Raw genomic sequence first — 57,671 nt, 5'->3', positions numbered from 1 at the left:
TTTCTTTATTATTTTCAACAAATTTAACTAATTTTTCTTTATATGCTGGCATACATTGACTATCGCCTAGTGAGTTGATTTTTAGTGTGGTTTTAATTTTAAGCCTATTGAAAATCTCATTTAACATTAAAATTACAGATGCATCCTCATATACACTTGATTCCCCAAAACACTCTACGCCAAATTGATGAAATTCTCTTAGACGTCCACGCTGAGGACGCTCATATCTAAACATACTACCGTGATAAAAATATCTTTTAACTCCACCAGCTCTATCAAATTTATTCTCTATAAATGCTCTTACAACTCCAGCAGTTCCTTCAGGGCGAAGACAGACATCATTGCCACTTTTATCTGTGAATTGATACATCTCTTTACCGACTATATCGCTACTTTGGCCAACACTTCGCTTAAATAGTGCGGTCTCTTCTAGTTTTGGTGTTTCGCAAAACTCATAGCCATAGTTTTTAACCACAGCTTCACAGGTATCAATTATAAATTTATATAGTTTTCCATCGTTTTCAAGTAGGTCTTTCATACCACGAAGAGCATTAATCATATAAATTTCCTTATTTTATTATGTATAATTTCTGGGCTTAGTGAGGCATCGATCTCTAAGACTTCAAATTTTAAATCGGTGAGTATTATACTCATAAATTCTTGAACTCTCATTAAATACTCAATTCCACGACTTTCAATATCATCATTTTGACCTCTACTAAAAAGCCTTTGACGGATTAAATTCTCATTTGCTTTTAAAAATACAAATTTATCTCCAAAATCCGAACAAAGCGCAAATTTATTTAGTTCAATTAAGGTTTTTATATCTAGATTATCATCATTTGCCATAGCATATGCAAGACCAGATACAAAGCTTCTATCGCTTAAAATCAAATTTCCATAATTGGGTTTTAAAACTTTTTCATAATGCTCGGCACGATCTGCTAAAAATAGAAAAATTTCTGCTTTTTGTGATATTTTACTCGCACTACTCATTAAATAATTTCTAATCATCAATCCAAGCTCTGTGCCACCTGGCTCTTTAGTTATTATAGCATCTTTGTAAATCTCTTTTAGCAGATTTATTTGAGTAGATTTACCAGCTCCATCGACACCTTCAAAATTAATTAGCATATTCTTCCTTTATTTTTTTATATACTTTAGATGGGACAAGTGAACTAATATCACCATCGTGGCGTAAAACTGAGCGGACAATAGAACTAGAAATAAAGGCATTTTTAAGACTTGGCATAAAATAAATCGTCTCAAATTCGCTCCACAACGAAGCATTTGCATAACCAATTTGTAATTCATATTCAAAATCACTCACAGCTCTTAGACCTCGCACAACAGTATTAATATTTTGTGATTTAGCAAAATCGATTAAGAGATTATTAAATCCTGTAACCTCAACACTAGATAGTTCCTTAGTCGCTAAGCGGGCAAGTTCGATTCGTTGATCGTAGTTAAAATACGGCTTTTTAGACTCATTTAGTGCTACTGCTACAATAACTCTATCAAAGACATTACAAGCTCGTCTAATAACATCTAGATGACCATTAGTGATAGGATCAAAGGTTCCTGGATATATGCATGATTTCATTTTTACCTCTATTTTATGATGACTTGGTTTTTGCCTACTACTTGGGCTTTTAGGGTTTGATTATTTTGGTTTTTAACACTGATTATTTGTCCGATATTGCCGTCATTGAGTGCGGTTACTAATATTTCTACTTTTAAAGATCCATCTTCTATAATAGCAGTAATCTTATCACCTTTTTTGACATCGCTTAGGGTTTTAAATTGGCGATTAGTTAGAATTTTGCCACGCTTGATTTTGCTTTTAGTTATAAGTTGGTGATTGGATGGATTTATGATAGCTTGCTTATCATAATCCTTGAGACTTACAAATTTTTGTTTATAATCACTTAAATTTAGTATATGATCTCGCCCAATGTCTTTAGTAGCAACTAATACTGGGAGCTTAAAATCGATTTTGAATTTATAAAATATACTTTTACTGGTAGAATTTGGTGTAGTATAGACTGCTCTAAATGTTCCACTATCATCACGTAAGCCAAGCAAGATAATATTTTTTAATTTTAACTCATTAAAATTTACTGGTAGTTCATTGTGATTATCTATATTAATAGAATTTATCTTAGCTGATGGAAATTTATCATAAATAGCCTTATGAAGTTCATCAATTAAAGAGCTACTAAAAAGAGGAATAGAAAAAATAAGAAGTAAAAAAATGGAGCGGGAAACGAGATTCGAACTCGCGACCCCAACCTTGGCAAGGTTGTGCTCTACCCCTGAGCTATTCCCGCATTTTGTAAAATTGAGACGGAATATTATCATATTTTTACCTATTTGTCAAGAGATTTTATAAATTTTTATCTCTTGATTATCGAAAATTTCACTTTGACCGATATCAGAGATATATATAAAATTTGATAAAGATATTGGTTTTATCATGGAAGGGCTATAAATATTATTATTTGTAGCCCTAAATTCGCCATTATTTGCTTGGCCTATTACTATATTTGCTCTACTAGCTTTGAGTTTTAAGTTGCCTTTGAATTTGGCAATTTGCGACTCTAGCATATAGTTACTCCATCCAGCTACTCTCTTGATATATGGTATAACGGCGATATATGTTGCTAATAAACACGACATTGGATTGCCAGGTAATACAAAGATAAGTTTATTATCTTTTTTATAGCATTTTGTTGGTTTAGCTGGGCGTGCATCAATTGAGCTAAATAGTGGATTGAAATCGAGCGAATTTAATACTTCACTCATATAGTCAGCCTCTCCTTTGCTAGCGCCACCGCTTGTGATGATGATATCATAATCTAAAGAGTTATTAATAGCTTCTTTTATAGATGAAAATTCATCTTTTAAAATCCCTTTATATTCACTTTTAAATCCATTTTGACTTAATGCTGATATAATCCCAAAGGCATTTGCATTATATATGGATAATTCATCGCACTCTCCCCACGGTTCATTTATCTCATCTCCACTGCTAAAAATAGCGATTCTAGGCTCTCTAAGCACCTTAATATAGCTAACTCCTTGAGCGGCTAATAGCATTATATTAGCCGGCGTTAGCATAGCACCCTTGGCTAATAAAAGCTCGCCAGATTTTATCTCTTCGCCTTTTATTTTTCTAGCGTTATTTTTAGGGGTATCTTGTGGGACTATTAAATTTCCATTTTCATCAAAAGACTCATTTTCTATCATTACGACACTATCAGAGCCTTTAGGGAATGCTGCTCCGGTCATAATCTTATAACACTCATTTTTGTTAATTTCATAGCTATTTTTATCTCCAGCTAAGATAATACCTTTTATCTTAAGTGGATTTGCGATATCAGCATAAGCAAAGGCATATCCATCTAGAGCAGAGTTATCAAAAGCCGGTAAGGACTTAGTAGCGATAATATCCTCAAAGAGCACTCGCCCAACGGCTAAATTAAGCGGTAAAATTTCGCTACTATTTAGTGACTTTAAATTTCTAGCAAATTCAAATATCTCATCAACTCTCATATCTTACTCTCTTAATCTTTTTATATCAGCTCCGATTGCTGTGAGTTTGGATTCTAAATTCTCATAACCTCTATCTAGGTGGTAAATTCGGTGAATTCTTGTAGTTCCTTTTGCTCTTAAGGCTGCTATGATGAGTGCTGAGCTAGCTCTTAAATCAGTCGCCATCACATCAGCGCCATTTAAACTGCCTCCGGTTATGGTGGCTATATGGCCATTTAGTTTTATATCAGCGCCCATGCGAGATAACTCACTAGCATGCATAAAACGATTTTCAAAAAGTCTCTCATCAATGCTAGATACACCATCAGCGATAGATGCTAGAGCCATAAACTGCGCTTGCATATCGGTAGGGAAGCCGGGGAATTCGGTTGTGATGATATTACATGGTTTTAAATTGCCATCGCTAATTACTCTTATTGAATTTTGGCTAAGCTTACACTCAACTCCCATATCACAAAGTTTTGAAGTGATCGCCACTAGGTGATCGGGATTTATATTTTCTATTGTAACATCCCCACCAGCAATCGCCACAGCGCACATGTAAGTTCCAGCTTCTATTCTATCAGGTATTACTATGATTTCATCTAAATTTATAAGATCTCTATTTGTTCCGTGTATCGTTAGCTCACTTGTTGCAATGCCTTCGATTTTTACGCCATTTTGGTTTAAAATTTCACATAGTTGGACGACTTCGGGCTCTTTGGCTGCGTTAAATATCTTAGTAACTCCATTTGCTAAGGCCGCAGCCATTATGATGTTTTCAGTGCCTGTAACTGTGATCTTATCAAAAACGATATTAGCTCCATTTAATCCATCTTTGGCATCGGCTATCACATAGCCATCTTTTATCTCAATTTTAGCACCCATTTTCTCTAAAGCACTTAGATGAAGATCAATTGGCCTAGCCCCAATAGCACATCCGCCAGGAAGCGAGACTTCGCAATGACCAAATCTAGCAAGTAGCGGCCCTAGGACTAAAATTGAAGCACGCATAGTGCGGACAATATCGTATGTCGCTTTTGTGGAGTTTATATCTGTAGTATCTATTTGTAGGGTTGAGTTTTTAAATTCAGCCTTAGCGCCTAAATTTTGTAGTAGTTTTATCAATGTTTTTATATCAGCAACTTGAGGTGTATTTTGGATTGTTACTCTATTTTTGGCTAAAATTGTCATAGCGATTATCGGCAAAGCGGCATTTTTGGCGCCACTAATTGCGATTTTGCCTTTTAAATTTGTTGATCTTTTGATTTGTAGATAATCCATATATATCACCTTGTGTAAAAAATAGTGATGGATTATACCAAAAATATGCTTATATAGTTATTTGGAATTTAAATTATATCAATAAAAGCTATGGCAAAGGCCATAGCTTATGAGCGAGATTTTTTGACTTCATCTGCGATTAAGAAGGCAAGCTCTAAGGCTTGATCGGCATTTAGTCTTGGATCGCATTGAGTCTCATAACGACTAGCAAGAGCCTCTTGAGTTACCTTAAATGCACCACCAGTGCACTCTGTAACATCTTGGCCTGTCATCTCTAAATGGACGCCCCCAGGTATGGTGCCACAAGCGTGATGGATATCAAAGAAGCTCTTAACCTCTCTTAAAACATTATCAAATTCACGAGTCTTATATCCATTTGACGCTTTTACCGTGTTGCCATGCATAGGATCAATACTCCATAAGATATTTAGGCCTTCAGATTTAATATCTTTTAAGATATTTGGCAAGCGACTCTCTATCTTATCAGCTCCCATTCTGATGATGATATTTAGGCGGCCATTTTCGTTATTTGGGTTTAGTTTGTTGGCTAATTTTATCACATCATCAGCTGTGGCATTTGGACCGATTTTGCATCCGATTGGATTTTTAACTCCGCTTAAGAAATGGACATGAGCATCATCAACTCCTCTAGTTCTCTCACCTATCCAAAGCATGTGAGCAGAGCAGTCATACCAATCTCCGCTTAAACTATCAACCCTTGTAAGAGCCTCTTCATATGGGAGTAAAAGTGCTTCGTGGGAAGTGTATAATTTGGTTTCGCTTAGTGTTGGGGTATTAGAGGTTGTAACCCCACAAGCCTCCATAAATTTAAGAGCATTTGTAAGCTCGGAAGCTAGTTTTTCGAATTTTTCATCTAATTCACTTCGCTTTACAAACCCTAAATTCCATCTATGAACTTCATTTAAATTAGCCAATCCGCCTCGTGAAAATGCCCTTAGAAGATTTAGTGTAGATGCGCTTTGATAGTAGGCATCTATCATTCTTTTGGGATCTGGGACTCTAGCTGATTCATTAAATTCAAATCCATTTATGATATCGCCTCTATAGCTAGGGAGCTTAACCCCATTTATCTCTTCATAATCACTACTTCTAGGTTTGGCAAATTGACCCGCTACACGACCGACCTTGACTACAGGACAGCCACCAGCGAAGGTAAGGACAATCGCCATTTGTAATATAATCTTAAACATATCACGGATATTTACTGCATTAAAGTTAGCAAAGCTCTCAGCGCAATCTCCACCTTGAAGTAAAAAGCCATGGCCTTGAGTGACCTTAGCTAGCTCATCTTTGAGATTTCTAACCTCACCTGCAAATACAAGTGGTGGGAGTTTGCTAAGCTTATCTTCGCACTCTCTAAGCTTGGTAATATCGGGATACACCGGTTGTTGTAAAATATTATAATCTCTCCAACTATCTTTATTCCATTTACTCATTTTTAACCTTTTGAATTTCTATAAAATGCGTGATTATAGCCAAATAAATCTTAAATTCTAGCAAATTTAGGATTTTACTAGATAAATTTGGGTAGAATTACTAACATAAATTTTAAGGAAAAATATGAAAAAAATTATATTGATATTTGCTCTTATATTTTTTGTTGGTTGTATGCAAAATACCACAAATGTAGGCCACTCAGAAGTTGATAGAACGCAGCTAATGCTGATATCTAGCGATGAGATAAATGAAGCATCTGCTAAAGCTTATGGCGAGGTGATACAAAAAGCAAAAGCGTCAAATACTCTAAATAAAGACCCAAAACTTACAAATAGAGTTAAAAATATCTCAAATAGATTAATTGCTAAAACTTCATATTTTAGGCAAGATAGCACAAAGTGGAATTGGGAGATAAATGTAATTACGAGTGATACTATCAATGCGTGGTGTATGGCTGGTGGCAAGATAGCTGTATATACAGGGATTATAGAGAAGTTGAATTTAAATGATGATGAGATAGCATTTATCCTAGCTCACGAGATTGCTCATGCCTTAAGAGAGCATGTAAGAGAGCAACAAAGCCAAGAGATGATAAAGAGTGGATTAATCAGTGTAGCTTCGGTTTTTGGGGTGGATAATACTATTTTAGGAGTTGCGAATTTGGCTGCTAATGTGGGGATATCTCTGCCTTTTAGTCGTTCGCATGAAAATGAGAGCGATGAAATAGGGCTAGAGCTTGCGTATATGGCGGGATTTAACCCAGATGGTGCAGCGTCATTATGGACGAAGATGCAAGAGCATTCAGGTGATGGTGGATTGGAGTTTTTAAGCACTCACCCAAGTCATGAAAATAGGATAAAAAATTTACAAACCCTAGCAGCCAAGCTAAAAGCTAGCAGTTGATTTAGCCAAAAATTTAGCCTATTATTTGGGCTATGCTTTGGGCTTGTTTTAGAGTCATATCTCTTTTTATTTGGTAGTTTATAGCACCATTTTGACTGATTATAACAATGGTTGAGCCTAGCTCAAAATTGCCTATATGTTCGCCTTTTTTTAAGCTTAAATTATTGTAATTATAAAAAGCGGGAGATAAATTTGAATTGGTGCTAACTCTTGGTTCAAAATCAAATTTCATCTTTCCTACATTTAAAGCGCCTACAAATACCATCCAGATTAATTTATCATTAGCTAATCTTGCTTTTAATACAACTCTTTCATTTCTAGCGTATAGATTATCATGTTTTAAAAGGGCGCTTCTAGCTACGCTAAAAAGCGTTCCAGGGGTGTAGTTTAGACTTATAATTTCCATATCGCAAGGTGCGTGATAGTGATGGTAATCTCGTGGTGATAGATAGATATTTAGATAGTCAAACTCACCATCTAACTCGCCTTTTTCAAGAGATTTACCTAGTAACTCATCTACGCTATAGCTTTTGGATTTGATGCTATAAGCTTTTAGATTATCACCTTTTTGACACTCAAAGCACAATCCATCGCTTGGTGAAACAAATCCATCGCCAAGTGCTCTTGGAGAGTTTAACTCTCTTGTAAATAGGGCGTTTAAGCTATCATAGCTACTAATGGGATTAAACTCACTCATATCTATTTGAAATTTTTTAACATACCAGTTATTTATAGCATTTTGAAGTAATTTTGGAAATTTATAGTGTGCTATCAGGCCAAAGTAGTTTGAAAATTTATTATAATCCATATTAATCTCCCAAAAGCTTTAAATATACTATTTCACTATTTGATCCAACTCTAAAAGGTGGCCCCCAAAGCCCAGCGCCACTGCTAACATATAATTGCATATTATTATTGATATTATATAATCCATAGACATATTTTTGATTTAGCCATACTAGGAGCGAAAATGGAAAAATCTGCCCACCATGCGTATGTCCACAAATAACCAGATCTACATCGCGTTTTAAATATTTGAGTGAACGAGGCTGATGAGTAAGCAAAATTGTAGGTAAATTTGGATTAATGCCATTAAATACATTGACAAAATCAGGAATAAACTCACCCATTTTAAAGCCTGTAATATCATAAACACCAGCTAAATTTACTCCACCAATATTAAGATTTTCATTTTCTAAAACCTTAATTCCAAGCTCTTTAAATTTATCCAATAACCCACTAAGGCCATGATAATATTCGTGATTTCCAACAACCATAAAAGTACCAAATTTGCTCTGAACACCTTTGAGTGGTTCAAGAAAGTCTTTTAACTCATCGCTTTTTAAATCAACCAAATCGCCTACGATTAGCAAAGCATCTGGACGGAGTAAATTTATCCTATCAACAAGGCTGGCCATAAAATCTTTTTGATAAAATTGTCCGATATGCACATCAGTAATTATGGCTAAATTGAGCGGAGTTTTAAGATTTTTAATCTTTATTTCTTTGGTAGTAATAATAGTGTTAAAATTAGCATTATAAGCACCTACTATAATATACATAAAAAAGCCAAAAATTACACAGATATCTATTATAAATTTGGCAATTTTTTGAGAATTTTTACTAAGTTTACTAATAAAAAGTAGTGCAATATGAAATGGTAAAATGGTACAAAAAAGCATAAAGCTCACGCCAATACAGATGATAGAAATCTGATAGATTAGCGATGGTAGTGGAGAGCTTTTAATAGATATAAAATAGGCTACTTCAAATAAAAATATTAACCCAAAAACTACTCGTAAACTCCATTTAAATTTGACCAATATCAAGTTTTGTTTAAGACGTTTATAAGTATATAAATTTATTCCCAAAAAAATCAGCGTAGATAGTGGAATAAAAATATATGGACTCATATTTTGCCTTAAATTTAGTTTTGGATTATACTATTTATCTGATGATAAAGTGATAAAATTTCATCACGTTTAGTTATAAAACTATTTTTATTAGCAATCAAATGAGCGCTACTAGTCATTATTTCTTCGGCTACTTTTAGGCCATTTTGTCTCATTGTAGTGCCAGTTTCAACAATATCCACAATAGCATCGCTAAGTCCAACAAGTGGAGCTAGCTCAATAGAACCATAAAGTTTAATAATCTTAACTGCAATCGCTTTTTGGTCAAAATAATTTTTGGTAATATTTGGCATTTTTGTAGCAATTTTTAGCTCTGGTTTGCTATAGTCTAGTCTTTGGTTTTCTTTAATACCAATGCAAACCTTGCATCGCCCAAGTCCAAGATCAAGCAATCTAAGCACATCGCATCTATGCTCTTCTAATACATCAAGTCCGACTACACCGATATCTGCAGCACCTTCGGTGATATAAGTTGGGATATCTTGATTTCGCACCATTAGAAATTTAAATTCGCCCTTTGTCATAATGAGTTTTCTATCTTCAAATTTAAACTCACTTCCAAAAATTTTGCTAAAAATTTCTAAAGTCTGCTCAGCAATTCTACCCTTTGGTAATGCTACACTTAGCATAAAATCTCCTTATTTTCATTTATCGCTCTTTGCATACCACGAAATATTAGCATTCTATCATAGATAGCTTGAGAGAAAAACTTAGACAAAAACTCCCCATCTCCGCCAGTAAAATATATCGTTTTTTGGCTTGAAAAATCGCTAATTAAACTTACAATTGGTTTGATTATTCCATAGCTGATAGCATCTTGTGTGCGTTGTGGTAGGCAATCTAGATCTATATTTGTATTTAGTGGCAAATTTAGTCGTGGTGAGATATTTTGCAAACTTTTAAGTGTTGTAGATATCCCAGGAATTATAAAACCACCAATATGACAACCATTTGCCATTAAATCAAGAGTTATAGCACTTCCAGCATCTACAATTAGGCCATTATTTATAGCATAGCATACAGCAGCCCTATCAATGCCTAAACCAATATATGTGCTATTTAACTTAATATATGATGAAATATCGATAAATAAATGGTTTAAAAGTTTTTGTTCAGCTTTATCATTTACATTAATGTAGTAAATTTTTTCTGTTGGCTCATAAGCCATAAATTCATCAATGGTTAAATTCCAAACTCTTCTACCATCAAAAAATGAGGCATTTGTATTTCCAATATCACATAAAATCATAAAATTTCCAATCTGAATTTGATTTTAGAACCTTTGAACAGATCGGCGAGCTGTAAAAAAGTCCAAATTTAACTATGTTTGTATCAAATTTCCTCTTAACAAGTTCGCTAATTTCTCTTAGCTCCTCAAGTTCTTTACTCACAAATCTACTTTTTGAATCCCTAAAAAAGATAAGATTATAAAATCCGCTTTTATCTATTCCTAAAAATAGCTGATAATTACGCTTTTTACTAAATTCTTTAATATCAAGAGTGCGTAAATTTTTAAGTAAAATTTTACGCTGGTTAAAAATATTACAAATTCTATTATCCATTATTTTAATTTTAGTATCTCATTATCATAGTAGAAAGCGTCCGCACCTGTGAAGCTTTTTTTGCTAATTTCTGAGTCTAGCTCAATTACTTGAGTATTTTGTAAATTTAGATCTGTTATAAACATATATCCGGTTTTTTCAAAGATATATAGCTTATCATCTTGTGGAATTGCACCTGCAAATATGGCAAATTTAAAGTTTTGACTGCCAATTTTATTTAGCTCCAAATCTAAAATCTCTACCACTCCATCTTTTAAGAAAATATAAATTTTACCAGAGTAAATTAAAACATCTTTTATTTGGCCATCATAATATTTAACACCATTAGGGTCAATTGCCATAAATTTTGTAGCGCTCGCTGCAAACATTTTATCGCCTAGCAAATCAAGAAATATAATATTATTAAAAAACGGCTCACTACTAACAACTGCATCACGTAAAATTCTTCCATTAGCTCTATCAACAATCATAATTTTACCATCAAGTGTTGGATATACTATAATTGAGTTTAGAAATATTGGATTTGCCATCTTTGCATCGATTGCATAGGTTATACCGATATTATACTCCAAAAGAATTGTATCACTAATCATATCAATAAGGTATATAGTATTATCAGCACTTAGAGCAGCTAGATGATTATCATTTATAGAGGCTGAGACTATGCGAGTGTTAAATTTATTTGTGTAATACTCATCTTTATCAACTAATACTTTAAATGAGCCATCAATATTAGCAACTAAAAGCTTATCTTGATACTCTCCTAAAAAGTTATCATCTTTAAGCAAATTTAGCTCTATAATCTTTCCACTTTTTAGCAGCACACTACCATTTTTTAATACAGCACCATATTTGCTAGTTTGTTGAATGGCTGAGCTTAATGAGCCAGTAAATTCTATATTTCTAGATACACTCTCAGGTTTATAATACTCTCTTTTAGTATAACAACCAACAAGTATAAAAAGTATTAAAGATGATAGAATATAAGCTTTGTAATTCATACTATTTTCCTTGATAATGCTCTAAATTTTTAGCAATTTGTTGAAGTGGTGAATTAAGAGGAATTTTTGCAAATTCAGCCTTTGCAGCATCGGTTTTACCATCTTTTAATAGTTCATAACCATCGATTAAAGCATTATAATTTGATAAAATTTTAGCCGATTCTTGGCCTTTTAAATTTACTAAAATTTCTTTTAAAAGCGGATCGATCTCTAAATTGATCGCCTCATCTATAATTGTAGTTGAGTTTAAATCAGCTGTTTTAATTACAAAAAGAGCATATAAAGATGGGTTTTTAGATATTAAAATTTGTTTTGCATTACTATCATCTGGGTGATTTATTAAGGTATTATAGGCTTTATTAACTTCTGCTTTACTAGCTTCTTGTAAAGCATTTGATATGCTATAACCAACAAGCGCAATAACTATAACAATTCCTGCAGCGATAAAGCTCTTTTTATTGCGTTTAAAAAATCTCTCACTTTTTATAGCGCTTTCTAATAGTTGTTCTTGAGAGCTAATCTCATTTTTAATATAGTCAATATTCTCTTTAACTGCCAAAGTAATATCCTTTAAAAATAAAAAATTTGCTAATTTTATCATAAATTATCTTAAATCTAACAAATAAAAAGGTAATTATTAAAAAGTTCCTAATATTGATAATTTCTATCTAAGAAAACTTATGATATAATCGCTCAAAAATTTTAAATTTGGGGTGAAACTGTGCAAATTGACGATAAAATGCTTGAAAAATTAGAGAAATTAAGCGCACTAAAGATTCCGGATGATAAGCGTGAAGAGTTTAAGGGTCAACTTAGCAAGATTGTCGATTTTGTTGATGTTTTAAATGAGTTAAATTTAGATGGCATAGAAGCTGCAGTAAGTACTGTAAGCGGTGGAACTCCACTTAGAGATGATGAACCACGCAAGAGTGATGTAATAGATATAATTTTACAAAATGCTCCACAAAAACAGGGCAAAAGTTTTGAAGTTCCAAAAATTATCGAGTAGAATATGGCTATAAGATCTTTGCTTGATTTGGTAATAGATAAGAAAGCTAGTGATTTACACCTAGTAGCTAGAAGTATGCCAAAGATTAGAATTGATGGAGAGCTAGTTTCTACAGGAAATGTAGTTCTAACACCAAATGATATAGAAGAAATTTGCCTACCACTTATAGATGAAGAGCAAAAAGCTGAATTAAAAAAATTTAAAGAGCTTGATTTTTCTATTGATCTTGGCAATAGTAGATTTAGAGTAAATTATTATTATACTATGAATGGTGAGCTTTCGGCTGCATTTCGTACTATACCGCTAGAGATACCAACACTCGATGATATTTGCGCACCCGATATATTATTTGATTTAGCTAAGAAACAAAAGGGGCTAATTCTAATAACTGGAGCTACAGGAAGTGGCAAAAGTACTACGCTAGCAGCAATTTTAAATGAGATAAATCAGAGTCAAAATAAACACATCATTACTATTGAAGATCCAGTAGAATTTATTCATACTAGCAAAAACTCACTATTTTCGCATAGAAATGTTGGAAGCGATACAAGCTCATTTTCACGAGCGTTAAAATATGCTCTTAGAGAGGATCCAGATGTGATTTTAGTTGGAGAGATGCGTGATAAAGAGACTATGGAAATGACTATTGAAGCGGCTCAAACAGGGCATTTGGTCTTTGCAACACTACATACAAACTCAGCTGTAAGCTCTATAAATAGAATAATAGATAGTTTTGCTACAAGTGATCAAGCATATATCAAAAGCTCTTTAGCCTCATCATTAATAGCTGTAATTTCTCAAAATTTACTTCCAAAAATTGGTGGAGGTAGGGTTGCGCTTTTTGAGATTATGCTAAACAATATCGCAATTTCAAATTTAATAAGAGAGGGGAAAATTCATCAAATCCTCTCTCAAATGCAACTTGGTAGCTCGCAAAGTGGTATGAGAATTATGGCAAATGAGATACAAAAAGCACTAGATGAAAATATAATAACAAAAGATATTGCGATGCAATTTAATGCGACAAATTTAAATTAATGGAGAAAAATTGATGGATTTTATTACTTGGTTTGATATTATTATTATCGCTGTAGTGATTATTTTAGGAATTAAGGGTATTATAAATGGCCTTATTAAGGAAGTTTTTGGCCTTATAGGTATTATTGGTGGTGTGATTATCGCTAGTAGAAATGCAAATTTAGTTGGAGATTTAATAAGTCTTTATATATATCAACTCAGTGATTCGGCAGAATTTTTCTTTGGATTTTTGTTTGCTTTATTAGTATTTTGGTTTGTATGTTTGATGCTTGGTAATCTACTATCAAAGATGTTAAAAATGAGCGGATTGGGATTTGTGGATAGATTATTGGGATTTTTTGTTGGAGCAGCAAAGATATTTTTAGTTCTTGCTATTTTAGTTGCGATTGTATCAAAAATTTCAGTATTAAATCAAAAAATATCTCCATTTTTTGAAGGTAGTAAGGTTTATCCAATATTATTAAGTGCTGGTCAATTTATTATGGCAATGGATGTTAGTAAAGTTAAAGAGAGTGTAGAGAGTGGTCAGATTGTCGTTCCTGAGCTTTTAGATAGCGCTGAGGGGGTAGAAGAAAATTTAACTAAGGTGGAGCAATGATAGAAAATATTGAATATGATGCGTTGCTAGAGAGATTTAAGAGAGTATTACGAGATAATGGTTTAAAATATACCAAACAGCGTGAAGTACTTTTACAAACATTATATAATAATAGTGAGCATTTTACCCCAGAGCAGTTATATTTGTATATCAAAGAACGTCATCCAGGGCTAAATGTCGGTATTGCTACAGTTTATAGAAGTCTAAATTTACTTGAAGAATCAGGTATGGTAACATCAATTAGTTTTGGTGTGCAGGGTAAGAAATTTGAACTAGCCAATAAGCCTCATCACGACCATATGATCTGTAGGCAGTGTGGTGTGATAGTTGAGTTTGAAGACCAGATTATAGAAAAGCGCCAGCTAGCAATTGCTAAAGAGCATGGCTTTAAGCTTACTGGCCATATTATGCAACTATATGGTGTTTGTAGTGAATGTAATAAACAAAAGATAAAAGGAATTTAATTGATTTTTGATACTGAATTAGAATTAACTCGTCTAGCTAAGGCTGATGAGTTACGACAAATGGGAGTTAGCCCTTATCCGCATTTCTTAAAAAGAGAGATGAATATTTCTGAGTTTAAGAGCAAATTTGGATATATAAAAGAACTTCCTGAAGGTGAGAGAAAAGCCCAAGAAGAGGTAGTTATATCTGGTAGAATAAAACTAAAAAGAGTAGCTGGGAAATCAACATTTGCCAATATAGAAGATGAGAGCGATAATATCCAAATTTATTACTCATTAGCTAGTATAGGCGAGGAGGATTATACTAAATTCAAAAAAAATCTTGAAGTTGGTGATATAATCCTTATTAAAGGCTATGCTTTTATCACCCAAACAGGCGAATTTAGCCTACATGCAAGCCATATCACTCTTGCTACTAAGGCTATATCTCCATTACCTGAGAAATTTCATGGATTAACTGATATAGAGACAAGATATCGCCAAAGATACCTAGATATGATTATGGATAGGGATGTAAGGAGTGATTTTCTTAAGCGTTCAATTATTATTAGCACTATTAGAAGGTTTTTTGAAGAGCGTGGATTTTTAGAAGTTGAGACGCCTATGATGCATCCGATAGCAGGCGGGGCTAATGCCAAACCATTTATCACCCATCATAACGCATTAGGCGTAGATAGATATCTTAAAATCGCCCCAGAGCTTTATCTCAAAAGGCTTATCGTAGGTGGTATGGAAGCGGTATTTGAGATGAATCGTTGCTTTAGAAATGAAGGAATGGATTTAACTCACAATCCTGAATTTACTAGTATTGAGTTTTATTGGGCTTGGCATGATTATTTTGAGGTTATGGATCTGACTGAAGAGTTATTTGCGACACTACTTGATAAATTAAATTTGGATAAAATAATCGAATTTGATGGTCAAAATATCGATTTTTCTAAGCCATTTAAAAGGATTAAATATCTTGATGCACTTGTAGAAATTGGTGGATTAGATAGAGAAATTATAAGCGATAAAGAGAAGATATTGGCTAAATTAAAAGAGGATAAATTTGAAGCAAATAATAAGTTAGATCTTGGTCATTTACAAGCTGAACTTTTTGATAATTATGTTGAAAGTAAACTAATTAATCCTACATTTATAACAGATTTTCCTATTTCAATTTCACCACTTTCAAGAAGAAGTGATGAAAATCCTGAAATCGCAGAGAGATTTGAGCTATTTATCGCTGGTCGAGAATTAGCAAATGCATTTAATGAGCTTAATGATCCAGTTGATCAATATGAGAGATTTAAGGCTCAAATACAGAGCAAAGATGCTGGCAATGATGAAGCTCATGAGATGGATGAGGATTATTGTAGGGCTCTTGGATATGGTATGGCACCAACTGTTGGTTGGGGTCTTGGTGTTGATAGGTTGGTAATGCTACTATTAAATAAAAAATCAATTCGCGATGTTATATTATTTCCAGCGATGAAACCAAAAAATTAAGGAGTAAATATGAATTTAGAAAGTTATGATAAAGAGATTTACGCTCTTTTAAATAAAGAGCTTGAGCGTCAGTGCGATCATTTGGAGATGATTGCTAGTGAGAATTTTACATATCCTGAAGTTATGGAAGTTATGGGTTCTATTTTGACTAATAAATATGCCGAAGGGTATCCTGGTAAGAGATATTATGGTGGTTGTGAATTTGTAGATGAAATTGAGCAGATTGCAATTGATAGATGTAAAAAACTCTTTGGTTGTGAATTTGCTAATGTTCAGCCAAATAGCGGTAGCCAAGCAAATCAAGGTGTTTATGGAGCATTTTTAAAGCCAGGTGATAAGATTTTAGGTATGGATTTAAGCCATGGTGGTCACTTAACTCACGGTGCTAAGGTTTCAAGCTCTGGTAAGTATTATGAGAGTTTTTTTTATGGTGTTGAGCTAGATGGTAGAATCAACTATGATAAGGTAGCTGATATTGCAAATATTGTTAAACCAAAGATGATAGTTTGCGGTGCGAGTGCCTATACTAGAGAGATAGATTTTAAGCGATTTAGAGAGATTGCTGATAGCGTAGGTGCGTATTTATTTGCTGATGTGGCGCACATAGCGGGGTTAGTTGTAGCTGGCGAGCATGCTCATCCATTTCCGCATTGCCATGTAGTAAGCTCCACAACACATAAAACTCTAAGAGGCCCAAGAGGCGGTATCATCATGACAAACGATGAGGAATTTGCTAAAAAGATCAATAGCTCTATATTCCCAGGAATTCAAGGTGGGCCATTAATGCATGTTATAGCTGGTAAGGCTGTAGGCTTTAAGCATAATTTAAGTGATGAGTGGAAAGTATATGCCAAACAAGTCAAAGCAAATGCTAAAAAACTTGGTGAAGTTTTAATTAGCCGTGGATATGATCTAGTAAGTGGCGGTACTGATAATCACCTTGTACTTGTTAGTTTCTTAAATAAAGATTTTAGCGGTAAAGATGCAGATATAGCTTTAGGTAATGCAGGAATTACGGTAAATAAAAATACAGTCCCAGGCGAAATTAGAAGTCCATTTATAACAAGCGGTATTAGAGTGGGTAGCCCAGCGCTTACTGCTAGAGGTATGAAAGAGACTGAATTTGAGTTAATTGCAAATCGCATTGCTGATGTATTAGATGATATAAATAATCTTGATAAACAACGCAAAATCGCAGCCGAATTAAAAGATTTAGCTCATCAATTTATCATCTATAATAAAGCGACATTCTAATGCAGCGTATGGATTTATCGCTTATTAAGATGATTACAGATCACTACTATATCAAGCGTGATCTAACTGTAAAAAAGATTGAGCATAAGGGTAGGTATTTTTTTGATAAATTTGAAAGAGTAGATGAACCGCTTAGCCTAGCAATACAAAGAGAACATGCTGAGCGTAAAATAATTGTAGCACACTCTTTGATCAATAGGTTAAATAAGGTTGAAAATATTGTTTTTGACTATAATGGCAGAATGCCTGAACGCTTTTGGCATAGGGCTCAGCTACTACTAAGAGAAGAAGGGTTTATAAATTTCACAGCTTATGAGACCAAAACCCCTGGTCATTTACATCTATACGTCCATAAAGGTCATACAACCTTTATGGAAGGGTGTCAAATAGCTAATAAACTATCAGTGATGCTATCACAAAAGTTACCTCAAGAGTGGAGAATGTTTCCTACTATGGATATGCCATTAGAGTATAATATTCTAGCCTTGCCATATGAGCTCTATCAAAAAGAACGTGGTGCTAGCTGGTCAAAACATATGTAAAGGATAAATTATGGAAGAAAATAATAATTTACAAGATATCTTGCTAGATAAAAACGAAGAGGAAAAGTCTGGTGGTATACGCAAAATTTTAATTGGTGTGGCGTTGCTAGTTATTATTTTTGTTGTAGTATTGATTGTTGTGAAGTTTTTAAATTCAAATGAGACTAAAAAGGGTAACGATATATCTGATAGTCTGTTACTACCTGCTGAGTTGCCTGCTAATACATCAGATAATAGTGGCTCAAATGACCTTTTTGAACAAGTGCCAATTGTTAGTGATAATTCAAATTCTAAAGAGAGTTTTGAAAATATAGTAAATGAGTATAAAAATGCTCAAGCTGCTATGGATACTACACCTAGTATGATTGTGCCAGTGCTACCTCCAAAAGTTGAAGAGCCATTTGGTGCAACTGCTCCAGCTGTTAAAGATAACAAAAAAGAACCAGTTAAAAATGTAGAACCTAAAAAAGAGCCAGCTAAAAATGTAGAACCAGTTAAAAAGGTAGAACCTAAAAAAGAGCCAGCTACTACAAACGGCCTAGCTAAGGGAACATATATTCAAGTTGCATCTGTATCTAAACTCGATAGAAATAGTGCTTTGATTAAAAGAATTACAGCTAATGGCTATAAATACACAACTCATGAAGTTGTTGTAAATGGTAACAAAGTAGTAAAAATTCTAATTGGTCCATTTGGTTCTAACATTGAATCAAATATTCAAAAAATACGCCAAGATGTCTCAAGTGGCGCCTTTGTTTATAGGGTTAAATAATAATGAAATATTTTGCTCTTTTTGGTAATCCTGTATCGCATTCTATCTCGCCAAGGCTTCATAATAGTGCGCTTTGCGGATTAGGTATAAATGGAATATATGGTAGGATTTTACTAGAGCAAGGTGGTGATATAATTGATAAATTTAAAAAATATAACCTTCAAGGGGCAAATATCACCGTTCCATTTAAAGAGTCAGTAATCAACCTTTGCGATGAGCTTGATAGTATCGCAAAGGAGATTGGCTCGATTAATACATTAGTTCGCATAGGTGATAAGATTAAAGGTTATAATACCGATGCACCTGGATTTATGATGGCAATTGCTGAATTTGGCAAAATTAATAAGGCGCTAATATTAGGTGCTGGTGGAACTGCTAAAGCACTTGCATATATTTTAGATCTTAGCGGAGTGGACGTTGAGATTTTAAACCGAAGCGATAAAAGCGAACAGTTTAATAACTATAAATTCCATACTCATACAAATTTTACTCCAAGTAGTTACGATTTGGTAGTAAATACCACTTCAGCAGGGCTTTGTGGTGATGAATTGCCATGTGATAAACATTTGCTAAGTGATATTTTTTCTAATTCAAAATTTGCCTTTGATGTTATTTATAATAAAAATACTCAATTTTTACGCCTTGCTAATGAGTTGAATGTACAAAACAAAGATGGTAGGGATATGTTGCTTTATCAAGCGGTTTTGGCATTTAATATATTTTTTGATAATAAATTTAATCAAGATAAGATTACACAGTTAATGCGTGGAGTGTTTGAGCTTTAAAGTTCTTTTCTATCTTTTATTGCTTTAGTTAATGAGAGCATATCGACATTTTCTAGACTTACTCCAGTTGGGATACCTTGAGCGATTTTTGTAAAGCTAATTCCTAATTCCTTTAATTGATCTTCGATATAAAGCATAATACCATCACTATTTATACTTGGGCTAAAAGCAAAAATTAACTCTTTTGAGTTAAATTTACTAATCATATCTTTTAAATTTTCTACACTATTTATATCATTAAAGACAAAATATAATCCGTCAAATGAATTTGAATCTTCTATAGTTAGAATATCTTTAGGACTCTCAACTACGCATATTATGGAACTATTTCGATTGATATCGCTGCAGATATCACAAATTTCATTTTGGCTAATACCGCTACAGATTATACAATGTTTTAGATTCTGAATGGAATTTTCTATTGTATGGGCTAAATTTAGCCCAAAAAATGGATCTTGTAATGCTACATAATAAGCGTATTTTATCGCTGATTTTTTACCTACACCAGGAATTTTACCAAAGGCTTCTACAAGTCTATCAAACTGCTCAAGCTTTTTCATTATCTAATTTTCCAAATTTAATCAAAAATTCATGATATCCATCAGCATAATTATAATCTAAGCTAAATTTATGCATAGAGCATATGTGTTCTATGATATATAGTCCAAGCCCCATTCCACTAGCTTTTGAGCTATTATCTCTTATAAAGGCTTGTTTATAATGTTCAATAGAGCGATCTAATGGCTTACCATGATTTTTTATAGAAATAGTCTTATTGTCGCATGTTATAAGCACTTTTTTATCATCAGAATATTTTAATGCATTGTCTATTAAGTTTTTAATAGCAAGAGAGAATAGTTGAAAATCTACTTTTAAAAGCGGATCGGAATTTAAATTAACTTTAACATTACTATTAAAATCATCTAAGAGCATCATATCTTTAGCTTGATCTAATATGAGGCTAAAACGATATTTAGCATAATCTAAGCTATAGCTTTTACTTAAAAGTTGTTCTATTTTAGCAAATTCATTTATTAGGATATTGAGTCGCTCAAAAATTGCTATTAAGCGCTCTTTTTGAGTGTCGTCTTCGATCATTTCACTAACGATTCTACCTTTGCCAATTGGTGTTTTTAACTCATGCATAATGGTGCGTAAAAATAATTGTCTAGACATAATGAGATCTTTAATTTTGCATGCTGCGTTATTAAATTCATATGCAACCTCGCTTATCTCATCGTTACCTTTAGAAAAATTGACTACGCAAACTCCATCCATATTACCAGCTGCAAATTTACGTATATCACTACGTAGTTTTTTTAATGGTACAAGACTTCTAAAAATCGATACATAAAGCGAGATAAATAGCGCCATAACAATTATGAAACTTGCTAATATGCTATCATTTCCACTATGTAAAGTAGATTCTAAAATTATAGTTACGCTTTGATTTTTAATGCGTAGATAAAGATTATTTTTGTAGCTAATGGTATCAACTATGCCAATTAATGTATCGCTTCTACTAACTAGTGTGCCGTGGTCAAAAATTGCCTTTTGCAAATTTGCATTTTTAACATAAGCTAGATCAAAATTTTTAAAATATCTCTCCCAGTCTTCTGGCATGTTAGATTTTTGATATAGTGAGAGCAACCAGCTAATTGAATTGTAATGATTTTCGCTGATTTTTTCTAGAATTCGTTCATGCTGGAGTTTAAAAAACATAAAAAATAGAGTACAAATCACGATAAATCCAATAGCGAAAATTATCGTGATTTTGGTAGTTAGAGAGTATCTCATCCGACTAATTTATACCCTATGCCACGTACTGAAAAGATATGCTTAGGAGATTTAGAGTTATCACCGATTTTGGTTCTTAAGCGACCGATTATAACATCTAAGCTTTTAGAATCTTTATCTTTTAGGCTTTTGCAATGATATACTAACTGCTCTCTTGATACTGAAAAGCTATGTTGTTTGATTAGGTATTCTAAAATTTCATATTCGGCTGGTGTTAGCGTAAGTGGCGCTCCATTATATGATATCTCATGCCTTTTATCATCTACTTTAAATAGCGTATCTGTGACCTCTTCTTGGGTTTCATTGCTCTTTTTATAACGGCGGATTAAGCTTGTAATTCTAGCGTGCATCTCTTTTGGGTCATATGGCTTTGGCAAGTAGTCATCAGCGCCAATTTGAAGGCCAACAACTCTATCATTTACATCGCTTCTAGCTGAACTAATGATGATAGGGATATCATATTTTTCTCTAATCTCTTTACAAACCTCTAACCCATCCATACCTGGCAGCGTCAAATCCAATATCAAAAGATCATAATTTTTGATACCGGCACTAAGGCCTAAATATGGATCTTCGTAATTTGTAACTTTGATATTAAATTTTATTAAATATTCAGATAAAATTTGAGCAAATTCCGGATCATCTTCTATCATTAATACATTTATCATATTTGGCTCCTAGTATAAAATTTGGCACTATTATACCAAAAATTAATAATAAATTTGCTTTTTATGTATAAATTTAGTAACTTTTGGATAAAATCGCCAGTTAAAATTATAAACAAGGAAGATATTTTGGAATTTGATTATTATGAGATATTAGAGATTTCAAGGGATGCTGATAGCGATACGATTAAAAAAGCCTATAGAAAACAAGCGCTAAGATACCATCCAGATAGAAATCAAGGCGATAAAGAGACTGAGGAGAAATTCAAACAGATTAATGAAGCTTATGAGGTTTTAAGCAACGCTGAAAAAAGAGAAATATATGATAGATATGGCAAAGATGGGCTAAAAGGCATGGCCGGTGGTGGCTTTGGCGGTGGATTTGATTTTGATGATTTGGGTGATATATTTAGCTCATTTTTTGGCGGCGGATTTGGTACTAAAAGTAGATCTAAAAATCAGTATAAATATGCTTTAGATATAGAAGTTGGTATTGGGTTAGAGTTTAATGAAGCGGTTTTTGGTTGTGAAAAAGAGATAAAATATAAGTATAAAATTCCATGTAAAAGCTGTAACGCAACAGGCTCAAAAGATGGCAAAAAGCAGACTTGTAGCAAATGCGGCGGAAATGGTAAGATAGGAATTCAACAAGGCTTTATGCAATTTGTCCAAACTTGCCCAGAATGCTCAGGCACAGGCCAAACTATCAAAGACAGATGCCCTGAGTGTAATGCTAGTGGCTATAATGAAATAAGCGATAGCGTTAAAATCAATATCCCTGAAGGGGTGGATAATGGTACTAGAATTAGGGTTAGCCAAAAGGGAAATAGATATGAAAATTTAACCGGAGATTTATATGTCCGTATAGCTGTTAAAGATGATGAGCATTTCCATAGAAATGGAGATGATGTATATGTGGAGATTCCAGTATTTTTCACTCAAGCTATTTTAGGTGATAGTATCAAAATACCGACGCTTAGAGGAGAGGCGACTTTGGATTTACCAGTAGGAGCTAAGGATAAACAGCAATTTATTATCGCTAAAGAAGGAGTTAGAAACGCTAGAACCAAGCAATTAGGCGATTTAATCGTTCAAATTTCAATTCAGGCGCCTAAAAAGCTAAACGATGAGCAAATAGAGCTTTTGAAAAAACTTCAAAATAGTTTTAGTATCAAAAGTGGCGAAATGGCTACTGATAAGGGAATTTGGGATAAGATTAAAAGCTGGTTTTCATAAAATTTTATGGCTAAATTTATAACTATAAAATCGCTTATTTGAATTTGCGATTTTATAGTTATTTAATATATTGTCAATTTTTATATTGATATAAAATTTGAAGAAATTATGCTAGAAAATATTGGTGAAAATGGCAATATTATATATGGCGATCTATCAAAACAGTTAAATTTCAAATGTGATTTTAAAGGTAAAAATAATATTGTATTTTTTGCTGGAAGAAGCAAAAAATATTAATATAACTTTTCACTCAGATAATAATTTGGTTTTTATTGGCAATTGTGTTAGGGTAAATGGCTCAATCTCTCTTACAAAGGATTGCTGTTGTTATATAGACGATGATAGTAGTTTTGGCGGAGTTAGTCTGCGTATTTATGAAGCTACAAATATTATTATCGGTAGGGATTGTATGTTTTCATGGAGTATATGGGCTGGTACTTGTGATTATCATCCTATAATGGATATTAATAGCAATAATAGATTAAATTTTTCAAAAAGTATTTATATTGGCGATCATGTTTGGTGCGGACAAGAAGCTGGTATTTCAAAAGGCGTATTTATAGCATCTGGATCAGTAATTGGTGCTAAAAGTATGGTTGTTAAGCAGTGCTATTCAAATACTATAAATGCAGGAAATCCAGCAAAACAGATAAAAATGATATATTTTGGCTAAGAGATGATATATTTGAACAAAAATGGAGTAAAAAAGAGACACTAAAAAATTTAAATATATCAAATTAAAATTTTAAATATATTTATGATAAAGATAAGTTTATCTCACCAAAAGCTATTGAAAATATGCTAAATAGCCTAATTAATGCAAAAGATAAATTGGAATTTTTATATGATGTAATCTATAATAATAAGAGTAAAAATAGATTTGCTTATTTTGAAAATTATCCTTATGATATCTCTTTAACACAGTATAAAAAAAGATTTAATAATATTAAATTTAAAGAGCAATTTTTAAATTGCAATATATCTGAGCCATCTAATATAGTAAAAAAGCCAAGCTCGAAGCTTACCTATGGTAGTGCAAAATTACAAATATTAAATGGACTTGAATATAGACTAGGCTATACTATGGTAGAGAGTTTTAAAAGTACAATAGGTATTTTTAAATTACCATTTAGATTGATAGATGTATTATTAAAATATAAAAAGGAACAAAAAAAATATAAAGAAAATATAAAACATAATCCAAATTTAAAAGTGTCAGAGCTTAAATCATATAGTGATTATGAAGATGCCTTAAGATTAAAAAATCATTTAAGCTATAATTTAGGTAAAGCTTTAATAGGAGCTAATAAAAATTGGTATAAAGGTGGATATGTTAAATTTATATTTGAAGTTATTAAGATAAAAAAAGATTATAGTAAAAGAGTGTGAGTAAATTTAATACCCCATAACGGGGCATTAAATTATAGACCTTCAAATGGGTTTGTAACTACATTTTTTCTATCTACAATGTATGGTATAAGAGCAACATGTCTAGCTCTTTTTATCGCTTTTTCTACCATTTCTTGATGTTTTTTGCTTGTACCTGTTAGGCGTCTTGGCATAATTTTGAATCTTTCAGATAGGCATTGTTTTAAAAGTGCCGTATCTTTATAATCTATAAAATCAATTTTTGCCTCTGTGAATTTGCAATATTTTTTACTATATTTTCTTTTTTCTGCCATTGTTTATCCTTTAAAATGGAATTTCATCTTCGCTGCTATCATTAAAATTTGATTTGCTTGGTTTGCTATCATATTTTATATCAGCATCGAGATCTATCTCTGGGACTTTTTCTTGATAAGGCTCTTCTACTTGCTGTTTTTGGTTGTAATTGCTATTTTGTTGATATCTGTTATTTTGGTTAAATTCTCTCCCATATCCACTATTATCTTCTCTTTGGTATGAGTTTGATCTGTTATTAGGATATCCACTATTGTAGTTTGGCTCACTATCTTTGTTAAATCCACCTTGATTTTGTTGTCCGCCTAGCATCTCCATATTTTCTACTACTACTGAGTGTTTAGAGCGATTTTGTCCATTTTGGTCTTGCCAAGTATCAAATTTTAGCCTTCCTTCTATTAAGACTTTGCTACCTTTATTTAGATATTGATTTGCTATTTCGGCTTGGCGACCAAAAAAAGTTATGTCAATAAAGCAAGTTTCATCTCTCTTTTCACCATTAACGCTAAATTTGCGATTAACAGCTATACCAGCGCTACCTACGGCGGTGCCACTTTGGATATATCTAAGCTCTATATCTCTAGTTAAATTTCCTACCAAAACTACTTTATTAAACATAATCTAGCCTTTATAAATTACTCTTGAGGAGCTACTTTTTCTTCTATTTTTGACTCTTTTTTAGGTTGGGTTAATTTTTGACCTTTGCTTAGTTTGTCCCAAGCTGCGATCTCTTTTTTGTTTTCATATTTTACAGGTAAGAATCTAATAACTTCTTCGGTTATTCTTAAATTTCTTACTAATTCAGCGATTAGTTGAGTTGGTGCTTTGAAGTAGATTACAAAGTATGTTCCACGCTCATATTTGTCAATTTTATAAGCTAATTTGCGTGTCCCCATTTCAACTACACTAGCAATTTCGCCACCATTTTTTGTAATGATCTCTTTAATGAAATCAGCCTTAACTTTAACTTCATCTTCTGTAAGTGTTGGTTTTAAGATGAATAAAAGCTCATAATGTCTCATATATTCTCCTTATGGATTTCGCTCTTTTTCTACAAAAGAGCAAGGAAATTCGCACAAAATGCGGTTGGCATTCTACTAAAAATATGCTTAAAATTTGCTGTTTTGACTTAAAATTTCTTGTAAATTTAAAAGGGCTGAGAGTAGGTAGCACTCTTTGTCTATGTTGTTTTTGCACTTTAGATCAAATTCAATCTCATTTAAAAATTTAAATATTTTAGTGTATTGATCAATTTTTATAGATATTGCTTGGGATTCGAGTTTATTTAAAATTTGTGGTGGAGGCGTGTATCCTAAGACAATTTTTGGATCAAATTTGCCATTAGTTTTTATATAACTATGTATCAGATAAAGTCTATAAAATGCCCTAAATAGCATATTTAAAAGCGAAATTTCATTAAATGAGCTATCATTTATAAACTCAAAATAATCGCTATTAATACTCTTTTTGCTAATGATTTTATCAAAAAGCGCATCAAATCCAATACCGTTTAAGGCATAAACTCGCTCTTTTATCTCTTCAAGATTAAATTTATTTGCGATATTAGCCAGTTTATTTAGCTCACTAGCACTAAGATATAGATTCTCATTTTGTAAGTTATAAATGTATAAAAGAGATTGACTATCTATATTTAGGCCTAAGATTTTGGCGTGATTAGATAGGATTTGATTGACTTCTGAAGCAGTGCTAGGCGGGAAGAATCTAACAAAATTTGATCCAAAATGCTTTTTTAAATCGCTTATGGATTTTTCATCGCCTTCGTGTAGTTCAAAGATAAATATGTTATTTGGATTATTTTGGCATTGGGTTATTAGCTCTTTTGTATCTTTGGCGGGGATTTTTTTGTCATTTTTGATATGTAATAAATTTGAATTTGCAAATAGCGAAGGCTCGCTAAGATGCGAAATAGCAAGATTAAAATCATAATCATCATAGTATAAGCTAAGCATATTATCTTTATTAAATTTATTTAAAATTTCTTTAGCGTAAAACTCAACTTGATAACTCTCAGCCCCATAAAGCAAGAAAAAATTTGGGATATTAGCAGAATTTAAAAGCGTTATAAAATCTCTTTTATACATCTAAAATCTCTACTATTTTGCCGATTATTTTGGCTGTTGGGATATCGACATCTGTGATTTGAACCATAACTGGGGTTAGAATTTCACAAAAATCACTTAAAAATATTCTAGCGCCTTTTAACTCATCATCTAATCTAGCTATTGATTGATTGGCGCTCTCTTCTATAAAGCATTTAAATGTTTGGCCTATATTTTTAGCTGCCCAGCGAGCAAATTTGCGATCCATAAAATCCCAAGCGACCTTATCGGCTTCTCTTTCTAAGATATTTAAATTAGCGCAAAGCTCATCTATGCCTAGCATCAGGTAGTTGCTGATTTTAGGGTCATTTTGAGCTTTTAAAATTCTATGAAGCAAGAGATCTGAGTATCTGCGAATAGGGCTAGTAAAATGCGTATAAAACTCAAATCCAAGCCCAAAATGCCCCCTTGAGCTACTAGAATACTCGGCTCTTTTTTGTGCTTTTATGATGAGTTTATCGACATCTTCTCTGATATTTAGCTCACTTGCTTTGGCTTGAATTTGCGCTATCATAAAGACCAAATCGCCGTGATTTTCGGCTTCTATGCCAAGGGCGGCAAGATCATCTAAGAGTGCGTTGATTTTTTTTATATCTGCTGGTTCGTGATTGCGAAATATCCCTTTGCTTAATCTTTTTGCTGCGGCTTTGTTGGCTAGGAGCATACACTCTTCTATCAAAGAGTGTGATGGAGTTGAGCCTTCAAATTTAGTTGATTTAATCTCATTATTTTCATCAAGGCTCATTCTAAGCTCTAATGTATGAAAATCAAAGCCATTTTTAAGCCGTTTTTCTTTTAATCTTTGTGTGAGATCAAAAAGTGGTATTAGCCACTCTTTTATTTCGTCTTGACAATCAAACTCGCCTCTAAGCAAGCTATCAACTTCATCATAATTAAATCTTCTTTTAGAGTGGATCACACAGCTTATTAAATCCTCTTTAATGGCTTCTAAATTTGAATTTAAAGTAATTTTAAAAAGATAAGCGAGTCTATCGCAATTTGGCTTTAAAGAGCAGATATTTTCGCTAAGCTCACGAGGTAGCATCGGCACAGCAATGTGTGGAAAATATATAGAAAAGCCTCTAAGTCTAGCCTCTTTATCAATACCGCTATATGGGCTTACATATTCGCTGACATCGGCGATAGCTATGTAAATTTCATTTTTATGCTTATCAAAATATATCGCATCATCAAAATCCTTAGCATCAACAGGATCAATGGTACAAAATGGCAAATGAGTTAGATCAACTCTATTAGGATACATACTTTTATCTACCTCATTGCCAAAGCTAATGGCTTCATTTATGGCTATTTTTGGGAAAATTTCACGCTTATTATATAGTGCCATTGAGATTTTTTGATCTACATTAGCATCGCTTAATACGCCTAAGACTTCTACAATATCATTATCTAAATTATTGATCTTTAAAACAGTGCCTAATGGAAGCTCTTTTAGGGATTTTTGACTAGCTTTTAGGGCTATTGTGATGGAGTTTGGGATAGTTACGCCCATTATAACGGAGCCAATTTTTTTGGTATATACTACACTTGTTTCATTCGCCATAAGCAATACGGCCACCACGGCTGCTTTTTGGCGTGGTTTTTTAAATTTAGTTAGTTTAGCAAGAACGATATCGCCAAAGTGAGCCCCACCTAAATCACGATTTTCTATCATTAAATCTTGCTTAAATTTGCTATCGTATGGATATAAAAATCCAGTCCCATTACTAGATATATCTAGTTTTCCACAGACAAAGCCGTCATTGAGATAATATCGATTTTTATATTTTGTAACGGCTTTTATCTGTTCTAATACTCTTAAAATTTCAAGTTCGCTTGACTTGATATATTTACTCTCTAATCCAGTAGTTAAAGAGTTTAAAAATGCTTTCAATGTTGTACTTTTTCAATGGCACTGAAAAATAGTTGAGCATCTAAATTATAGAGTTTTAAAAGCTCAATAGTACTATTTATCTGGTCTGGTAAGAGTGTGCCAAATACATTTATGCTATTACTTATCACGCTTAAGATATAGCAGTGCTTTTTAAGATTTTCTGGGGCATCAATTGGGTTTAAAGAGTATTTTATAACTTCTGCAATCTCAGGTTCTAGATTCCAGTTTTTAAAGATTTGAGCTGTAACCATCTGACTTGAGATACCTACCATATCTATCTCAAGTTTAGATAGTTCGTTTGTTGTAGAGATGTTTTGTAATTTATCTTTAAATTTGGTAGATTTTTTAGAATCAATTAACTCTTTAGCAATTATAATCTTGCCTATATCCATCATAAAACTAGCTGGTGAAATAATGTTTAAAAGTTCACGATTTATCTTGCTACACCAGTGAAATGCTAAAGCGTTTTGCAATATTGCCAAATCCATAAATTTAGCACTAGATATTCCATATGGTTCTAGATTTATCTTAAAGCTTTTACTAATTGTGCCAGCTAGAGCAAAACCTCTAATAGTTGCCATTCCAAATAGTGCTACAGCTCTATTTATATCAGCAATTTCCCTGCTAAACCCATATAATGGACTATTTGCTGAGCGTAAAATATTTGCTGTTAACATTGGATCTTGGTGGATTACGCTAATTAACTCAGCAATATCACTATCTTCGCTGCTGCAAATTTGCTGAATTTTCATAATTGTCTCATCAAGTGGTGGTAGAGATTTTATACTCTTATAGATTGCATCGTTCATTATATTTCTCGTGTTTTTGATTGATTTGAGTAATTTTACTACATTGAAGTTAAATTTTTGATAATTTTTTGAAAATTTTATCAAATTTAAATTTTAATAATGTATAATTGCCCTTTATTTTTTACTAAAAGGAAGAAGATTATGGCAATAACAGTTTATTACGATAAAGATTGTGATTTAAGCCTAATTAGATCTAAAAAAGTCGCAATGATAGGCTTTGGTTCTCAAGGTCACGCCCATGCTGAAAATTTAAGAGATAGTGGCGTAGAGGTTATCATAGGATTAAATCCAAATGGCAAAAGTTGGGCAAAGGCCGAGGCTAAGGGCTTTAAAGTTATGAGCGTAAGTGAAGCGACAAAAGCAGCTGATGTTGTGATGATACTGACTCCTGATGAATTACAAGCTGATATATTTAAAGCTGAGATTGAGCCAAATTTAAAAAGCGGTAGCGCAATCGCTTTTGGCCATGGATTTAATATCCATTATGGTCAAATCGTCCCACCAAAGGGAATTGATTGTATCATGATAGCACCAAAAGCCCCAGGCCACACTGTGAGAAATGAATTTGTAAATGGCGGCGGTATCCCAGATCTAATAGCAGTAGCGCAAGACGCATCAGGCAAGGCTAAGGATATAGCATTAAGCTATGCTAGCGCTATTGGTGGTGGTAGAACTGGTATTATAGAAACTACTTTTAAAGCCGAGACTGAAACCGATCTATTTGGAGAGCAAGCTGTATTGTGTGGCGGACTTTGTGCGCTTATAAATGCTGGATTTGAGACCTTAGTAGAGGCTGGATATGAGCCTGAAATGGCATATTTTGAGTGCTTACATGAGATGAAATTAATCGTAGATCTAATCTACCAAGGTGGTATGGCTGATATGAGATATTCTATCTCTAATACTGCTGAATTTGGGGATTATGTAAGCGGCAGACGAGTAGTAGATGAGAGATCAAAAGCAGCTATGAAAGAGATCTTAAAAGAGATCCAAGATGGTACATTCGCTAAAAACTTTATCTTAGAAAGAAAAGCTGGTTATACTAAGATGAATGCTGAACGCAAATTAAGCGATGAAAGCTTACTAAATAAAACCGGCGAAAAATTAAGAGCTATGATGCCTTGGATCAATAAAGGTAGACTAGTAAATAAAGATAAAAATTAATTGGAACAAGATAAAAAAAATAGCGCCCAAAGAAGTAGGGCGCTTTTATATGTTGGTATTTTGCTCTGTATTTTAGTAGTTGCTATGGCTATTTATACAATTGCTAGTAACTATAAAAATCCTTCTAAAGCTCATAATCAAACACGTATAATAGAGAATATAGATAGATATTTTGAGAGTAGAAGACAGGATTTTACCATATTTGATGTACCTAGAAATTTAGAGCTAAATATCACTGATGAAGTTAAAATACAAATGTTGCCAACTCCAAATTTTACTAAGTTAGATGGCGATGAATTTGATGGTGAGTTTGTTGAGATTAAAAGAGTTGATGAAGTAATTAACAATGATACTAATTCAACAATAAATAATAGTAAAGATCTAAATTCTACTCTAAATTTAAAAGCAAATCCAAGTCAAAAATTAGCCATAAATTCTAGTGAAAATACGAACATAAAACCAAAGCTAACTAATAAACCAAAATTGGCAATAATTATAGATGATATATCTACTTTTCATCAAACTAAAAAGATTAAATCACTAAATTTAAATATCACGCCATCAATTTTTCCACCGAATGACAACTATCCAAATAGCGCAAGAGTAGCTAATGAATTTGAGTTTTATATGATTCATTTACCACTTGAAGCTATGAATTATCAAGCGCAAGAGAAAAATACTCTAAAAGTAGGCGATAGCAGCGATAAAATAGAGTCTGAAATTAGCAAAATTAGATCAAATTTTCCAAAGGTAATATATATAAATAACCACACAGGAAGCAAATTTACAAGCGATTATGACTCTTTAAAAAAGCTCTTCATAGCGTTTAAAAAACACAATATGATATTTATAGATAGCTACACGACTAAAGATTCTAAGGCTAAGATTTTAAGCAGTGAGTTTGGGAATAAATATTTAAGAAGAGATGTTTTTATAGATAATACCAAAGATGAAAAAGCTATAATAAATAAGCTAAAAGAGGCTATAAAAATAGCTCAAAAAAGTGGCTTTGCTATAGCGATTGGGCATCCATATGAGCAGACTTTTAATGCTTTAAAAGGCTTTAAAAGTGAGTTAGAGAGCCAAGTTGATATAATATTTTTAAGAGATTTGTATGAAATTTATAACTGACTTTAATCTAAACTCAAATTTCAAAAACCCACCACAAAAGCTATATTATAAAGGAAATTTAGAGTTATTAAATTCGCCAAAAGTAGCAATTGTCGGATCACGAAAATGCTCATCTTATACCAAAAATATGACCCTAAATCTCGCTTCAACGCTCAAAAAATATGGAGTTTGCGTAGTTAGCGGTGCGGCAATTGGCGTAGATATCCATGCTCACACTGGTGCGTATCCGCATACAATTGCGGTTTTTGGCAATGGACTAGATCAAATTTATCCATTACAAAATGCCAAAATGATAAAAGATATCTATCAAAACTCATTAGCATTAAGCTCATATGAACCAGGCATCGTAGCAAAGGGGTGGCAATTTTTGGAGCGAAATTTAATCACAGTAGCCCTAAGCGACGCAGTTGTAGTAGCTCAAGCTGATATTAAAAGTGGCTCTATGAGTAGTGCTAGGGCGGCTATTAAATTTGGAATTCCGCTCTATGTATTGCCTCAAAGACTTGGTGAGAGTAGTGGGACTAATGAGTTATTAGCAAGTGGCAAAGCGCAGATTATTACTGATTTTGATAAATTTGCTATGAAATTTGGGCTGAAAAATTATGATCAAAATAGCGATGAGATCATTGAATTTATCAAACAAAATTCAAATTTTGATGAGTGTTATTCTAAATTTGGAGATATTATCTATGATTATGAGCTAGATGGCAAAATCGCTATTGATGGAATTTATGTGAGAATTTTATGATAGTTGGGGTTGATATAGGACTTAAAAGAATTGGCGTAGCTATAAGCCCAGATGGCAAAATTGCTATCCCAACCATACCAATCTTGCGTAAAAATCGCAATCAAGCCGCAAGAGATCTTGATAATATGCTAAGAGATAATGGAGCCAAAATCTTAGTTGTAGGCTTGCCAAAGGGTGGTAGCTGCCAAGATGAGATGGAGCGTAGGATTACTCACTTTATCTCTCTTTTAAATTTCGATGGAGAAGTGCATTATCAAGATGAATCTTATAGTAGCGTTGAAGCTAGCGAGCTAGTAAGAGATAGGCGAGATGGCAAATTCGATAGCGTAGCGGCGATGATAATTTTGGAGAGATTTTTAAAAAGATGAATTTTAAAGATTATCTAAAATCTAGTTTAAATAAGGCTGATTTTCAAAGGGTTTGGGATAGCTTTTTTGAGCCTAAAAGTGTTGGGTTTTATCTAAATTTATTGAAATTTGATAAGGATTATATTATCTCAAATTTAGATGATTTGGGGGTTGAATTTAGGGAGATTTTGCCAAATTTTTATCTATGTAAGGCTGAATTTAAAGAGATTTTGACTCACTCTGAGTTATTTAACAAAGGAGCGATATATATCCAAAATCCAAGTAGCTATCTAGCAGTTTTAGCTCTAAATCCAGCTAAAAATGATATCGTTTTAGATATGTGTGCTAGTCCAGGTGGAAAGAGCATTGCGCTAGCAAATATGATGGGATATGGGGCAGATTTGGCGGTGATGGAGAGCGATAGCAAGAGATTTTATACCTTAAAAGCAAATTTAAATAAATATGGTTGTGAGTGGGTGAGAACCTACAATAAAGACGCAAGGAGCATTTCAAGGAGCTGTGTGGGCAGATTTGATAAGATTTTGCTTGATGCGCCATGCTCTAGCTACTCTTATTTTGGTGATGGATTTGTAGAAAAATCAGCCAAAGAGATAAAATCTCTCTCAAAGCTGCAAAAACAGCTTTTAAACTCAGCATTAAGTGCTTTAAAGCCGGGTGGGTGCGTGGTTTATAGCACTTGTACATTCTTTGAGTGTGAGAATGAAGAGGTGATTAAAAATGCCTTGGGATCTAAATTTGATATTAGTATCCAGCCTATTAGCTTTGGTTTAAAAAGCGAGATTGTGAGTGAATTTGGGCTTAGGATTTTGCCAGATTGCGATATGGACGCATTTTTCTTAGCTAAAATTGTGAAAAATAATTAAATTTTTTAATATAACCAAAGTAGCGATTTTGGCTAATTTTTAGCAACAAAATTGTATAATTGGCAGAATTTTTATAAAATTTTTGGAGATAGAGTGGATTATATTTTAAAGATTGATTGTAATGATGAAAAAGGGCTTATATTAAGAGTTAGCGAGATTGTATTTAAGCATGGATTAAACTATGTTAGCACTAGTGAGTTTGTAGATCATGAAAATAGTAGATTCTATATGCGTGCGGTGGTTGTAGGACAGGTAAATACAATTGAGTTTCAAAACACTCTAAGTGCCTATTTGCCAAGTGATAGTGTAATATTTTTTGAATCCATAAAGAAAAAAGATATAGTAATCCTAGCAACAAAAGAGAATCACTGCTTAGGTGATCTGCTTATTAAACATAGTAGCAAGGATCTAAACGCAAATATCTTAGCTATCATAGCCAATCACGATACCTTGCGTCCATTGAGTGATAAATTTGATATCCCATTTACCTGTATTAGTGCTGATGGACTAGATAGGGTTGAGCATGAAAAATTGGTCTTAAAAGAGTTAGAAAAATATAAATTTGATTATATGGTTTTGGCAAAATATATGAGAATTTTAAGCCCTGATTTTGTCAAGCGATATCCAAAAAAGATTATCAATATTCATCACTCATTTTTACCAGCTTTTATAGGGGCAAATCCGTATAAACAAGCTTATGAGCGTGGTGTGAAGATTATCGGAGCTACGGCGCATTTTGTTACTGATGATTTAGATGAAGGGCCAATCATCACGCAAGATGTAATAAGAGTAAATCATGAGATGAATTGGAAAGATATGCAAAAAGCTGGTAGAGATGTCGAAAAAGTGGTGCTTAGCAATGCTTTGGAGTTAGTTTTTGATGAGAGAGTTTTTGTTTATGATAATAAAACGGTGATATTTTAATGTTTAATATCGTACTTGTAAATCCTAAAATTCACACAAATACCGGAAGTATCGGTAGAATGTGTGTTAATTGTGGAGCTAAATTACACTTAGTTAAGCCTTTGGGATTTGAGATTGATGATAAGCATTTAAGGCGTGCGGGGCTAGATTATTGGGCGAGCTTAAATCCCGTGATTTGGGAGAGTTTGGATAGTTTTTTAGAAGCAAATTTGGAATTTAAAGATAGATTTTTCTTTGCGACTACTAAGTGTAATAAGCTATATTTTGAAGCTGAGTTTAAGCCGGGGGATTATCTATTTTTTGGTGGTGAGAATTGTGGATTGCCACTTGATTTAATGCGATTAAATAGGGATAATTGTATCACTATACCTATGACTAGTCAAGGTAGGAGCTTGAATTTAGCCACTAGCGTTGGGATTATCACCTATGAGGCTATCCGCCAAAATATAGATAAATTCGATTTTAGGGATATGGTATGCGAATTTTAATCTCTATTATTCTGTTTTTTGGGTTGCTTTTTTCATCAGAATTAAAGATCGCTACATATAATGTCGAAAATCTCTTTGATGATAGGATTAGTGGTAGTGAATATAGCGATTTTAAATCTAATAGATGGAACGAGGCAAAATATCAGCAAAAACTACAAAAAATCGCTAGAGTTTTAAAACATTTAGATGCCGATGTGGTGGCATTAAATGAGATTGAAAATCAAAATGTAATGAAGGCGCTAGCTGATTTGAGCGGATATAGATATTATAAATTTGCTACTACAAAGGGTGCGCCAGTTGGGCTTGGGCTGCTTAGTAGATATAAGATTAGTGATAGTAGAGTCTATCTTGTGCCAAATGTCAAAACTAGGCCGATTTTGATGAGTAGGGTGGAGTTTGATGGTTATGATATTGAGTTTTTTGTAGCTCACTTTCCAGCGGCTAAAAATCCACTTAAAAGCAGAATTGCTGCCGCTGATACAATGAAAAGAGCTATTAAAAATAGCCAAAATGGGGTGATTTTAGGCGATTTAAATAGCAATTATGGATATAAATTTTTGCTTAATGATCTTGATGGATGGACGAATTTATGGGAGTTTATCCCTACTAGTCAAAGAAGTAGCTATAAAAATGGTAAAAGTGCAATTGATCATATAATATTAAGTAGGGATTTGATGAGTGGGAATTTGGGTTATAAAGATGGGAGTTTTGGTATTTTCAAAGCAAATTTTATAGATGATAGTTATTCTGATCACTACCCTATATATGCTACGATAACTACGCAAAATAACTCTAAAGAGTTGCCAACTCTATCGATTAATGAGCTTAAATCATCTAATCAAAGAGCCAAGATATCAGGCGTGGTGATATATAAGGATAAAAATGGATATATATTAGCTGATGAGAGTCGGCGTGGAATTTATATCTATGAGAAAAATCCATCTCTTGGTATTGGTATGAGAGTTGATGCGGTGGCAAATAAGATTGAAGATTATAAGGGCAATATGCAAATTAGTAGTATCTCTTATGTAAGCTTAGATAGTGATTTTAATGGCGATGAGAGTAGCTATATGATGGATATAAATGATATAGATATAGCTACAAGTGGCGATGTGATTGGGGATATTGTCTTAGATATTAAGGGTGGATTTGCTAATATTTCTAATACTAAATTTAAAATTTACTCACCAAATAGGGCGATAAAAGATGGTAAAATCTCTATTAAAAAGGCTATTGTGTGGAGTTATAAGGGACAAAAGGAGTTGATAATTGAGTGAATTTTTGACTTTTATGGGTTGGGTTGTTGTTGTGTTTATTATTTTTGTCCTTGTTGTTGGGTTTAATCGTCAAATGATGGAGAAAAATAGAATTAGAGATGAGATAACAGCTGCTAGAAAAGCCGCTAAGGATAAAAAGCAAAAAATAGATATAGATGGAGATAGCAATGAAAATGTTAATTGAGATTGGAGTAGAAGAGCTTCCTGCGATACCTTTTTTAAAAGAGCTTAATAATATTGAGCCAAAATTTAAATCTGCGTTAGATGAGTATAATATTAAGTGTGATTTTAAGTTTGATTATACCCCTAGAAGAGTTGTATTGCATGGTGATATGGATGAATTCGCTGGTGACAAGGTGGTTGAGAGTATCGGCGCACCAAAGCATGTGGCATTAAGTAGTGATCACAATTGGTCTGCAGCGGCGATAGGATTTGCCAAAAAGTGTGGCATAAGCTTAGATGAGCTGAAATTTGAAAATATCAACGGAAAAGAGGTTTTGTATCATAAGAGCGTGATTAAGGGAGATTTGAGTAAAAATCTGCTTGCTAAGGTTATAAATAAGTTTATATCATCTTTAAATTTCGGTAAATCTATGAGATGGGGAGATGGTAAGTATGAGTTTATCCGTCCGATTAGGTCTATTGTAGCGGTTTTGGATGATGAATTAGTGGATATGGAGATTTATGGTGTGAAGTCGCAAATGGCCTTTTATCCGCATAGAAATTACGGCTATGAGATGGTAAAATTCGCTACTATAGATGAGTATTATAGTGCTTTAGAGCGTAATGGGATTATCCTTAGTGCTGATAAAAGGCGAGAAAAAATTCTAAATGAATTTAAGCAAATTGAGCAAAATAGCGGTTTGAAAATCGAGCTAGATGAGGATTTATTAGATGAAGTTGTGGCTATTACCGAGATGCCTACTGCGCTTATGGGTGGCTTTGAAAAAGAGTTTTTAGAAGTGCCTAGTGAGGTTATAGTAACTTCAATGAAAGAGAATCAACGATACTTCCCATTAAGAGATCAAAATGGCAAATTAAGCAATCATTTTGTGGTAGTTAGCAATGCTATTAGTAGTGATTCGAATTTGATAATCAAAGGTAATGAAAAGGTGCTAAGAGCTAGGCTAAGTGATGCGAAGTTCTTTTGGGAGAGCGATCTAGCTAGTGAGTTTAGCTCAGCGAAATTAAAAAATATCACCTATTTAGCCGCTCTTGGCTCAATGTATGATAAAGAGATTAGAGAGCGCCAGATCGCTAGGGAGTTAGCTAAAATCTATGAAAAAGAGCTAAAAGATGAATTTGGTGGTGAGTTTATAGATGAGCTTGATAGAGCTGTTATGCTTAGCAAGGCTGATCTTGCTACCTCAATGGTATATGAATTTACAGATTTACAAGGGATTATGGGGAGTTATTACGCTAAGCATAGAAAAGAAAATCACTTTGTAGTAGAAGCGATCAAAGAGCAATACCTGCCTAATAAAGAGGGTAGCGAGTGTCCGAAAAGCTACTTTTCTAGCGTGGTGGCACTATCATCTAAGCTTGATACGCTAATGGGGTTATTTAGTATAAATAAAATCCCAACAGGCAATAAAGACCCATACGCTCTAAGGCGAGCTGCAGCTGGGGTTATACGGATTGTTTTGAATTTAAATATAGAGTTTGATATCAAAAAAATTCTATCTCTAATAGCTCAAAATTATGCTAAATTCGATTTGGGTAGTTTAGAGCTATTTATAACTGATAGATTATACACTATGTATAATGCCAATCCATCTGTGATAAAAGCGTGTCTAGATAGTGGTGTAAGGGATATCAAAAGGCTAAATCTAGCTATAATTGCCTTAGATGAGATAAGCAAAGATAGCGAATTTAAAGAGAATTTCTCCACATTTAAGCGCCTAGCAAATATAATCAAAGATAGCAAGATTGATAGTGTAGATGAGAGCTTAATGGAGCATGAGAGCGAAAGAGCATTGTATAATAAATTTAACTCATTAAAATTAGATATCAATGATACAAAGGGATATTTGCTATCGTTATTTGATCTAAAACCTTATATTGATAGCTATTTTGATAATGTAATGATAAATAGCGATGATCCAAAGATCAAATCTAATCGCATATCCATAATCGGGCAAATTTATCAAGCATTTTTAAAAGTCGCTGATATAAAAGAGATAACTATATAATCATTAGAGTGCTTTAAAGGCACTCTTGGATTGGAAAATTGGATTAAGAAGGGTTAAAAGATACCAGCGAAGAGCAGTTTGGAGTCTAGGTGATACTCGATTGCTATCTTATTTCCGCCTCTATAATTTTTCAAATAACTGGCTATTTTGTTTGAAATTTCATCAAATTTAACTCTATTTATAGACTCTTTACCGCTTATTATAAGCTTTAAATTATCGCTATTTGAGTCTATTTTGACATCGTGTAAGATATCATTATATCCAAGCATAATATCTCTTTTATTATGCTCATCAGCTCCCATAAAATCAACATCTATACTATATGTAGATAGAGGTATATTTAGTCCAGTAGGCTCACTATTTTTTTGTGCATAACTACCAAGCGATAATAAGCATGGCAAAAGTAGATGTAAAATTCTCATACAAACTCCAAAAATTTATCCTAGATTTTATCATAAAATGCATTATTTAAATATAAATTTCAAAGTTAAATTAAGGAATTTTAGGTATCATTGCGAAAATTTTTTAAGGAGATATAGTGAGTTTTGATGAATTAGAGTTAGAAGCTATTATACAAGAGGTTTTAGAAGAGTGTGGAGAGTTTGAGAATTTAGATGATGAGGAGCTTTATGAGCTTATTGAAAAGATCAAAGAATTAACAGATGGCGATACAGAAGAGGCTTATGAACAGCTAAATGGATATTCGCCAATTAGTAGAAAAAGATTCTTATCTCTATACTCTGTTTGATTATGCGAGTAGTTTTAGCTCTTTTAATATTTGCTGTTTTTAGCTGGGCTGAGGATGCCTTTAATGGTAGTGTGGAGATTTTTAGCATTGATTCTAATTACGCTGGTGAGCTAAAAATCAATGATAAAACCACAGCTTGGCTAGATCATCCTACGCAAGATGGAGTAAAGATAGCTATTATCCCTATTGGATACTATGCTAAAAATGATATCAATATCACAAATAGTCTAAATAACCAAAGCAATTTAACAATATTAAAAGTTAAGCAAAAAAACTATAAAAAAGAGAGTATCACAGTAGCCCCCGCAAAGGCTAATCCACCAAAAAGTGTGATGAATCGCATAGAAAAAGAGAGAAAAGAGGCAATTGAGATATATAAGACTTTTAGCCCAAATTTGCTAGTTAATAGCGAATTTATATCGCCTATGGGTAGCTTTATCACTAGTGAATATGGAAATGCTAGGGTATTTAATGGTAGTATTAAAAGCTATCATGGTGGCGTTGATTATAGGGCGGCGATAGGGCAAAAGGTGGTAAGTGCTAATGATGGGATAGTAAGAATCGCTAAAGATAGATACTATGCTGGAAATAGTGTTGTAATTGATCATGGTGGTGGTATTTATACACAATATTATCACTTAGATAGGATAGATGTCAAAGTTGGCCAAAAGGTTATTAAAGGTGAGAAAATCGGCTTAAGCGGTGCGAGCGGTAGGGTGAGTGGGCCACATTTGCACTTTGGGATTATAGTGCGAAATACTCAAGTTGATCCATTGATTTTTATAGAAAAATTCAACTCAATTTTTTAAATTCACATTTTTTAAACAAAAGCTATATATAATTTCACTATATTTTATATAGAAAGGATTTAAAATGAAAAAGATTTTAAGTATAGCTTTAGCAGCTATGGTAAGTAGTAGTGTGGCATTTGGTGCTGATAGTGCGACTAGTTTAAGCAAAGAGATGTTTGAGTTTAAAAAGCAAGCTAGTAAGGAGTACTATAAAATTCAAAAAGGTTGCGAGCAAATTCATGATAAGATAGCTAAAGCAACTCAAAATATGGATTCTAAACAAAAAGAGGAATTCTATAAAGAATTTAGATATCAAATGCGTCAAAATATGGCCAAACTAGGCAAAGATGAGCAGTTTTATAATGGAATTTGTGGTCCGCATATAAGAGGTTCAAAAGCAAATAATCGCTCTGATCGCCCAGGTAAATTTGCGCCTAATTGTCCAAATGGCATAAATCCAGATTGTCCAATGAGATGAGTAGCAAAATACTTCTAATAGAAGATGAGCCTATGCTTTGTGAGATGGTTAGTGATTATCTTATGGAGCAGGGCTTTGAAGTTGTAAGTAGTGATAGCTATGAAGATGGCTTGAGTTTAGCATATGAGGGTAAATTTGATATTTTTATCTTTGATGTTAAGATTATAGGCGGTAATGGCTTTGATCTACTTAATGAGCTTAGAGGCTCTGGGATTAATACTCCTTGTATCTATATTACCTCATTAAATGATATAAATGATCTAGTTAAGGGCTTTAAGAGTGGTTGTGATGATTATATCAAAAAACCTTTTGAGTTAGCTGAATTACATCTAAGAGTAGATAATATCCTAAAACGCAAATTTAGCCACTCAAGTAGTGATAACTATGTAGAAATCTCTCCAAATATAAAGTTTGATATAATACAAAAGAGATTAATCAAAGATAATGCTATAGTCCAAATAGCCAAAAAAGAGGCTGATTTGTTGGTTTTATTTTTAAAAAATCGTGGCAAAATTTTAAGCAGAGATGAGATATATATGAATTTATGGGATTATGGCCAGGTACCAAGTGAGCTAAGTCTAAGAGTATATATCAGAAATTTGCGTAAAATAATTGGCGAAGAAAAGATAATCTCACATCCAAAAATAGGCTATGAATATGTATAGCAAAAAGTATATTTTGCCAATATTTTTGCTATATACTCTTTCTAGTATGATATTTTTAATCGGATTTGCCACTATGTATTATAAAGAGGCGAAATTTGATATAATCAAACGAGATATGATCCGCTTAGAGGCCTTTGCTAAAGAGCTTGAGTATATACTTCGCTTAAATAATAATATAGATAATATAATGAAATTAAAATCCTTTTATCCAATTAATTTTTACAATATCAAAACAGGTAAATATATCTATAAAAGCTTTGATACACCGAAATTTAAAGGCAAATTTTATGAAGGTTTAGACGCTTTGTATATGAGAGAGAATATCCACGCTAAAAGGCGAACAATAGAGCTGTTTGTAGAGCTAAAAAGCGAAGATACTATTAAGGATATAAATCAGCTTTTTTGGCGTGTGTGGCTTATAGCTGGGGCGGTTTTTGTTTTGGTTGGGCTTATTGCTTTTGTTTTGGTTAAGCTTGCGTATTTACCACTTTTGGCGCAGATAAAAGCGCTTAATAACTTTATCACAGATACTACGCATGAGATTAATACCCCTTTGAGCGTGATACTTATGAGTAGTGAGATGTTTGATAAAAATCCGCCAAAATATTTAGAAAATATCAAAATAGCAGCCAAAACTCTAAGTGGAATTTATAATGATTTGGCCTTGAATTTAAAGAATAATCCAAATGTTATTAGTAAATTTAATATCCAAACTCTGCTTGAGAGTCGCATTAAGCTATTTGAGCTTTCAGCTAATTCAAAGGGGCTTAAATTTGAGATTAATTCTAACTCTTTTGAGCTATATAGCGATATACAAAAAGTTGGTAAAATATTAGATAATCTCATATCAAATGCGATAAAATATAGTAACAAAAATTCCAAAATTATTATCAATTTAGACCAAAATAGCTTTGAGATAATCAATTTTGGAGCTACTATCTCTAAAGAGAATATAGACAAAATCTATGATAAATTCAGCCGTTTTGATACGCAAAATGGCGGCTTTGGGATTGGGCTTAGCTTGGTTAAGCGATATTGTGATGAGCTTGGTCTTAGTATCGAGTGTGAAAGTGGCGATAATCAAACTAAATTTAGAGTAATTTTAAGAGATTTTAAAGATAGATAATTGGCATGGAGAGTCTCTCCATGCGATTTTAATATAAAATTAAATGTGCTTTTTGTGAGCCATGAACGCCAAAAACGGTTATAAGCTCTATATCAGCTGTCCTAGATGGCCCAGCGATAAATAAAATATTGCTTGGTAATTTACCGTTTTGATCGACTTTTAGGGCGTTTAGAGCGCTTACTAGTGAGTTTTTGATTCTATCTTTTTTAAGTAAAACTATACAAAGATTTGGAGCTAGACTTAGCATTCTAGGTTGAGCTTGGCTAGATTTTAGCAATGCGACGCCATGAGAGCTGACGCCGTATTCGGCATGAACTATAGAGAACTCACTATGAAATACATCGCTTCTTAGCTCTTCTATAGGCTTATCGAAGCAGATTTTTTGATCAGCTTTAATCTTATCTAAATTTAAATTCAACCCACTTCCATAGATCATTTTTTTGTATCCATAGCTAGCTACAATCTCATTTATCGTATCTTCTAGAGCTGATGGCTCGCATTCATGGACGATATATTTGTTATCGCTCATTTTTTGCTTCATTTCAGCAAGAGCATTATCAGTAGTTTGGATATGCTCTACTGGATCTATGCTAGGAGTGGATTCATGGCTTGTTATTTTGTAGCTATCTTTTAAGCGAGAAAGGATCATCTCTTTGGATTTAGCTGAAATTTCATCTATTCTATTCATAGCGAACTCCTTCCATATTTTCAAGCTCTTTATATAGATCTTTTTTAATCTGTGGTAGCTCTTTATATTGGCTCCAGCTTTTTATAACCGGGATTGAGTTTTGGAACTTATGTAAAACTGAGTTAAATAGATGAGTTTTACTAAGGCTAAATCTCCATAAAGCGCCATTTGTAGCGATCTTAGCAAACTGCTTCATCGCAAATGCTTCGGCTCTATTTTTATGGCTATTTTGCGTGCTAAGTGGTGGATTTTTGCCTTGGCCAACTTTATTTGCTCTTAGCTTTCTAATTAGATCAGCTAGTGGGATTCTAACAGGGCAAACCTCACTACATCTACCGCAAAGCGAACAAAATGTAAGTATATCACCGGTTGCTTCCATACCAAAGATATTTGGACTAATAACCTCGCCAATAGGCCCAGGATAGACAGTTTGGTAGCTATGGCCGCCGATTTTGTCATATACAGGGCAGAAATTCATACACGCCCCACATCTAATACATCTAAGAGCCTCATAGTAGTCATGATGAGCTAGCATATCACTTCTGTGATGATCAAATAGTATCAAATAAACCTCTTTTGGCCCATCAAATTCATCATTTCTTGGGGCTGTGATTATGTTGTTATATGTAGGGATGAATTGTCCCGTGGCTGATGGTGTGAGTAGATGAACCATAGTAGCAGCATCTTCAAAGCTCTCCATAACCTTCTCAATTCCACAAAGCGCAACATGAATTTTAGGTGCGGTAGTACACATTCTACCATTGCCTTCATTCTCAATTAGCCAAAATGCCCCCTCTTTAGACATAGCAAAATTCACTCCACTAAGCCCCATCTCCAAGCCTTCAAACTGATCTCTTAAATGTTTTCTAGCTATTTGATTTAGCTTTTCTGGTTCGCTTTCTAAATTTGAGCCTAATTTTTCTTGAAAAATTTTGCCTATTTCATTGCGATTTTTATGGATTGCTGGGACGACTATATGGACTGGTGCTTCATCATTTAATTGTATTATTAGCTCACCAAGGTCAGTCTCAATAGCATTTAATCCCTTATTAGCTAGATAGTGATTTAATCCTATCTCTTCACTAGCCATGGATTTGCCTTTTAATATCTTTTTGATATTGTTTTGGCGCATTAACTCATATATTATCTCACAAGCATCAGTAGCTGAGCTAGCCCAATGGACTTTAATGCCGTTTTTTGTGGCGTTTTTTTCGAATTCAATTAATCTATCGCTAAGAGACATTAGGGCGTTATTTTTAGCTTTTTTAGCCTTATCTCTTAATCCTTGCCAATTATTAAATTTCGCATTTATCACATTTAGGCGGTTTTTTTGTAAGGTGTGCATAGCGTTTGTGAGATTTTGTCTTAATTGAGTATCGCCAAGTTTGATTTTTACGATTTGTTCGTGTGGCATTTTTTTACTCATAGGGATACTCCTTCTAAGCGTTTAATCAAAAAATCATATAGATGAAGACATTTGATATCTACGCCATTTCGTTTCATTGTGCCTGCAATGTTTAATAAGCAACCACCATCGCCACTTATCAAGTAGCTAGCGCCTGTATTTTTGATATCTTCTATTTTAGCTAGTGCCATTGCGTTTGAGATATCGCTCTCTTTGATTGAGAATGTCCCACCAAAACCGCAGCACTCCTCTTCATGTTCAAGCTCGATTAGCTCTACATTTGATAGTTTGCGGATTAAATTTTTGCTAGATTCTACGCTTTTAGCTACTCTTAAAGCGTGGCAATTAGAGTGCCATGCGACTTTGATTTTATCGCCTTTATCTTGGTAATCTACTTTTAGAATTTCATCTAAGTATTGACTTAGATCATATACCCTAGCGGCGAATTTTTGAACCTTGTCAAATTCGCTACTTCCTTCAAAAAGCTCTAAATAATCATGCCCCATCATACCAGCGCAAGAGCCACTAGGGACGATAATCGGGATATCTTCATCAAATAAATTTATATTATGCATAGCTACAGCTCTACTCTCATCAAAATATCCGCTATTAAAAGATGGTTGAGAGCAACAGGTTTGATTTTTTTTGAAAATCACCTCCACGCCCCCACGGCGTAGAAGTTTAATAGCATTTAAAACGCTATCTTGCATAGCAGCACTACCAAGGCAAGTAGCGAAAAAATATACTTTTCTCATAGATGTTAACCCTTAAATACGATATCTGGGATAATTCCTTGCATAAAGAATGCGATGATTAAAGTCCAAATACCAATTAAGATAATGAAAGCAACTGAGTATTTAAGTGTGAATTTAAATAACTCACTCTCACGACCTACTAAACCAACAGCAGCGCACGCTATAGCGATACTTTGTGGGCTTATCATCTTACCTACGACACCACCAACTGAGTTGGCTGCCAAAAATAGTGCTTCACCAACACCAAGCTCTCTAGCGCTAACTTGTTGAAGTGGGCCAAATAGAAGATTTGAGCTTGTATCTGAACCTGTTAAGAATACGCCTATCCAGCCAATCACAGGGCTAAAGAAGGCAAAAGCATCGCCAGTTTGAGCAAAGGCAAGACCTAGAGTTGTACTCATAGCGGCGTTTTTAGCGATAAAGGCAAATGATACAACAAGACCGATTGTGATACAAGGAATTGCCATCTCTTTTAGCGTATCCCAGAAGCAATCTGCGGCGTCATTTGCTTTGATTTTTAAAAACCAAATTGATAAGAAAGCAGCTAGTAATATAGCGGTGCCAGCTTGAAGGCCTACAAAGCTGATATTTAAATTTAACCCAATAGCCTTACCAGTAGCATCAACTATGCTTGTGCCTACATTGTTAGCAGCTAAGGTTACAACTGTGTAATCAAATACCCCACCTTTAGCAAATAGCGCTTTAAACCATGGTTGAGTCCATAGAATTATACAAGCGATTAATAGGATAAATGGTAGCCAAGCTTTGAATATTTGGCCATTACTAAGCTTGGTTTTGCTTGTAAAGTCTGTTTGGTCATCAAGTCTAAATATATTAGATGGTTTCCAAATTTTCAAAAATGCAGTAGTACAAATAAGAGATACAACAGCAGAAACAATATCAGGAAGCTCGGCACCAAGGTAGTTTGAGCTGATAAATTGTGTAGCAGTAAAGCTAATTGCAGCTACTAAAATTGCAGGAAATGTCTCTTTAACACCTTTAAATCCATCCATTAAAAATACAATGAAAAATGGAACAGTAAGGCTAAGTGGAACTAGCATTCTACCAACCATCGCTGAGACTTCATATTGTTCTACACCAACTAAATTCGCCATAGCAATAATAGGAATACCCACAGCACCAAAGGCAACAGGAGCAGTATTAGCTATCAGACACAATCCAGCAGCATATAAAGGCTTAAGTCCAAGACCAACTAAAAGAGCAGCAGTGATAGCAACTGGACCACCAAAACCGATAGCACCTTCTAAGAATGAGCCAAAACAAAATCCAATTAAGATAACTTGAATTCTGTGGTCTGGAGTGATGCTAATAACGCTTTGTTTGATAACTTCAAATGAGCCTGATTTGACTGAAAGTTTGTATAAGAATATCGCAGCGATGATAATCCAAGCGATAGGCCACATACCTTGTGCGAAGCCTTGAACGAAGCTAGCACCGATGAGAGAAAAAGGCATATCATATACAAATAACGCCAAAACAGAAGCCAAAATAACTGTTAAAAAAGCAGCCATATAGCCTTTTAGCTTAAAAACTAAAAGCGAAACCAAAAAACATAAAATTGGCAAAAACGCCACCAACGCACTTAGCCATATATTGCCAAGTGGATCATATACCTGTGTCCATTGCATATAGACTCCTATCGATAAAAATTTTTTGAAATTTCATTTTAGCGTAAATTATTATTAAATTTAAGATAAATTATAAAAATTGTTTAAAAAATCGTTTGGGTGTGTATAATCGTAACATTATAATTAATTTTATTTATAAATTTCAGTTTGATAGAGTATCTCCGCCCAGAGTAGGGCAGAGTAAATTTATAGAGCTTTGGATATAATTTTAGCGAGTTTAGAGCTAAATTCGCTTGGATTTTCTATGCTCATACCTTCGCTGATTTTAGCCATATTTAGGATCAGTATAGCAACATCGTTTATCATCAATTCGTTATTAGCTAATTTGGTGATGATTTCGTGATTTGGATTGATCTCTAAGATTGGCTTGATTTTTGGTGCTTCTTGACCCATCTGTTTTAATAGAGTTTGCATAGCATAATCTGGGTCGTTTTTGTCATAGATTAGGCACGCTACGGAGTCGCTTAGGCGATTTGATATTTTGACATCTTTGACTTCATCTTTTAAGATCTCTTTGATTTTGCTTATTAGGGCGTTTGTCTCATCACTAGTTGAAATTTCACTGCTAGTTATCTCGCTATCTATATCAGAGCTATTTATACTCTTAAATGGTGTGGAGTCATACTCATTTACCATAGGCAAGACTATTGTATCTATCTCTTCATCACAGATTAGGACATTTATCCCTTTGGATTTAAACCCTTCTAAAAGTGGTGAGTTTCGTAGCATACTCTCATTTTGGCCGCTGATATAATATATCGATTTTTGATCTTCTTTCATTGCGGCTTTATACTCTTTTAGCGTGATTGGCTTGTCGTTTAGAGTGGATTTAAATAGGCATAAATTTAAGATATTATCTTTATTAGCATTAAATCCATATAGGCCCTCTTTGATAACATTACCAAAAAGAGAGTAGAGCTTGGAGTATTTTTCTTTATCGTTATTTAGTAGTTTTTCTAATTCGCTTAGGATTTTTTTGACGCTTTGGTCTTTGACTGCGGTTAGAATTTTATTCTCTTGTAAAATTTCACGGCTTACATTTAATGGGATATCTTCTACATCCATAACCCCACGCACAAATCTAAGATATGGCGGTAGAAGCTCTTTAGCGTCATCAGTGATAAATACACGCTTAACATAGAGTTTTACACCACTTTGATAATCTACTCTAAATAGATCAAATGGTTGAGTTGATGGGATATAAAATAGGGTAGAATACTCTATTTTGCCCTCTGCTTTTGTATGGATATGGAGTAGTGGATCGCTACTATCGTGGCTTATTTGCTTATAAAAGTCATTGTAATCGCTATCTTTTAAAGTAGATTTACTCATTCTCCATAGGGCGCTTGCTTTATTGATTTGAGAGTTTTTGCTCTCATAATGCCCCTCTTTGTTCTCATCTTGTGGGGCTACCCACTCATCTCTATCCATATAGATAGGATATGGAATGTGATTTGAGTATTTTGTAATGATATTTTCTATTCTAAAACTATCTGTAAACTCATCATCATTAAGGTATAGAGTGATCTGTGTGCCGTAGCTATCTAGCGTGGATTTTGAAATTTCATATCCATTTGTATCGCTACTCCATTTATAAGCTTCGCTACTTAGGGCTTTGCGACTGATAACTTCTATTTTGTTTGCCACCATAAATGCTGAGTAAAATCCAACCCCAAATTGACCTATTAATGAGCTATCTTTTTTCGCATCTCCGCTCATAGATTCTATAAAGCCTTTTGTTCCGCTTCTTGCGATGGTGCCTAGATTGTTGATTAGATCATCTTCATCCATGCCTATTCCATTATCTGTGATTACTAATGTTTTGGCCTCTTTATCTAGTTTGATATCAATTCTAGGGGTGTATTGAAGTGATTTATAATCATCATTAGTTAAGCATAGATAATTTAGCTTATCTAGTGCGTCGCTTGCGTTTGAGATTAACTCTCTTAAGAATATCTCTTTATTAGAGTAGAGTGAGTGGATCATTAAATTTAAAAGATCGCTCACTTGTGTTTGAAATTGATGTTTTTGCATATTTTCTCCTTTGTCTTGATATTATAACTAACTAAATTTAATCATCATTCAAAAATCACAAATGGTAAGGTTAGTGTATTTTTGATTATACTAAATGGGGTTTTTAAGACATCAGTCACTACTTGTGTTGTAATAATTGGCTCATCAATTGTTCCGCTAATTTTTATAATTGTAGATATGCTTTTATCTTTGCCTAATAGTATGTGGTTGACTAATGGAATTTTATCAATGATTGAGCTAGCATCTTTTAATAATTTTAATTCCAAAGTTATATCAATGAGATTTGTGGCTAGATTTATCGTTCCATTGCCAACTATATCAGCGGTTGCACCTTCGATATCAATAGCATGAATTGTTAGATTATCATCGATTCGTCCAATCCTTATAATTCCATCTTTAACACTAAAGCCTTTATTATTAAAATCAGGTACCTTAAAAATAAGCAAGCTCGGAATAGAGTCTAAAAATGCTAGAAGTTGATTGTAAATTTTATAATCTTTTAGATATGTATCTTTTAATTCTAGGTCAGCTTTGAAATTTTTGCTATTTTTTCCCATAACTTTTAATCCAAAAACCCCCTCGCTAAATGTATTTAAATCTAAAATATCATTGACAGCTGTAGCTGATATACCATTTCCTTTTATCTTTAATATACCTTTACCTTCGGTAATAGATATATATCCTCCATCAAATTCCCCATCAAATTTAATAGTATCACTAGTTTTATTTCCGCTAAAATGATCAAACGATACACTTTTATTAACATCGGCTATATTTAATATAGTATCATTGGCTATAAAGTTTAGATTTTTATCAAAATCACCTTTGGCAGCATTAGAATTTATAGTAATTTTGGCTGAATTTAAAAATATATTTACCTCATCATTAATTATGCTAGCCTCTACTATGCCACTATCACTTTTTACATTAATAATATTGCTAACATTAATGGTAAAGTTATCATCGGTGTAATTTCCATCCTTTTTAGCTAGCATTGGAATATTAAATTTAGCATCATTAACTCTTGCATTGATATCTATAAAATTATTAGTTGTGATGTTAATTGCAGCTTTAGTGATATTTAAATTATTTATAAGCGTAGAGTAGGGCTTAAGCGGTTCTATGCTAGGTATATTTAGAGTAATTGGATTGGTAATATTTAGTTCATATCCTAAAGTTTTGGAGTTAATTTTTGGGGCTTTGCTAAATTCGAGTGTGATATTATCATCTAGATTTTTAATATCAAGTAGATTTGGAATAGCAATAGAGTTAAATTTAGTATCAAACCATGCTTGTTGTGTATTTGCATCAATAAAAGCACTAAAATTTGCATCAAAAATACTATTTTTTACATGGCTATTTTCTATGGTGAGTTTATCGTTTTTTAAAATTATTTTAGCATGATTGGTATTAAATTTTGCCCCAGAGATATCAATATCGCCATCAAGTATAAACTCCCCATTGGCTTGTACAATTATATTGCTTAGGTCTATGATTAAGCGAAGCTTTGCGTTCATATTGCCACTATTTTGCGTGATTGGGATATTTATATTGTAGGCTTTTAGTATATTATTTATATCATTACTATATAATGTTTTAGTATAAATATCTAGTATTAAATTTGGTTTATTAATTAACTCATTTATGCTTAAATTTATTATAGCGCTAGAACCTTGATATTTTGGATCTTTTATATCAAATTTAAGTCCAGAATTCTCAAATATCACATCTACGCTACTAGCAGTGGCTGCTGGGAGATTTGGGTGAAATTTTACTACTGGTGATACTGCTGTAGCTTTACCATAGAGCTTTGAGATTAGCGGATCATTGGAGTTTAAATCAAATTTACCACGTAAAATCTCAACCCTATAATCTTTAGCTTTTATATACCCATAAATCCAGTTTTTAATCTCATTATCAAGCCCAGTAATATTAGCTAAAGCGTTCATAAACTGCTCAATAGTACTAGCACTCACATCGCTAAGTTCATAGGTTAAAATATCATTTTCTATGTTTAGTCCTAGATTTCCGCTAAGCTCATAGGAGTTAAATTTTCCACTAAATTTATGTCTATCATTATAGAAATTTAGCTCTAAATATCCATTAATTGTAGTGTTAAAATCTTTTAATTTAATCTCATTTACGGCAACATTTAGATTGTGATTTTGTCTAGCAAAATTTGCATTTACATATAAATCTTTATTATTTAGATTAAATTTATTATCAGCATAGATAAAGTATGATTTATACTCACCATTTGTAATATTTGTAAGTTCAATTGTCTCAAAAAGCATATCAATCCAGCTTAGATAATGTAAAAGTTCTAAGGATGGTTTAGTGTTATTTTTTTCATTAGTCAATGGTAAAATATCGATATTTTTTACTCTTAGTGTAATTTTGTTATCTAATTTTATATATAATTGCGAAATTTTAAATTGGCTAAAATTTAAACTTTCTATCTTTATACCAATTTTTAACCATATAAAAAGGGCAACAAAAATGGAAATAAATAGCATTAAAAACAGAGCTAAAAAGCGGTTTTTGTTTATCATTTGTGAAATTGTACTCATATTTTTCCTATCGATTTTTGCTTCACTATCTCAAACGATGAATACCAGCAAGGCGGTATATTTACCAAAGGGAAGTGTAGGCGAAATTATATCTTATTTAGCTAAGCTAAATTTTAAGGTTGATGAATTTGATAAATATATTTTAGTTTTGATGGGATTTCCACAATCTGGATGGATTGAAATTGGGCAGACTAGCCTTAGCAAATTTGATTTTTTGTATAAGCTTACAACTGCTAAAGCTGCAATGAGAGATATTACACTTATTCCTGGTGAAACTACAGCATATTTTTTCTATGAAATTTCTAAAAATTTAGGGCTAAATTATAATGAATTAATGAAAAGCTACTTAGAAAATGCACCTATAAAAGAGGGGTTTTTAATCCCTGAGACATATAAAGTTCCAGTTGGAATTGGGGAGGCGCATTTAGTTTATTATCTAATTAACACATCTAAAAAACAGCATGAGAGTCTAAGTAGAAAGATTTTTGGCGAATGGGATGAGAGACGATGGTATGAGTTTATCACTGTAGCTTCTATAGTGCAAAAAGAGGCTGCTAACAAAGACGAGATGGCTTTAGTAGCTTCTGTTATATACAATAGGTTAAAAATTGGTATGAAACTCCAAATGGATGGAACGCTAAATTATGATCTATACTCTCATGAAAAGATCACCCCACAAAGAATAGCCAAAGACAACACTAGGTATAACACATATAAATACGCAGGCCTACCACCAAATGCCGTTTGTAATGTCAGCTTTGATGCGATAAAAGCAGCAATTTTTCCTAAAAAGACAAACTATCTATATTTTGTAAGAGATAAAAGCACAGGTGCTCATATATTTAGCTCTACTTATGAAGCGCATACAAAAGCAATTGATCGCTCTAATAAGGCTAAATAATGCCACTTTCAAAGCTAAATAAAGAGCAGTATAGAGCAGCCACAGCGTCTATGGGGCATAATCTCATCATAGCAAGTGCTGGAACAGGCAAAACAAGCACAATTGTAGCTAGGATAGCTCATCTTCTAAACTCAGGGATAAAGGCTAATAAAATTTTGTTATTAACATTTACCAATAAAGCCGCTAGTGAGATGATAGAGAGATTGGGGCGTTACTTTGATAGTGATATAGTATCTCAAATCACAGCTGGGACATTTCACTCTGTATCAAATTCACTTCTAAAATCCCTTGATAAAGGGGTGATTTTAAAGCAACCTAGCGAATTAAAAACACTATTAAAGAGTATCACAGATAGAAGGCAATTTCATAGAATTAGCGATATTAAGGGATATAGCGGGGCGTATTTGTATGATATATACTCTTTATTTTGTAATAGTTGCGTAGGTGGTGAGAGCTTTGTAGATTGGTTTAGTGTTAATTATCCAGATCAGGTGGAATTTGCTGAAATTTATGATGATATTTTGCGTGAGTTTGAAGAGACTAAGAGCAATTTTAACTATGCTGATTTCAATGATCTATTAATTAAGATGAGAAATGAGCTTAAAAAGGGTGCTAGAATTTATTTTGATGAAATTTTGGTTGATGAGTATCAAGATACAAATTCACTTCAAGGCTCACTCATAGATGCTTTTAATACCAAAAGTCTATTTTGCGTGGGGGATTTTGACCAGAGTATTTATGCCTTTAATGGGGCAAATATAGGGATAATTGGTAGCTTTAAAGATAGATATTTGGATGCTAATATATTTTCATTAAATACAAATTACCGCTCAAGTGCTAAAATCCTAGCCTTGGCAAATAAAGTCATAGCTAATAATCCTAGATTATATCCAAAATCGCTTGAAGTAAGCCGTGAGGGGGAGTTTAAATCGCCTATTTTGCTTGTTTATGATGAGCTTTTTATCCAGTATAATGCAGTAGCAGAGTTAATCTCAAATAGCAGATATAATAAAAATGATATCGCTATAATCTTTCGTAATAACTCAAGTGCTGATGGACTAGAGATAGCCTTAAAAGAGTATGGCATAAGCTGTAAAAGAAAAGGCGGAGTGAGCTTTTTTGAGTCTCGTGAGATTAAGGCGCTTATAGATTTGATATCGATTTTGGTAAATCCTAAAGATATTATGTCATTTATACATATTTTAGAGTATGCTAAAGGAGTTGGCAACGCTCACGCTAAGGAGATTTTTGAAATTTTAATCTCATCTGGAGATGGTAGCATCATAAAAGGCCTTATAAATCCAGATAAAAATAGTGCTAAATTAGCCCCCAAAAGGCATAATCATCAGCTTGGATTATTTGATGATTTTAGCGAATTTATGCCATCAAATAGATTTTGTGAGCTTGGATTTGATGATGAGTTTATGAAATCTCCTGTTTTAAACTACTCAAATTTAAATCAAAATGGTGCGATATTTTTGTATGAGCTTAGGAATTTGATAGTGAATTTAGATAAAAATAGCTCACCATATCAAATTATAGATAAGGTGATAAAATCTCAAATTTATAGTATTATAGTTGATATCTTAGCAACCAAAAGAGCAACCCTAAAAAATGGCAATATAGATAACGAGCTTAAAAGCAGCGTAACAGAGCGGATAATATCTAAGGCTAAGGTGCTTTTAGAGATTAGTAAAAGACACAATAATATTGATAATTTTTATAACTTTTTAACCCTTGGCAAAAGCGAAATGAGCGAGGGCGAAGGGGTGAATTTGCTCACAATCCATGCTAGTAAGGGGCTTGAGTTTAGCCTTGTTTTTGTAGTGGATCTAGCTCAAGGTAGATTTCCAAATTCAAGATTAATGAGTGATATAGAAGAAGAAAGAAGGCTATTTTATGTCGCTGTAACAAGGGCAAAGGATGAATTGGTGCTAAGCTATGCCAAATATGACAAGATAAGAAAAGTCGAGTATCAGCCAAGCTGTTTTTTAGCCGAGGCTGGTATGGTAAAGCCTTTAATTTAAATTTTAAATTTTTCTTAAAATAAATTTCTACTATTAATATTATAAGAGAAATTATAGAAATTTTGCTTATAATCAAGCTAAATTTTAATTAAAGGATAAAAATGATTGACAATACTATAAATGATACTAGTCGTATCAAAGACGCTAGATATCTATCTAAGGTTATCAAAGCAGATGAAGCAGCGGCTCTCATTCCGCATAAGGCTCAAATAGGATTTAGTGGATTTGTCGGCGCTGGAAGCCCTTTATATATCCCAATCGCAATTGCCAATAGAGCTCAAAAGCTACATGAAGCTGGTCAAGAATATAAGATTAGTATATATTCTGGTGCTAGCACTGATGTGGATTTAGATGGTATTTTGGCTAAGGCTAATTGTGTTGAGTTTAGAACTCCATTTAATACAGACCCAAACATGAGAGGCCGTATTAATGCTGGTGAAACTAGATATTTAGATGTCCATCTATCATCTCTTGCGTGGCAAGTAGAGTGTGGATATTTTGGTGATATGGATTTTGCTGTGATTGAAATTTCAGGTATCACAGAAGATGGTAAATTAATCCCTACCACCTCAGTAGGCAATAACCAAGCTTGGTTAAATGCTGCTAAAAAGGTAATTTTGGAGTTAAATATTCATCAACCAAAAGAGCTAGAGGGATTTCATGATATATATGTCCAAGCCAAACCACCATTTCGTGAGCCAATTCCACTTAAAACTGCTAGAGATCGCATAGGAAGTCCATATATGAGCGTGGATTTTGATAAGGTTGTAGGTGTGGTATTAAGCTCTACTGAAGATAGGCTAAATAGATTTACTCCACTTGATGAGGTTTCAATAGCCATTGGTGATAATGTGGCTAAATTTTTCGCTGCCGAAGAGGCTGCTGGTAGATTACCAAAGGGTAAATTACTACCACTTCAAAGTGGTATCGGTAATGTGGCTAACGCTGTTTTAGCCGCTCTTAGCAAGGCTGGATATAAAGGACTTGAGTGCTACTCAGAAGTTATCCAAGATGGTATGCTAGATCTTGTTAAAGATGGCACCGTTGATCTAGCTTCAGCTTCAGCTCTATCGCTTAGTCCAACTGCTGTGGAGGAATTTAGAAAAAATGTTGATTTCTATAAAGAGCATATAATTCTTCGCCCACAAGAGATATCAAATAGCCCAGAATTAGTAAGACGCCTTGGGGTTGTAGCTATGAATGGTATGTTAGAAGCCGATATCTATGGCAATATAAACTCAACTAATGTTATGGGTACGCAGATGATGAATGGAATCGGCGGTAGCGGGGATTTTGCTAGAAATGGCTATCTATCTCTGTTTTTAACCCCTTCAGTAGCAAAGGGTGGGGCGATATCAGCTATTGTGCCTTTTGTGAGCCATGTAGATCACACTGAGCATGATACTATGGTGGTAGTAACCGAGTATGGATATGCTGATTTAAGGGGTTGTAGTCCAAGAGAAAGGGCACAAAAAATGATAGCTATAGCTCATCCAGATTATAGAGATATGCTACAAGACTACTTCGATAGAGCGTGCGCTCAGCCAAAACCAGGCCACACGCCACATATATTAAGCGAAGCTCTAAGTTGGCATGATAGATTTAACAAAACAGGTAGTATGAAAAAATAAATTTATATTTGTCGCTGCTAAGCTCAAAGCAGCGACGCTAGATAAATTTAGTCAAATTTAATATTTTTGCTCTTTGGGCATTTGCTTTTATTTTGTGATTATACAATTTTTGACACTTCGTTTGCCTTTATATAAGCGTTTATCAGCTTGGTCAGTGAGTTTGTCTGGGTCAGTTCCACTATCAGAAATCCCAAATGTCACAGTAAAGTGAATTGAGCGATCGGTAGAGACTTTAACTGGTGTTTTATTTATGATAAATCTGATATTTTGAATTTGAGTAATAAAGTTTGCTCTACTAGTATTTGTAGCTACAATGACAAATTCTTCGCCACCCCAGCGACAGACTATATCAGATTTATTAGCGTTATCTGTGAATATTTTAGCTAAAGTTTTTAGAACCTCATCGCCGATGTTATGACCAAATTTATCATTTATACTTTTAAAATTATCAATATCACACATAGCAATTGTAATTGTTTTATTATTTTTTTTAGTTAAAATAGAGTGTAAGGCTCGTTTATTAATTAGACCAGTTAGATGATCTGTTTGTGAAGCAGTTCGTAATTCATTTTTGTGCTTGTGAAGATCTTTGATATTTATCTGATTTACAGTATTGTAAATTTTAAAAATTATCATAAATAAAAACAATAAAAAAGCAAGATTGCTAAGATAAAATATTTGTGAAAAGTCGCCTGGCTCTTTTGGAAAATATACATTTGAGATCATATAGACAACTATAAAACCAATAAAATCAAATCCAGCTAATAGATAGTTTATGATACGTTTTCTAAAAATATTTAGATATGTAGTCGAAGCAATTGCAATAATAATAAGGTAAAATCCATAATCCCATCCAAGTATAGCAGTAGCAAGCATCGATGAGATTACTATATGAAGATGTGCTAAGAAAAATGCTCTATCATAATTATTATCATCTATGGCCTTAAGTGAGATAAAATAGATAAAAATTCCAAGAAATGATATAACTGATAGTTCACTCATACCAATTAGATAAAATACTATAGAATATAGAAGTGTTACAACTAAAAATAGGGTTATTATAAATTTAAAATTAAAGGTTAGGTTATCTTTGATTAGGTTCATATTTTTCCGATACAACTTGGTTTTTGCCTTGATTTTTACCACGATAGAGTAGGTTATCAGCTATGCTAATTGCTTGGTTTATCTCTATTGGGTCTTCTATATATAGTAGTCCAAATGTTGTGCTGATAGGAACCT

The 57,671-nt window shown here is 33.3% G+C and carries 62 protein-coding genes, 1 tRNA gene and 1 pseudogene (2 of these 64 only partly in view); 31 read left to right on the top strand and 33 right to left on the bottom strand.

Features of this window, described 5'->3' with window-relative positions:
• The 8 genes from hisS to CIGNP85_RS03150 form a co-directional block, all read right to left on the bottom strand.
• Positions 1-559: the 5' portion of a histidine--tRNA ligase gene (hisS, locus tag CIGNP85_RS03185; protein WP_086286932.1), read on the bottom strand. 671 nt of this gene lie to the left of the window's left edge; 559 of the gene's 1,230 nt are visible here — the first part of the coding sequence; its start codon is at positions 557-559; the stop codon falls past the left edge of the window.
• On the bottom strand, positions 556-1,134 hold the full coding sequence (gene tmk / locus CIGNP85_RS03180; RefSeq protein WP_086234404.1) for a dTMP kinase: 579 nt from the start codon (positions 1,132-1,134) through the stop codon (positions 556-558). The genes hisS and tmk overlap by 4 nt, the downstream gene beginning before the upstream one ends.
• Complete coding sequence (gene coaD / locus CIGNP85_RS03175) at positions 1,124-1,603, bottom strand: pantetheine-phosphate adenylyltransferase (protein ID WP_086224338.1); 480 nt, start codon at positions 1,601-1,603, stop codon at positions 1,124-1,126. The genes tmk and coaD overlap by 11 nt, the downstream gene beginning before the upstream one ends.
• Positions 1,604-1,611: 8 nt before the next feature.
• Complete coding sequence (flgA, locus tag CIGNP85_RS03170) at positions 1,612-2,085, bottom strand: flagellar basal body P-ring formation chaperone FlgA (protein WP_179187357.1); 474 nt, start codon at positions 2,083-2,085, stop codon at positions 1,612-1,614.
• Between the two features lie 170 nt (positions 2,086-2,255).
• Positions 2,256-2,330, bottom strand: a tRNA-Gly gene (locus CIGNP85_RS03165).
• A 46-nt stretch (positions 2,331-2,376) separates the two neighbouring features.
• On the bottom strand, positions 2,377-3,555 hold the full coding sequence (locus CIGNP85_RS03160) for a molybdopterin molybdotransferase MoeA (protein ID WP_086241230.1): 1,179 nt from the start codon (positions 3,553-3,555) through the stop codon (positions 2,377-2,379).
• 3 nt (positions 3,556-3,558) lie between these two features.
• Positions 3,559-4,818, bottom strand: a complete 1,260-nt coding sequence (gene murA / locus CIGNP85_RS03155; RefSeq protein ID WP_086286928.1) for a UDP-N-acetylglucosamine 1-carboxyvinyltransferase — start codon at positions 4,816-4,818, stop codon at positions 3,559-3,561.
• A gap of 107 nt (positions 4,819-4,925) precedes the next feature.
• A complete protein-coding gene (locus tag CIGNP85_RS03150) occupies positions 4,926-6,275 on the bottom strand; it encodes a class II 3-deoxy-7-phosphoheptulonate synthase (RefSeq protein ID WP_086286925.1) in 1,350 nt (449 codons plus the stop codon).
• 124 nt (positions 6,276-6,399) lie between these two features.
• Between CIGNP85_RS03150 and CIGNP85_RS03145 the strand changes: the two genes are divergently transcribed.
• Positions 6,400-7,179, top strand: a complete 780-nt coding sequence (locus CIGNP85_RS03145) for a M48 family metallopeptidase (protein ID WP_086286923.1) — start codon at positions 6,400-6,402, stop codon at positions 7,177-7,179.
• Between the two features lie 13 nt (positions 7,180-7,192).
• On the opposite strand, the gene CIGNP85_RS03140 is transcribed toward CIGNP85_RS03145, so the two are convergent.
• Genes CIGNP85_RS03140 through CIGNP85_RS03110 form a run of 7 tightly spaced genes read right to left on the bottom strand, consistent with a single transcriptional unit; the run spans position 7,193 to position 12,214 of the window.
• Positions 7,193-7,987 (bottom strand): phosphatidylserine decarboxylase, encoded by a 795-nt coding sequence (locus tag CIGNP85_RS03140; protein WP_086286921.1) that lies wholly within the window; start codon positions 7,985-7,987, stop codon positions 7,193-7,195.
• A gap of 1 nt (position 7,988) precedes the next feature.
• Positions 7,989-9,092 carry a metallophosphoesterase gene (locus CIGNP85_RS03135; protein ID WP_086286919.1) on the bottom strand — a complete coding sequence of 368 codons (1,104 nt, stop codon included), beginning with the start codon at positions 9,090-9,092 and terminating at the stop codon, positions 7,989-7,991.
• 14 nt (positions 9,093-9,106) lie between these two features.
• Entirely contained in the window at positions 9,107-9,721 is a 615-nt protein-coding gene (gene hisG / locus CIGNP85_RS03130) for an ATP phosphoribosyltransferase (RefSeq protein ID WP_086233260.1), read from the bottom strand.
• A complete protein-coding gene (locus tag CIGNP85_RS03125) occupies positions 9,715-10,341 on the bottom strand; it encodes a type III pantothenate kinase (protein ID WP_086229088.1) in 627 nt (208 codons plus the stop codon). The genes hisG and CIGNP85_RS03125 overlap by 7 nt, the downstream gene beginning before the upstream one ends.
• On the bottom strand, positions 10,328-10,654 hold the full coding sequence (locus CIGNP85_RS03120; protein WP_086224357.1) for a hypothetical protein: 327 nt from the start codon (positions 10,652-10,654) through the stop codon (positions 10,328-10,330). The genes CIGNP85_RS03125 and CIGNP85_RS03120 overlap by 14 nt, the downstream gene beginning before the upstream one ends.
• Positions 10,654-11,655, bottom strand: a complete 1,002-nt coding sequence (locus CIGNP85_RS03115) for an L-seryl-tRNA selenium transferase (RefSeq protein WP_086286917.1) — start codon at positions 11,653-11,655, stop codon at positions 10,654-10,656. The genes CIGNP85_RS03120 and CIGNP85_RS03115 overlap by 1 nt, the downstream gene beginning before the upstream one ends.
• 1 nt (position 11,656) lies before the next feature.
• Positions 11,657-12,214 carry a hypothetical protein gene (locus tag CIGNP85_RS03110; protein ID WP_086234723.1) on the bottom strand — a complete coding sequence of 186 codons (558 nt, stop codon included), beginning with the start codon at positions 12,212-12,214 and terminating at the stop codon, positions 11,657-11,659.
• 162 nt (positions 12,215-12,376) lie between these two features.
• On the opposite strand from CIGNP85_RS03110, the gene gatC reads away from it, so the two are divergent.
• From gatC to CIGNP85_RS03070, 9 genes are read left to right on the top strand one after another with little or no spacing between them, the layout of a single operon-like run.
• Entirely contained in the window at positions 12,377-12,664 is a 288-nt protein-coding gene (gene gatC, locus CIGNP85_RS08325) for an Asp-tRNA(Asn)/Glu-tRNA(Gln) amidotransferase subunit GatC (RefSeq protein WP_086224361.1), read from the top strand.
• Positions 12,665-12,667: 3 nt separating this feature from the next.
• Positions 12,668-13,702 carry a type IV pilus twitching motility protein PilT gene (locus CIGNP85_RS03105; protein ID WP_179187356.1) on the top strand — a complete coding sequence of 345 codons (1,035 nt, stop codon included), beginning with the start codon at positions 12,668-12,670 and terminating at the stop codon, positions 13,700-13,702.
• Positions 13,703-13,715: 13 nt separating this feature from the next.
• Entirely contained in the window at positions 13,716-14,300 is a 585-nt protein-coding gene (locus CIGNP85_RS03100) for a CvpA family protein (protein WP_086286915.1), read from the top strand.
• Positions 14,297-14,764, top strand: coding sequence for a Fur family transcriptional regulator (locus CIGNP85_RS03095; protein WP_086224366.1), 468 nt, complete (start codon positions 14,297-14,299; stop codon positions 14,762-14,764). Before CIGNP85_RS03100 ends, CIGNP85_RS03095 begins: the two co-directional genes overlap by 4 nt.
• 3 nt (positions 14,765-14,767) lie before the next feature.
• Positions 14,768-16,255: a lysine--tRNA ligase gene (lysS, locus tag CIGNP85_RS03090; protein ID WP_236845586.1), complete on the top strand. Its 1,488-nt coding sequence runs from the start codon at positions 14,768-14,770 to the stop codon at positions 16,253-16,255.
• 9 nt (positions 16,256-16,264) lie between these two features.
• A complete protein-coding gene (locus CIGNP85_RS03085) occupies positions 16,265-17,509 on the top strand; it encodes a serine hydroxymethyltransferase (RefSeq protein ID WP_086286910.1) in 1,245 nt (414 codons plus the stop codon).
• Positions 17,509-18,051 (top strand): DUF1882 domain-containing protein, encoded by a 543-nt coding sequence (locus CIGNP85_RS03080; protein WP_086224370.1) that lies wholly within the window; start codon positions 17,509-17,511, stop codon positions 18,049-18,051. Before CIGNP85_RS03085 ends, CIGNP85_RS03080 begins: the two co-directional genes overlap by 1 nt.
• Positions 18,052-18,061: 10 nt before the next feature.
• Positions 18,062-18,823: an SPOR domain-containing protein gene (locus CIGNP85_RS03075; protein WP_086286908.1), complete on the top strand. Its 762-nt coding sequence runs from the start codon at positions 18,062-18,064 to the stop codon at positions 18,821-18,823.
• A gap of 2 nt (positions 18,824-18,825) precedes the next feature.
• Positions 18,826-19,608: a shikimate dehydrogenase gene (locus CIGNP85_RS03070; RefSeq protein ID WP_086241242.1), complete on the top strand. Its 783-nt coding sequence runs from the start codon at positions 18,826-18,828 to the stop codon at positions 19,606-19,608.
• On the opposite strand, the gene recR is transcribed toward CIGNP85_RS03070, so the two are convergent.
• Genes recR through CIGNP85_RS03055 form a run of 3 tightly spaced genes read right to left on the bottom strand, consistent with a single transcriptional unit; the run spans position 19,605 to position 22,073 of the window.
• Complete coding sequence (recR, locus tag CIGNP85_RS03065; protein WP_236845585.1) at positions 19,605-20,171, bottom strand: recombination mediator RecR; 567 nt, start codon at positions 20,169-20,171, stop codon at positions 19,605-19,607. The two genes, CIGNP85_RS03070 and recR, sit on opposite strands and share 4 nt — an antisense overlap.
• Positions 20,155-21,405, bottom strand: a complete 1,251-nt coding sequence (locus CIGNP85_RS03060; RefSeq protein WP_086229081.1) for an ArsS family sensor histidine kinase — start codon at positions 21,403-21,405, stop codon at positions 20,155-20,157. The genes recR and CIGNP85_RS03060 overlap by 17 nt, the downstream gene beginning before the upstream one ends.
• Complete coding sequence (locus CIGNP85_RS03055) at positions 21,402-22,073, bottom strand: response regulator transcription factor (protein ID WP_086224376.1); 672 nt, start codon at positions 22,071-22,073, stop codon at positions 21,402-21,404. Before CIGNP85_RS03055 ends, CIGNP85_RS03060 begins: the two co-directional genes overlap by 4 nt.
• Before the next feature lie 126 nt (positions 22,074-22,199).
• Here CIGNP85_RS03055 and dnaJ point away from each other — a divergent pair, with 126 nt between their 5' ends.
• The 3 genes from dnaJ (at position 22,200) to CIGNP85_RS03040 (ending at position 24,695) form a co-directional block, all read left to right on the top strand.
• Positions 22,200-23,306 (top strand): molecular chaperone DnaJ, encoded by a 1,107-nt coding sequence (dnaJ, locus tag CIGNP85_RS03050; RefSeq protein WP_086241243.1) that lies wholly within the window; start codon positions 22,200-22,202, stop codon positions 23,304-23,306.
• A gap of 202 nt (positions 23,307-23,508) precedes the next feature.
• A complete protein-coding gene (locus CIGNP85_RS03045) occupies positions 23,509-23,979 on the top strand; it encodes an acyltransferase (RefSeq protein ID WP_086286906.1) in 471 nt (156 codons plus the stop codon).
• Positions 23,980-24,104: 125 nt separating this feature from the next.
• Positions 24,105-24,695: a hypothetical protein gene (locus CIGNP85_RS03040; protein ID WP_086232023.1), complete on the top strand. Its 591-nt coding sequence runs from the start codon at positions 24,105-24,107 to the stop codon at positions 24,693-24,695.
• A 32-nt stretch (positions 24,696-24,727) separates the two neighbouring features.
• On the opposite strand, the gene rpsR is transcribed toward CIGNP85_RS03040, so the two are convergent.
• The 6 genes from rpsR to CIGNP85_RS03010 all read right to left on the bottom strand — a co-directional run bounded on the left by rpsR (position 24,728) and on the right by CIGNP85_RS03010 (position 29,809).
• Complete coding sequence (rpsR, locus tag CIGNP85_RS03035; RefSeq protein WP_086224380.1) at positions 24,728-24,988, bottom strand: 30S ribosomal protein S18; 261 nt, start codon at positions 24,986-24,988, stop codon at positions 24,728-24,730.
• 10 nt (positions 24,989-24,998) lie between these two features.
• Positions 24,999-25,604 carry a single-stranded DNA-binding protein gene (locus CIGNP85_RS03030; RefSeq protein WP_086286904.1) on the bottom strand — a complete coding sequence of 202 codons (606 nt, stop codon included), beginning with the start codon at positions 25,602-25,604 and terminating at the stop codon, positions 24,999-25,001.
• 17 nt (positions 25,605-25,621) lie between these two features.
• The gene (gene rpsF, locus CIGNP85_RS03025) at positions 25,622-26,008 is read right to left on the bottom strand and encodes a 30S ribosomal protein S6 (RefSeq protein WP_086286903.1); all 387 of its coding nucleotides are present in this window, start codon (positions 26,006-26,008) and stop codon (positions 25,622-25,624) included.
• Positions 26,009-26,095: 87 nt separating this feature from the next.
• Positions 26,096-27,088, bottom strand: a complete 993-nt coding sequence (holA, locus tag CIGNP85_RS03020) for a DNA polymerase III subunit delta (protein ID WP_236845564.1) — start codon at positions 27,086-27,088, stop codon at positions 26,096-26,098.
• Positions 27,081-29,000, bottom strand: coding sequence for an RNB domain-containing ribonuclease (locus tag CIGNP85_RS03015; protein ID WP_086286902.1), 1,920 nt, complete (start codon positions 28,998-29,000; stop codon positions 27,081-27,083). The genes holA and CIGNP85_RS03015 overlap by 8 nt, the downstream gene beginning before the upstream one ends.
• Positions 28,997-29,809: an HDOD domain-containing protein gene (locus CIGNP85_RS03010; protein ID WP_086228109.1), complete on the bottom strand. Its 813-nt coding sequence runs from the start codon at positions 29,807-29,809 to the stop codon at positions 28,997-28,999. The genes CIGNP85_RS03015 and CIGNP85_RS03010 overlap by 4 nt, the downstream gene beginning before the upstream one ends.
• 141 nt (positions 29,810-29,950) lie before the next feature.
• Between CIGNP85_RS03010 and ilvC the strand changes: the two genes are divergently transcribed.
• The 10 genes and pseudogenes from ilvC to glyS all read left to right on the top strand — a co-directional run bounded on the left by ilvC (position 29,951) and on the right by glyS (position 38,964).
• A complete protein-coding gene (gene ilvC, locus CIGNP85_RS03005; protein WP_086232026.1) occupies positions 29,951-30,973 on the top strand; it encodes a ketol-acid reductoisomerase in 1,023 nt (340 codons plus the stop codon).
• On the top strand, positions 30,974-32,104 hold the full coding sequence (locus CIGNP85_RS03000; protein ID WP_086286899.1) for a divergent polysaccharide deacetylase family protein: 1,131 nt from the start codon (positions 30,974-30,976) through the stop codon (positions 32,102-32,104).
• Positions 32,088-32,852, top strand: coding sequence for a DNA-processing protein DprA (locus CIGNP85_RS02995; RefSeq protein ID WP_086242847.1), 765 nt, complete (start codon positions 32,088-32,090; stop codon positions 32,850-32,852). The genes CIGNP85_RS03000 and CIGNP85_RS02995 overlap by 17 nt, the downstream gene beginning before the upstream one ends.
• On the top strand, positions 32,849-33,220 hold the full coding sequence (gene ruvX, locus CIGNP85_RS02990) for a Holliday junction resolvase RuvX (RefSeq protein WP_086252496.1): 372 nt from the start codon (positions 32,849-32,851) through the stop codon (positions 33,218-33,220). Before CIGNP85_RS02995 ends, ruvX begins: the two co-directional genes overlap by 4 nt.
• Positions 33,217-34,083 (top strand): RsmB/NOP family class I SAM-dependent RNA methyltransferase, encoded by an 867-nt coding sequence (locus CIGNP85_RS02985; protein ID WP_086286895.1) that lies wholly within the window; start codon positions 33,217-33,219, stop codon positions 34,081-34,083. The genes ruvX and CIGNP85_RS02985 overlap by 4 nt, the downstream gene beginning before the upstream one ends.
• Before the next feature lie 93 nt (positions 34,084-34,176).
• A complete protein-coding gene (gene purU, locus CIGNP85_RS02980; protein WP_086227104.1) occupies positions 34,177-35,007 on the top strand; it encodes a formyltetrahydrofolate deformylase in 831 nt (276 codons plus the stop codon).
• A complete protein-coding gene (locus CIGNP85_RS02975; RefSeq protein ID WP_086241249.1) occupies positions 35,007-35,495 on the top strand; it encodes a tRNA (cytidine(34)-2'-O)-methyltransferase in 489 nt (162 codons plus the stop codon). The genes purU and CIGNP85_RS02975 overlap by 1 nt, the downstream gene beginning before the upstream one ends.
• Positions 35,483-36,772 carry an endonuclease/exonuclease/phosphatase family protein gene (locus tag CIGNP85_RS02970; RefSeq protein ID WP_086286892.1) on the top strand — a complete coding sequence of 430 codons (1,290 nt, stop codon included), beginning with the start codon at positions 35,483-35,485 and terminating at the stop codon, positions 36,770-36,772. Before CIGNP85_RS02975 ends, CIGNP85_RS02970 begins: the two co-directional genes overlap by 13 nt.
• Positions 36,773-36,785: 13 nt before the next feature.
• Positions 36,786-36,875: pseudogene (locus CIGNP85_RS08670) on the top strand (hypothetical protein); the annotation flags it as partial.
• A gap of 64 nt (positions 36,876-36,939) precedes the next feature.
• Positions 36,940-38,964 carry a glycine--tRNA ligase subunit beta gene (gene glyS / locus CIGNP85_RS02960; protein WP_086286890.1) on the top strand — a complete coding sequence of 675 codons (2,025 nt, stop codon included), beginning with the start codon at positions 36,940-36,942 and terminating at the stop codon, positions 38,962-38,964.
• A gap of 53 nt (positions 38,965-39,017) precedes the next feature.
• Here glyS and CIGNP85_RS02955 read toward each other — a convergent pair whose 3' ends face one another.
• Positions 39,018-39,386 (bottom strand): hypothetical protein, encoded by a 369-nt coding sequence (locus CIGNP85_RS02955; RefSeq protein ID WP_086282081.1) that lies wholly within the window; start codon positions 39,384-39,386, stop codon positions 39,018-39,020.
• Positions 39,387-39,502: 116 nt separating this feature from the next.
• On the opposite strand from CIGNP85_RS02955, the gene CIGNP85_RS02950 reads away from it, so the two are divergent.
• From CIGNP85_RS02950 to CIGNP85_RS02930, 5 genes are all read left to right on the top strand, one after another.
• A complete protein-coding gene (locus tag CIGNP85_RS02950; RefSeq protein WP_086224406.1) occupies positions 39,503-39,712 on the top strand; it encodes a hypothetical protein in 210 nt (69 codons plus the stop codon).
• A 2-nt stretch (positions 39,713-39,714) separates the two neighbouring features.
• Positions 39,715-40,521, top strand: a complete 807-nt coding sequence (locus tag CIGNP85_RS02945) for a M23 family metallopeptidase (protein ID WP_086286888.1) — start codon at positions 39,715-39,717, stop codon at positions 40,519-40,521.
• Between the two features lie 64 nt (positions 40,522-40,585).
• The gene (locus CIGNP85_RS02940; protein ID WP_086238807.1) at positions 40,586-40,981 is read left to right on the top strand and encodes a hypothetical protein; all 396 of its coding nucleotides are present in this window, start codon (positions 40,586-40,588) and stop codon (positions 40,979-40,981) included.
• Entirely contained in the window at positions 40,978-41,646 is a 669-nt protein-coding gene (locus tag CIGNP85_RS02935; RefSeq protein WP_086227946.1) for a response regulator transcription factor, read from the top strand. Before CIGNP85_RS02940 ends, CIGNP85_RS02935 begins: the two co-directional genes overlap by 4 nt.
• Positions 41,639-42,772 carry a sensor histidine kinase gene (locus CIGNP85_RS02930; protein WP_086286886.1) on the top strand — a complete coding sequence of 378 codons (1,134 nt, stop codon included), beginning with the start codon at positions 41,639-41,641 and terminating at the stop codon, positions 42,770-42,772. Before CIGNP85_RS02935 ends, CIGNP85_RS02930 begins: the two co-directional genes overlap by 8 nt.
• Positions 42,773-42,800: 28 nt before the next feature.
• On the opposite strand, the gene CIGNP85_RS02925 is transcribed toward CIGNP85_RS02930, so the two are convergent.
• From CIGNP85_RS02925 to CIGNP85_RS02900, 6 genes are all read right to left on the bottom strand, one after another.
• Entirely contained in the window at positions 42,801-43,460 is a 660-nt protein-coding gene (locus tag CIGNP85_RS02925) for a LutC/YkgG family protein (RefSeq protein ID WP_086286884.1), read from the bottom strand.
• Positions 43,453-44,886: a LutB/LldF family L-lactate oxidation iron-sulfur protein gene (locus tag CIGNP85_RS02920; RefSeq protein ID WP_086286882.1), complete on the bottom strand. Its 1,434-nt coding sequence runs from the start codon at positions 44,884-44,886 to the stop codon at positions 43,453-43,455. The genes CIGNP85_RS02925 and CIGNP85_RS02920 overlap by 8 nt, the downstream gene beginning before the upstream one ends.
• Positions 44,883-45,620, bottom strand: a complete 738-nt coding sequence (locus CIGNP85_RS02915) for a (Fe-S)-binding protein (protein ID WP_086234443.1) — start codon at positions 45,618-45,620, stop codon at positions 44,883-44,885. Before CIGNP85_RS02915 ends, CIGNP85_RS02920 begins: the two co-directional genes overlap by 4 nt.
• A gap of 5 nt (positions 45,621-45,625) precedes the next feature.
• Positions 45,626-47,269 carry a lactate permease LctP family transporter gene (locus CIGNP85_RS02910; RefSeq protein ID WP_442861930.1) on the bottom strand — a complete coding sequence of 548 codons (1,644 nt, stop codon included), beginning with the start codon at positions 47,267-47,269 and terminating at the stop codon, positions 45,626-45,628.
• A 186-nt stretch (positions 47,270-47,455) separates the two neighbouring features.
• Positions 47,456-49,303 (bottom strand): molecular chaperone HtpG, encoded by a 1,848-nt coding sequence (gene htpG / locus CIGNP85_RS02905; protein WP_086286876.1) that lies wholly within the window; start codon positions 49,301-49,303, stop codon positions 47,456-47,458.
• 44 nt (positions 49,304-49,347) lie between these two features.
• Entirely contained in the window at positions 49,348-51,597 is a 2,250-nt protein-coding gene (locus CIGNP85_RS02900) for a YhdP family protein (protein WP_141031740.1), read from the bottom strand.
• Positions 51,598-51,802: 205 nt separating this feature from the next.
• Between CIGNP85_RS02900 and mltG the strand changes: the two genes are divergently transcribed.
• From mltG to CIGNP85_RS02885, 3 genes are all read left to right on the top strand, one after another.
• Positions 51,803-52,774 (top strand): endolytic transglycosylase MltG, encoded by a 972-nt coding sequence (mltG, locus tag CIGNP85_RS02895; RefSeq protein WP_086224672.1) that lies wholly within the window; start codon positions 51,803-51,805, stop codon positions 52,772-52,774.
• Entirely contained in the window at positions 52,774-54,801 is a 2,028-nt protein-coding gene (locus CIGNP85_RS02890) for an ATP-dependent helicase (protein WP_086286872.1), read from the top strand. The genes mltG and CIGNP85_RS02890 overlap by 1 nt, the downstream gene beginning before the upstream one ends.
• 101 nt (positions 54,802-54,902) lie before the next feature.
• Complete coding sequence (locus CIGNP85_RS02885) at positions 54,903-56,432, top strand: succinate CoA transferase (protein WP_179187354.1); 1,530 nt, start codon at positions 54,903-54,905, stop codon at positions 56,430-56,432.
• 87 nt (positions 56,433-56,519) lie between these two features.
• On the opposite strand, the gene CIGNP85_RS02880 is transcribed toward CIGNP85_RS02885, so the two are convergent.
• Both CIGNP85_RS02880 and CIGNP85_RS02875 read right to left on the bottom strand, forming a co-directional pair.
• Entirely contained in the window at positions 56,520-57,536 is a 1,017-nt protein-coding gene (locus CIGNP85_RS02880; RefSeq protein ID WP_086286870.1) for a GGDEF domain-containing protein, read from the bottom strand.
• On the bottom strand, positions 57,517-57,671 hold the 3' end of the coding sequence (locus CIGNP85_RS02875) for a GGDEF domain-containing protein (protein WP_236845562.1). 817 nt of this gene lie beyond the right edge of the window; 155 of the gene's 972 nt are visible here — the last part of the coding sequence; its start codon lies off the right edge, out of view — the gene reads right to left on this strand; the stop codon is at positions 57,517-57,519. The genes CIGNP85_RS02880 and CIGNP85_RS02875 overlap by 20 nt, the downstream gene beginning before the upstream one ends.

It is taken from the genome of Campylobacter sp. P0085 (assembly GCF_002139495.1).
Taxonomy (GTDB): Bacteria; Campylobacterota; Campylobacteria; order Campylobacterales; family Campylobacteraceae; genus Campylobacter; species Campylobacter devanensis.
The sequence above is the reverse complement of the archived record's forward strand: the minus strand, read 5'-3'. Positions and strand labels throughout refer to the sequence as shown.

Bases quoted from the DNA above. Each gene is read 5' to 3' on its own strand.
- tmk (WP_086234404.1), bottom strand. From the start codon at position 1,134: ATGCTAATTAATTTTGAAGGTGTCGATGGAGCTGGTAAATCTACTCAA.
- coaD (WP_086224338.1), bottom strand. From the start codon at position 1,603: ATGAAATCATGCATATATCCAGGAACCTTTGATCCTATCACTAATGGT.
- CIGNP85_RS03160 (WP_086241230.1), bottom strand. From the start codon at position 3,555: ATGAGAGTTGATGAGATATTTGAATTTGCTAGAAATTTAAAGTCACTA.
- murA (WP_086286928.1), bottom strand. From the start codon at position 4,818: ATGGATTATCTACAAATCAAAAGATCAACAAATTTAAAAGGCAAAATC.
- CIGNP85_RS03150 (WP_086286925.1), bottom strand. From the start codon at position 6,275: ATGAGTAAATGGAATAAAGATAGTTGGAGAGATTATAATATTTTACAA.
- CIGNP85_RS03145 (WP_086286923.1), top strand. From the start codon at position 6,400: ATGAAAAAAATTATATTGATATTTGCTCTTATATTTTTTGTTGGTTGT.
- CIGNP85_RS03140 (WP_086286921.1), bottom strand. From the start codon at position 7,987: ATGGATTATAATAAATTTTCAAACTACTTTGGCCTGATAGCACACTAT.
- CIGNP85_RS03135 (WP_086286919.1), bottom strand. From the start codon at position 9,092: ATGAGTCCATATATTTTTATTCCACTATCTACGCTGATTTTTTTGGGA.
- hisG (WP_086233260.1), bottom strand. From the start codon at position 9,721: ATGCTAAGTGTAGCATTACCAAAGGGTAGAATTGCTGAGCAGACTTTA.
- CIGNP85_RS03125 (WP_086229088.1), bottom strand. From the start codon at position 10,341: ATGATTTTATGTGATATTGGAAATACAAATGCCTCATTTTTTGATGGT.
- CIGNP85_RS03120 (WP_086224357.1), bottom strand. From the start codon at position 10,654: ATGGATAATAGAATTTGTAATATTTTTAACCAGCGTAAAATTTTACTT.
- CIGNP85_RS03115 (WP_086286917.1), bottom strand. From the start codon at position 11,655: ATGAATTACAAAGCTTATATTCTATCATCTTTAATACTTTTTATACTT.
- CIGNP85_RS03105 (WP_179187356.1), top strand. From the start codon at position 12,668: ATGGCTATAAGATCTTTGCTTGATTTGGTAATAGATAAGAAAGCTAGT.
- CIGNP85_RS03100 (WP_086286915.1), top strand. From the start codon at position 13,716: ATGGATTTTATTACTTGGTTTGATATTATTATTATCGCTGTAGTGATT.
- CIGNP85_RS03095 (WP_086224366.1), top strand. From the start codon at position 14,297: ATGATAGAAAATATTGAATATGATGCGTTGCTAGAGAGATTTAAGAGA.
- CIGNP85_RS03085 (WP_086286910.1), top strand. From the start codon at position 16,265: ATGAATTTAGAAAGTTATGATAAAGAGATTTACGCTCTTTTAAATAAA.
- CIGNP85_RS03080 (WP_086224370.1), top strand. From the start codon at position 17,509: ATGCAGCGTATGGATTTATCGCTTATTAAGATGATTACAGATCACTAC.
- CIGNP85_RS03075 (WP_086286908.1), top strand. From the start codon at position 18,062: ATGGAAGAAAATAATAATTTACAAGATATCTTGCTAGATAAAAACGAA.
- CIGNP85_RS03070 (WP_086241242.1), top strand. From the start codon at position 18,826: ATGAAATATTTTGCTCTTTTTGGTAATCCTGTATCGCATTCTATCTCG.
- CIGNP85_RS03060 (WP_086229081.1), bottom strand. From the start codon at position 21,405: ATGAGATACTCTCTAACTACCAAAATCACGATAATTTTCGCTATTGGA.
- CIGNP85_RS03055 (WP_086224376.1), bottom strand. From the start codon at position 22,073: ATGATAAATGTATTAATGATAGAAGATGATCCGGAATTTGCTCAAATT.
- CIGNP85_RS03040 (WP_086232023.1), top strand. From the start codon at position 24,105: ATGCTAAATAGCCTAATTAATGCAAAAGATAAATTGGAATTTTTATAT.
- rpsR (WP_086224380.1), bottom strand. From the start codon at position 24,988: ATGGCAGAAAAAAGAAAATATAGTAAAAAATATTGCAAATTCACAGAG.
- CIGNP85_RS03030 (WP_086286904.1), bottom strand. From the start codon at position 25,604: ATGTTTAATAAAGTAGTTTTGGTAGGAAATTTAACTAGAGATATAGAG.
- rpsF (WP_086286903.1), bottom strand. From the start codon at position 26,008: ATGAGACATTATGAGCTTTTATTCATCTTAAAACCAACACTTACAGAA.
- holA (WP_236845564.1), bottom strand. From the start codon at position 27,088: ATGTATAAAAGAGATTTTATAACGCTTTTAAATTCTGCTAATATCCCA.
- CIGNP85_RS03010 (WP_086228109.1), bottom strand. From the start codon at position 29,809: ATGAACGATGCAATCTATAAGAGTATAAAATCTCTACCACCACTTGAT.
- ilvC (WP_086232026.1), top strand. From the start codon at position 29,951: ATGGCAATAACAGTTTATTACGATAAAGATTGTGATTTAAGCCTAATT.
- CIGNP85_RS02995 (WP_086242847.1), top strand. From the start codon at position 32,088: ATGAAATTTATAACTGACTTTAATCTAAACTCAAATTTCAAAAACCCA.
- ruvX (WP_086252496.1), top strand. From the start codon at position 32,849: ATGATAGTTGGGGTTGATATAGGACTTAAAAGAATTGGCGTAGCTATA.
- CIGNP85_RS02985 (WP_086286895.1), top strand. From the start codon at position 33,217: ATGAATTTTAAAGATTATCTAAAATCTAGTTTAAATAAGGCTGATTTT.
- CIGNP85_RS02975 (WP_086241249.1), top strand. From the start codon at position 35,007: ATGTTTAATATCGTACTTGTAAATCCTAAAATTCACACAAATACCGGA.
- CIGNP85_RS02970 (WP_086286892.1), top strand. From the start codon at position 35,483: ATGCGAATTTTAATCTCTATTATTCTGTTTTTTGGGTTGCTTTTTTCA.
- glyS (WP_086286890.1), top strand. From the start codon at position 36,940: ATGAAAATGTTAATTGAGATTGGAGTAGAAGAGCTTCCTGCGATACCT.
- CIGNP85_RS02955 (WP_086282081.1), bottom strand. From the start codon at position 39,386: ATGAGAATTTTACATCTACTTTTGCCATGCTTATTATCGCTTGGTAGT.
- CIGNP85_RS02945 (WP_086286888.1), top strand. From the start codon at position 39,715: ATGCGAGTAGTTTTAGCTCTTTTAATATTTGCTGTTTTTAGCTGGGCT.
- CIGNP85_RS02940 (WP_086238807.1), top strand. From the start codon at position 40,586: ATGAAAAAGATTTTAAGTATAGCTTTAGCAGCTATGGTAAGTAGTAGT.
- CIGNP85_RS02935 (WP_086227946.1), top strand. From the start codon at position 40,978: ATGAGTAGCAAAATACTTCTAATAGAAGATGAGCCTATGCTTTGTGAG.
- CIGNP85_RS02930 (WP_086286886.1), top strand. From the start codon at position 41,639: ATGTATAGCAAAAAGTATATTTTGCCAATATTTTTGCTATATACTCTT.
- CIGNP85_RS02925 (WP_086286884.1), bottom strand. From the start codon at position 43,460: ATGAATAGAATAGATGAAATTTCAGCTAAATCCAAAGAGATGATCCTT.
- CIGNP85_RS02920 (WP_086286882.1), bottom strand. From the start codon at position 44,886: ATGAGTAAAAAAATGCCACACGAACAAATCGTAAAAATCAAACTTGGC.
- CIGNP85_RS02915 (WP_086234443.1), bottom strand. From the start codon at position 45,620: ATGAGAAAAGTATATTTTTTCGCTACTTGCCTTGGTAGTGCTGCTATG.
- CIGNP85_RS02910 (WP_442861930.1), bottom strand. From the start codon at position 47,269: ATGCAATGGACACAGGTATATGATCCACTTGGCAATATATGGCTAAGT.
- htpG (WP_086286876.1), bottom strand. From the start codon at position 49,303: ATGCAAAAACATCAATTTCAAACACAAGTGAGCGATCTTTTAAATTTA.
- CIGNP85_RS02900 (WP_141031740.1), bottom strand. From the start codon at position 51,597: ATGCTTTTTGAGACAATTGAACTTACAAATATTACAAATGGTGAGTAT.
- mltG (WP_086224672.1), top strand. From the start codon at position 51,803: ATGGAAATAAATAGCATTAAAAACAGAGCTAAAAAGCGGTTTTTGTTT.
- CIGNP85_RS02890 (WP_086286872.1), top strand. From the start codon at position 52,774: ATGCCACTTTCAAAGCTAAATAAAGAGCAGTATAGAGCAGCCACAGCG.
- CIGNP85_RS02885 (WP_179187354.1), top strand. From the start codon at position 54,903: ATGATTGACAATACTATAAATGATACTAGTCGTATCAAAGACGCTAGA.
- CIGNP85_RS02880 (WP_086286870.1), bottom strand. From the start codon at position 57,536: ATGAACCTAATCAAAGATAACCTAACCTTTAATTTTAAATTTATAATA.